The sequence below is a fragment of the Streptomyces sp. NPDC046716 genome (assembly GCF_040645755.1).
Taxonomy (GTDB): Bacteria; Actinomycetota; Actinomycetes; order Streptomycetales; family Streptomycetaceae; genus Streptomyces.
In genome coordinates this window covers 1-54,004 of sequence record NZ_JBEYYU010000036.1, presented here as the reverse complement: position 1 = coordinate 54,004, position 54,004 = coordinate 1, and the positions used below count along the sequence as shown (strand labels likewise).

56 protein-coding genes (1 of these 56 cut by a window edge) are annotated in these 54,004 nt (G+C 72.0%); 20 read left to right on the top strand and 36 right to left on the bottom strand.

Annotated elements, in window-relative coordinates; translation table 11 throughout:
• The 4 genes from mqnC to ABZ930_RS25495 form a co-directional block, all read right to left on the bottom strand.
• Positions 1 to 109: the beginning of a cyclic dehypoxanthinyl futalosine synthase gene (mqnC, locus tag ABZ930_RS25510; protein WP_361551973.1), read on the bottom strand. The gene continues 1,091 nt to the left of window position 1, outside the view; 109 of the gene's 1,200 nt are visible here — the first part of the coding sequence; the start codon lies at positions 107 to 109; its stop codon lies beyond the left edge, outside the window.
• 46 nt (positions 110 to 155) lie between these two features.
• Positions 156 to 833, bottom strand: a complete 678-nt coding sequence (locus ABZ930_RS25505; protein ID WP_361551970.1) for an A24 family peptidase — start codon at positions 831 to 833, stop codon at positions 156 to 158.
• Positions 830 to 2,497: a protein kinase gene (locus tag ABZ930_RS25500; protein ID WP_361551967.1), complete on the bottom strand. Its 1,668-nt coding sequence runs from the start codon at positions 2,495 to 2,497 to the stop codon at positions 830 to 832. Before ABZ930_RS25500 ends, ABZ930_RS25505 begins: the two co-directional genes overlap by 4 nt.
• A gap of 180 nt (positions 2,498 to 2,677) precedes the next feature.
• Entirely contained in the window at positions 2,678 to 3,550 is an 873-nt protein-coding gene (locus ABZ930_RS25495) for a menaquinone biosynthesis protein (RefSeq protein ID WP_361551964.1), read from the bottom strand.
• Positions 3,551 to 3,841: 291 nt separating this feature from the next.
• Here ABZ930_RS25495 and ABZ930_RS25490 point away from each other — a divergent pair, with 291 nt between their 5' ends.
• Positions 3,842 to 4,045 (top strand): cold-shock protein, encoded by a 204-nt coding sequence (locus ABZ930_RS25490; RefSeq protein WP_006138897.1) that lies wholly within the window; start codon positions 3,842 to 3,844, stop codon positions 4,043 to 4,045.
• 117 nt (positions 4,046 to 4,162) lie between these two features.
• Here the strand turns inward: ABZ930_RS25490 and ABZ930_RS25485 are convergent, their stop codons facing one another.
• From ABZ930_RS25485 to ABZ930_RS25460, 6 genes are read right to left on the bottom strand one after another with little or no spacing between them, the layout of a single operon-like run.
• Positions 4,163 to 4,978: an ABC transporter ATP-binding protein gene (locus ABZ930_RS25485; RefSeq protein WP_361551961.1), complete on the bottom strand. Its 816-nt coding sequence runs from the start codon at positions 4,976 to 4,978 to the stop codon at positions 4,163 to 4,165.
• Positions 4,975 to 5,976 (bottom strand): ABC transporter ATP-binding protein, encoded by a 1,002-nt coding sequence (locus tag ABZ930_RS25480; protein ID WP_361551958.1) that lies wholly within the window; start codon positions 5,974 to 5,976, stop codon positions 4,975 to 4,977. Before ABZ930_RS25480 ends, ABZ930_RS25485 begins: the two co-directional genes overlap by 4 nt.
• Positions 5,977 to 5,978: 2 nt before the next feature.
• The gene (locus ABZ930_RS25475) at positions 5,979 to 6,821 is read right to left on the bottom strand and encodes an ABC transporter permease (protein ID WP_361551955.1); all 843 of its coding nucleotides are present in this window, start codon (positions 6,819 to 6,821) and stop codon (positions 5,979 to 5,981) included.
• Complete coding sequence (locus tag ABZ930_RS25470; protein WP_361551952.1) at positions 6,818 to 7,771, bottom strand: ABC transporter permease; 954 nt, start codon at positions 7,769 to 7,771, stop codon at positions 6,818 to 6,820. Before ABZ930_RS25470 ends, ABZ930_RS25475 begins: the two co-directional genes overlap by 4 nt.
• Positions 7,768 to 9,429, bottom strand: a complete 1,662-nt coding sequence (locus tag ABZ930_RS25465) for an ABC transporter substrate-binding protein (protein ID WP_361551949.1) — start codon at positions 9,427 to 9,429, stop codon at positions 7,768 to 7,770. Before ABZ930_RS25465 ends, ABZ930_RS25470 begins: the two co-directional genes overlap by 4 nt.
• Positions 9,426 to 10,571 carry a C45 family peptidase gene (locus ABZ930_RS25460; RefSeq protein WP_361551946.1) on the bottom strand — a complete coding sequence of 382 codons (1,146 nt, stop codon included), beginning with the start codon at positions 10,569 to 10,571 and terminating at the stop codon, positions 9,426 to 9,428. The genes ABZ930_RS25465 and ABZ930_RS25460 overlap by 4 nt, the downstream gene beginning before the upstream one ends.
• Before the next feature lie 133 nt (positions 10,572 to 10,704).
• On the opposite strand from ABZ930_RS25460, the gene ABZ930_RS25455 reads away from it, so the two are divergent.
• Positions 10,705 to 11,583 carry a MurR/RpiR family transcriptional regulator gene (locus ABZ930_RS25455; RefSeq protein WP_361551943.1) on the top strand — a complete coding sequence of 293 codons (879 nt, stop codon included), beginning with the start codon at positions 10,705 to 10,707 and terminating at the stop codon, positions 11,581 to 11,583.
• A 40-nt stretch (positions 11,584 to 11,623) separates the two neighbouring features.
• Here the strand turns inward: ABZ930_RS25455 and ABZ930_RS25450 are convergent, their stop codons facing one another.
• Entirely contained in the window at positions 11,624 to 12,199 is a 576-nt protein-coding gene (locus tag ABZ930_RS25450; protein WP_361551940.1) for an XRE family transcriptional regulator, read from the bottom strand.
• 87 nt (positions 12,200 to 12,286) lie between these two features.
• On the opposite strand from ABZ930_RS25450, the gene ABZ930_RS25445 reads away from it, so the two are divergent.
• Positions 12,287 to 12,997 carry an AzlC family ABC transporter permease gene (locus tag ABZ930_RS25445; RefSeq protein ID WP_361551937.1) on the top strand — a complete coding sequence of 237 codons (711 nt, stop codon included), beginning with the start codon at positions 12,287 to 12,289 and terminating at the stop codon, positions 12,995 to 12,997.
• Positions 12,994 to 13,308: an AzlD domain-containing protein gene (locus tag ABZ930_RS25440; RefSeq protein WP_361551934.1), complete on the top strand. Its 315-nt coding sequence runs from the start codon at positions 12,994 to 12,996 to the stop codon at positions 13,306 to 13,308. The genes ABZ930_RS25445 and ABZ930_RS25440 overlap by 4 nt, the downstream gene beginning before the upstream one ends.
• Positions 13,309 to 13,315: 7 nt before the next feature.
• Here the strand turns inward: ABZ930_RS25440 and ABZ930_RS25435 are convergent, their stop codons facing one another.
• Positions 13,316 to 13,756: a DUF2000 domain-containing protein gene (locus ABZ930_RS25435; protein WP_361551931.1), complete on the bottom strand. Its 441-nt coding sequence runs from the start codon at positions 13,754 to 13,756 to the stop codon at positions 13,316 to 13,318.
• A gap of 49 nt (positions 13,757 to 13,805) precedes the next feature.
• On the opposite strand from ABZ930_RS25435, the gene ABZ930_RS25430 reads away from it, so the two are divergent.
• On the top strand, positions 13,806 to 14,636 hold the full coding sequence (locus ABZ930_RS25430) for an AraC family transcriptional regulator (protein WP_361551928.1): 831 nt from the start codon (positions 13,806 to 13,808) through the stop codon (positions 14,634 to 14,636).
• Between the two features lie 773 nt (positions 14,637 to 15,409).
• On the opposite strand, the gene ABZ930_RS25425 is transcribed toward ABZ930_RS25430, so the two are convergent.
• Positions 15,410 to 16,816, bottom strand: a complete 1,407-nt coding sequence (locus ABZ930_RS25425; protein ID WP_361551925.1) for an MFS transporter — start codon at positions 16,814 to 16,816, stop codon at positions 15,410 to 15,412.
• Positions 16,817 to 17,066: 250 nt separating this feature from the next.
• Between ABZ930_RS25425 and ABZ930_RS25420 the strand changes: the two genes are divergently transcribed.
• The gene (locus ABZ930_RS25420; protein ID WP_361551922.1) at positions 17,067 to 17,915 is read left to right on the top strand and encodes a helix-turn-helix transcriptional regulator; all 849 of its coding nucleotides are present in this window, start codon (positions 17,067 to 17,069) and stop codon (positions 17,913 to 17,915) included.
• A 3-nt stretch (positions 17,916 to 17,918) separates the two neighbouring features.
• On the opposite strand, the gene ABZ930_RS25415 is transcribed toward ABZ930_RS25420, so the two are convergent.
• Positions 17,919 to 19,241, bottom strand: a complete 1,323-nt coding sequence (locus ABZ930_RS25415) for an acetyl-CoA C-acetyltransferase (protein WP_361551919.1) — start codon at positions 19,239 to 19,241, stop codon at positions 17,919 to 17,921.
• Between the two features lie 69 nt (positions 19,242 to 19,310).
• On the opposite strand from ABZ930_RS25415, the gene ABZ930_RS25410 reads away from it, so the two are divergent.
• Entirely contained in the window at positions 19,311 to 20,627 is a 1,317-nt protein-coding gene (locus ABZ930_RS25410; protein ID WP_361551916.1) for a 3-oxoacyl-ACP reductase, read from the top strand.
• A 250-nt stretch (positions 20,628 to 20,877) separates the two neighbouring features.
• Here the strand turns inward: ABZ930_RS25410 and ABZ930_RS25405 are convergent, their stop codons facing one another.
• Positions 20,878 to 21,165: a hypothetical protein gene (locus tag ABZ930_RS25405; protein ID WP_361551913.1), complete on the bottom strand. Its 288-nt coding sequence runs from the start codon at positions 21,163 to 21,165 to the stop codon at positions 20,878 to 20,880.
• Positions 21,166 to 21,448: 283 nt separating this feature from the next.
• On the opposite strand from ABZ930_RS25405, the gene ABZ930_RS25400 reads away from it, so the two are divergent.
• Positions 21,449 to 22,297 carry a MaoC/PaaZ C-terminal domain-containing protein gene (locus tag ABZ930_RS25400; protein ID WP_361551910.1) on the top strand — a complete coding sequence of 283 codons (849 nt, stop codon included), beginning with the start codon at positions 21,449 to 21,451 and terminating at the stop codon, positions 22,295 to 22,297.
• On the opposite strand, the gene ABZ930_RS25395 is transcribed toward ABZ930_RS25400, so the two are convergent.
• The 4 genes from ABZ930_RS25395 to ABZ930_RS25380 form a co-directional block, all read right to left on the bottom strand.
• Positions 22,286 to 22,873 carry a helix-turn-helix domain-containing protein gene (locus ABZ930_RS25395; protein WP_361552048.1) on the bottom strand — a complete coding sequence of 196 codons (588 nt, stop codon included), beginning with the start codon at positions 22,871 to 22,873 and terminating at the stop codon, positions 22,286 to 22,288. The genes ABZ930_RS25400 and ABZ930_RS25395 overlap by 12 nt on opposite strands.
• A gap of 193 nt (positions 22,874 to 23,066) precedes the next feature.
• Entirely contained in the window at positions 23,067 to 24,395 is a 1,329-nt protein-coding gene (locus tag ABZ930_RS25390) for a dicarboxylate/amino acid:cation symporter (RefSeq protein ID WP_361551907.1), read from the bottom strand.
• 371 nt (positions 24,396 to 24,766) lie between these two features.
• Positions 24,767 to 25,060 (bottom strand): DUF4229 domain-containing protein, encoded by a 294-nt coding sequence (locus tag ABZ930_RS25385; RefSeq protein ID WP_361551904.1) that lies wholly within the window; start codon positions 25,058 to 25,060, stop codon positions 24,767 to 24,769.
• A 112-nt stretch (positions 25,061 to 25,172) separates the two neighbouring features.
• A complete protein-coding gene (locus ABZ930_RS25380) occupies positions 25,173 to 25,340 on the bottom strand; it encodes a hypothetical protein (protein WP_361551901.1) in 168 nt (55 codons plus the stop codon).
• A gap of 193 nt (positions 25,341 to 25,533) precedes the next feature.
• On the opposite strand from ABZ930_RS25380, the gene ABZ930_RS25375 reads away from it, so the two are divergent.
• A complete protein-coding gene (locus tag ABZ930_RS25375) occupies positions 25,534 to 26,058 on the top strand; it encodes a GNAT family N-acetyltransferase (protein WP_361551898.1) in 525 nt (174 codons plus the stop codon).
• 114 nt (positions 26,059 to 26,172) lie between these two features.
• Here ABZ930_RS25375 and mqnE read toward each other — a convergent pair whose 3' ends face one another.
• From mqnE to ABZ930_RS25360, 3 genes are all read right to left on the bottom strand, one after another.
• Positions 26,173 to 27,336 carry an aminofutalosine synthase MqnE gene (gene mqnE, locus ABZ930_RS25370; protein WP_361551895.1) on the bottom strand — a complete coding sequence of 388 codons (1,164 nt, stop codon included), beginning with the start codon at positions 27,334 to 27,336 and terminating at the stop codon, positions 26,173 to 26,175.
• Positions 27,337 to 27,398: 62 nt separating this feature from the next.
• Entirely contained in the window at positions 27,399 to 27,854 is a 456-nt protein-coding gene (locus tag ABZ930_RS25365; protein WP_353944073.1) for an Lrp/AsnC family transcriptional regulator, read from the bottom strand.
• Positions 27,855 to 27,969: 115 nt separating this feature from the next.
• A complete protein-coding gene (locus tag ABZ930_RS25360; protein ID WP_361551892.1) occupies positions 27,970 to 28,650 on the bottom strand; it encodes a UbiX family flavin prenyltransferase in 681 nt (226 codons plus the stop codon).
• Between the two features lie 97 nt (positions 28,651 to 28,747).
• On the opposite strand from ABZ930_RS25360, the gene ABZ930_RS25355 reads away from it, so the two are divergent.
• Together ABZ930_RS25355 and ABZ930_RS25350 are read left to right on the top strand one after the other, a co-directional pair.
• Positions 28,748 to 29,368, top strand: coding sequence for a rhomboid family intramembrane serine protease (locus ABZ930_RS25355; protein ID WP_361551889.1), 621 nt, complete (start codon positions 28,748 to 28,750; stop codon positions 29,366 to 29,368).
• Positions 29,369 to 29,438: 70 nt separating this feature from the next.
• Positions 29,439 to 30,194, top strand: coding sequence for a hypothetical protein (locus ABZ930_RS25350; protein ID WP_361551886.1), 756 nt, complete (start codon positions 29,439 to 29,441; stop codon positions 30,192 to 30,194).
• 42 nt (positions 30,195 to 30,236) lie between these two features.
• Here ABZ930_RS25350 and mqnP read toward each other — a convergent pair whose 3' ends face one another.
• Both mqnP and ABZ930_RS25340 read right to left on the bottom strand, forming a co-directional pair.
• Positions 30,237 to 31,142 carry a menaquinone biosynthesis prenyltransferase MqnP gene (gene mqnP / locus ABZ930_RS25345; protein ID WP_111665242.1) on the bottom strand — a complete coding sequence of 302 codons (906 nt, stop codon included), beginning with the start codon at positions 31,140 to 31,142 and terminating at the stop codon, positions 30,237 to 30,239.
• Entirely contained in the window at positions 31,139 to 32,593 is a 1,455-nt protein-coding gene (locus ABZ930_RS25340) for a menaquinone biosynthesis decarboxylase (RefSeq protein WP_361551883.1), read from the bottom strand. Before ABZ930_RS25340 ends, mqnP begins: the two co-directional genes overlap by 4 nt.
• Before the next feature lie 88 nt (positions 32,594 to 32,681).
• On the opposite strand from ABZ930_RS25340, the gene ABZ930_RS25335 reads away from it, so the two are divergent.
• The 4 genes from ABZ930_RS25335 (at position 32,682) to ABZ930_RS25320 (ending at position 35,787) form a co-directional block, all read left to right on the top strand.
• Positions 32,682 to 33,065, top strand: a complete 384-nt coding sequence (locus ABZ930_RS25335) for a PLD nuclease N-terminal domain-containing protein (protein WP_361551881.1) — start codon at positions 32,682 to 32,684, stop codon at positions 33,063 to 33,065.
• 88 nt (positions 33,066 to 33,153) lie between these two features.
• Positions 33,154 to 34,542 (top strand): cytosine permease, encoded by a 1,389-nt coding sequence (locus ABZ930_RS25330; protein ID WP_361551878.1) that lies wholly within the window; start codon positions 33,154 to 33,156, stop codon positions 34,540 to 34,542.
• A gap of 14 nt (positions 34,543 to 34,556) precedes the next feature.
• A complete protein-coding gene (locus ABZ930_RS25325; protein ID WP_361551875.1) occupies positions 34,557 to 35,006 on the top strand; it encodes a nucleoside deaminase in 450 nt (149 codons plus the stop codon).
• Positions 35,007 to 35,196: 190 nt separating this feature from the next.
• Positions 35,197 to 35,787 carry a TetR/AcrR family transcriptional regulator gene (locus tag ABZ930_RS25320; RefSeq protein WP_361551872.1) on the top strand — a complete coding sequence of 197 codons (591 nt, stop codon included), beginning with the start codon at positions 35,197 to 35,199 and terminating at the stop codon, positions 35,785 to 35,787.
• Between the two features lie 67 nt (positions 35,788 to 35,854).
• Here the strand turns inward: ABZ930_RS25320 and ccsB are convergent, their stop codons facing one another.
• The 7 genes from ccsB to hemL form a co-directional block, all read right to left on the bottom strand.
• A complete protein-coding gene (gene ccsB / locus ABZ930_RS25315; RefSeq protein ID WP_361551869.1) occupies positions 35,855 to 36,943 on the bottom strand; it encodes a c-type cytochrome biogenesis protein CcsB in 1,089 nt (362 codons plus the stop codon).
• Positions 36,940 to 38,643, bottom strand: coding sequence for a cytochrome c biogenesis protein ResB (locus tag ABZ930_RS25310; protein ID WP_361551866.1), 1,704 nt, complete (start codon positions 38,641 to 38,643; stop codon positions 36,940 to 36,942). The genes ccsB and ABZ930_RS25310 overlap by 4 nt, the downstream gene beginning before the upstream one ends.
• 3 nt (positions 38,644 to 38,646) lie before the next feature.
• Positions 38,647 to 39,420: a cytochrome c biogenesis protein CcdA gene (locus ABZ930_RS25305; RefSeq protein ID WP_361551863.1), complete on the bottom strand. Its 774-nt coding sequence runs from the start codon at positions 39,418 to 39,420 to the stop codon at positions 38,647 to 38,649.
• A 6-nt stretch (positions 39,421 to 39,426) separates the two neighbouring features.
• Positions 39,427 to 40,047: a TlpA disulfide reductase family protein gene (locus ABZ930_RS25300; protein ID WP_361551860.1), complete on the bottom strand. Its 621-nt coding sequence runs from the start codon at positions 40,045 to 40,047 to the stop codon at positions 39,427 to 39,429.
• Positions 40,048 to 40,113: 66 nt separating this feature from the next.
• Positions 40,114 to 41,418: a hypothetical protein gene (locus ABZ930_RS25295; protein ID WP_361551857.1), complete on the bottom strand. Its 1,305-nt coding sequence runs from the start codon at positions 41,416 to 41,418 to the stop codon at positions 40,114 to 40,116.
• Between the two features lie 186 nt (positions 41,419 to 41,604).
• A complete protein-coding gene (locus ABZ930_RS25290) occupies positions 41,605 to 42,297 on the bottom strand; it encodes a histidine phosphatase family protein (RefSeq protein WP_361551854.1) in 693 nt (230 codons plus the stop codon).
• Positions 42,294 to 43,619 carry a glutamate-1-semialdehyde 2,1-aminomutase gene (gene hemL / locus ABZ930_RS25285; RefSeq protein ID WP_361551851.1) on the bottom strand — a complete coding sequence of 442 codons (1,326 nt, stop codon included), beginning with the start codon at positions 43,617 to 43,619 and terminating at the stop codon, positions 42,294 to 42,296. The genes ABZ930_RS25290 and hemL overlap by 4 nt, the downstream gene beginning before the upstream one ends.
• 382 nt (positions 43,620 to 44,001) lie before the next feature.
• On the opposite strand from hemL, the gene ABZ930_RS25280 reads away from it, so the two are divergent.
• Both ABZ930_RS25280 and ABZ930_RS25275 read left to right on the top strand, forming a co-directional pair.
• Positions 44,002 to 44,439: a hypothetical protein gene (locus ABZ930_RS25280; RefSeq protein WP_111665256.1), complete on the top strand. Its 438-nt coding sequence runs from the start codon at positions 44,002 to 44,004 to the stop codon at positions 44,437 to 44,439.
• Positions 44,430 to 44,936 carry a DUF664 domain-containing protein gene (locus ABZ930_RS25275; protein WP_361551847.1) on the top strand — a complete coding sequence of 169 codons (507 nt, stop codon included), beginning with the start codon at positions 44,430 to 44,432 and terminating at the stop codon, positions 44,934 to 44,936. Before ABZ930_RS25280 ends, ABZ930_RS25275 begins: the two co-directional genes overlap by 10 nt.
• A gap of 9 nt (positions 44,937 to 44,945) precedes the next feature.
• Here ABZ930_RS25275 and ABZ930_RS25270 read toward each other — a convergent pair whose 3' ends face one another.
• Genes ABZ930_RS25270 through ABZ930_RS25260 form a run of 3 tightly spaced genes read right to left on the bottom strand, consistent with a single transcriptional unit; the run spans position 44,946 to position 47,986 of the window.
• Complete coding sequence (locus ABZ930_RS25270) at positions 44,946 to 45,812, bottom strand: LLM class flavin-dependent oxidoreductase (RefSeq protein ID WP_361551844.1); 867 nt, start codon at positions 45,810 to 45,812, stop codon at positions 44,946 to 44,948.
• 54 nt (positions 45,813 to 45,866) lie between these two features.
• A complete protein-coding gene (locus ABZ930_RS25265; RefSeq protein ID WP_361551841.1) occupies positions 45,867 to 47,300 on the bottom strand; it encodes a HAMP domain-containing sensor histidine kinase in 1,434 nt (477 codons plus the stop codon).
• Positions 47,301 to 47,302: 2 nt separating this feature from the next.
• The gene (locus ABZ930_RS25260) at positions 47,303 to 47,986 is read right to left on the bottom strand and encodes a response regulator transcription factor (protein ID WP_361552045.1); all 684 of its coding nucleotides are present in this window, start codon (positions 47,984 to 47,986) and stop codon (positions 47,303 to 47,305) included.
• A gap of 198 nt (positions 47,987 to 48,184) precedes the next feature.
• Between ABZ930_RS25260 and ABZ930_RS25255 the strand changes: the two genes are divergently transcribed.
• Together ABZ930_RS25255 and ABZ930_RS25250 are read left to right on the top strand one after the other, a co-directional pair.
• Positions 48,185 to 49,504, top strand: a complete 1,320-nt coding sequence (locus ABZ930_RS25255; RefSeq protein ID WP_361551838.1) for a glycosyltransferase family 4 protein — start codon at positions 48,185 to 48,187, stop codon at positions 49,502 to 49,504.
• A 202-nt stretch (positions 49,505 to 49,706) separates the two neighbouring features.
• Positions 49,707 to 51,182 carry a hypothetical protein gene (locus ABZ930_RS25250; RefSeq protein ID WP_361551835.1) on the top strand — a complete coding sequence of 492 codons (1,476 nt, stop codon included), beginning with the start codon at positions 49,707 to 49,709 and terminating at the stop codon, positions 51,180 to 51,182.
• Here the strand turns inward: ABZ930_RS25250 and ABZ930_RS25245 are convergent.
• Both ABZ930_RS25245 and ABZ930_RS25240 read right to left on the bottom strand, forming a co-directional pair.
• Complete coding sequence (locus tag ABZ930_RS25245) at positions 51,165 to 51,821, bottom strand: CE1759 family FMN reductase (protein ID WP_361551832.1); 657 nt, start codon at positions 51,819 to 51,821, stop codon at positions 51,165 to 51,167. The two genes, ABZ930_RS25250 and ABZ930_RS25245, sit on opposite strands and share 18 nt — an antisense overlap.
• Positions 51,818 to 52,921: an LLM class flavin-dependent oxidoreductase gene (locus tag ABZ930_RS25240; RefSeq protein ID WP_361551829.1), complete on the bottom strand. Its 1,104-nt coding sequence runs from the start codon at positions 52,919 to 52,921 to the stop codon at positions 51,818 to 51,820. Before ABZ930_RS25240 ends, ABZ930_RS25245 begins: the two co-directional genes overlap by 4 nt.
• A 109-nt stretch (positions 52,922 to 53,030) precedes the next feature.
• On the opposite strand from ABZ930_RS25240, the gene ABZ930_RS25235 reads away from it, so the two are divergent.
• Positions 53,031 to 53,828, top strand: coding sequence for an AraC family transcriptional regulator (locus tag ABZ930_RS25235; protein WP_361551826.1), 798 nt, complete (start codon positions 53,031 to 53,033; stop codon positions 53,826 to 53,828).
• Positions 53,829 to 54,004 lie beyond the last annotated feature (176 nt).

Here is a 54,004-nt window from a genome sequence, read left to right as displayed (position 1 = left end):
GCGCGTGCAGCGGGGCGTCGCGGTACAGGGCGACGGCCTCTTCCGGGGTGATGCGCCCGCCGGCGGCGGCACGGTCGAGGACGGACTGCAGTGCGGCCTTCTCGGTCACCGTGCGGGCCCCTTTCAGAGGAGTAGAGCTGAATTCTCAGCGTACGTCAGGCCGCCAGAGCACCCAGCAGAACCCCCGCGAACGCCCCGAGGATCATGAACGGGCCGAACGGGATCAGCGTCTTGCGGCTCGCGCGCCGGGCGGCGACGAGCACGAGCGCGTACAGGCCGTTGAGCAGCACGCCCGCGAACACCCCGATGAACAGCACCCCGAGCCCGTACCAGCCCAGCGCCGCCCCGAGCCCGAGTGCCAGCTTCACGTCGCCGAAGCCCATGCCCCGGGAGTTGATCAGGTGCAGCACCAGATACCCGGCGCCCATGCCGAGCGCCCCCAGCACCGCCCCGCGCCACGACCCGCCGGGCTCCGGCAGCAGCGCGGCGGCGCCGAGCGCGAGCAGGGCCGCGCCCGCGAACGGCAGGGTCAGCACGTCGGGCAGCCGGTGCACGGCGAAGTCGACGGTGGCGAGGAGCACGGCGGGCGGCGCGAGCAGCAGCCAGGCGCCCAGTTCGGGGCGGGTGTCGGTGGCGGCGGCGAGCAGGACGCAGACGGCGGCTGTGACGGCGGCCAGCAGCGGGGCGGCGGGTCCCGGCCGGGCGCCGAGCCAGCCGCGGGCCGGGCGCCAGGGTTCGTCCGGTTCCACGGAGAGGCGGTAGGCGGCGCGCGGCAGCAGCAGCCCGGTGGCGGCGCCCCACAGGGCGGCGAGAACGAGCAGCGGACCGGTCACCGCCCCGCTCGTCTCAGGTCGGCCGTCGGATTGCCCGCTTTCGGATACTCCGAGGTGTAGCGCAGGCCCGTGCCGTCGCGGGTGAGATGCACGGTGCTGGCGCCGCCGGCGCACTTGAAGTCGTCGCCGGAGACCTTCCGGCCGGCGGCCACCACCTCGTCCGCGGTGACGGACTTCAGGGTCAGTTCGTCGACGCAGCGGTTGCCCGTCAGGTCCGTCGAGGTGACGGTGCCGAGGCGCCGGCCGACGCTCGTCTGCTTCAGCTCGACGCGGTAGGTGTCGGCCTGGAGGCCCAGCACCGTCGCCTTGCCCTCCCAGGTGCCGAGGAAGAACGCGGGGACGGTGCCGGACGGCTGCGAGGAGGCGGACGGCGAGGCGGAAGAGGTGGGGGCGGGGGAGCCCGGCGGCTGAGCGGGCGCCGAGGTCATCGAGGGGCGCGCCCCGTCCGCCACGCCGCCCGACTCCTGGTCCCCGGAGTCCGGCAGCATGTTCAGGACCAGGACCCCGCCCACGGTGACCGCGGCCAGCGCCCCCGCCACGGCCAGCGCGACCGAGCAACTGACCTTGCGGCCCCGCCCGTTCGCGCCCGCCGGGGCCGAGGTCGCCGACACGGACATCGAGAGCCGTCCGGGCTTGGCGTCCTCCACCGGCGCCTCGGTCCGCGGCGCGGGTACGGCCGCGTACGACGGGTCGGGCGGCCCGAAGACGCCCGGCGCGTCGCCGGTGACGGCGGGGCTGCTGAAGCCGACCGGTCCCGTGGCCGGGTCGGCGCCCTCCATGTCGAGGAGCCGCGCCGCGCTCCGCATCACCTGCTCGACCAGCGCCCCCGGCAGCCAGCCCGCCGCGACCAGGGCGGCCGCGCCCTCGGGGGCCAGCCGTCGTGCCACGTCCTCGGGGGTGGGCCGGTCGGCGGGCGCCTTCGCCAGGCAGGCGGCGACGAGGTCCCGCACATCGCCGGTCAGGGAGCCCAGTTCGGGCTCCTCGTGGACCACCTTGTAGAGCAGCGCGGCCGACGAGTCGCCGGGGAAGGGGGACTCCCCCGTCGCCGCGTACACGAGGACCGCGCCCAGCGAGAAGACGTCGGCGGCGCCGGAGACGCCCTTGCCGAGGATCTGCTCGGGCGCCATGTAGCCGGGCGAGCCGATGGAGGCGCCGGTGGAGGTGAGGGACGCGGTGCCGTCGCTGGCCCGTGCGATGCCGAAGTCGATGAGGCGGGGGCCGTCGACGGTCAGCAGGACGTTGCCCGGCTTGACGTCCCGGTGGACCAGGCCCAGGCCGTGCACGGCGGCCAGCGCCTCGGCGAGTCCGGCGCCCAGGACCCGTACGGAGTGCTCGGGCAGCGCCCGGCCGGGACCGGCCGCCTGCGCGAGCGCGGGCCCGGCGACATAGCCGGTGGCCACCCACGGCACCGGCGCCTCGGGGTCCGCGTCGAGCACCGCCGCGGTCCAGGCGCCGCCGACCCGCCGGGCCGCGGCCACCTCACGCCGGAAACGCGCCCGGAACTCGTCGTCGAGCGCGAAGTGCGGGTGGACGATCTTGACGGCGACGGTCCGGCCGCCCGCGCTGCGGCCGAGGTACACCCGGCCCATCCCGCCGGCCCCGAGCCGGCCCAGAAGGCGGTAGGGGCCGACCGTCGTCGGCTCGTCGGCCTGAAGGGGCTGCATGCGAAGAACCTCCCCCGGGTCCTGAGACGGCACGCACCCCAGCAGAGTAGGCCCTGCGCCGCACGACTCATACGTCGTTCGGCTTACCCCTATTTCACATCGGTCCCAAAGAAATAAGGACATAGTTCACCGGAATTCCACCTGCGGCTCACCGTGGAATTCCGGCCGGGGTCCGCACTCTCACCGTCGGAGAAGTTCGACCTTCACATCGGAGGGAAATCCGGTGGTCTCCCCGACCCGCCGCGCGAACTCCGTGACGCCTTCCAGCTGCGGCGGTCCGAAGCGGAAGTCGAGCGTCGTGAAGTACTCCTCCAGGACCGCCTCGTCGAAGGCCTCCCAGCGGGCCGCCTGCTCGGCGACCTTGCCGACCTCGTCGAGGGAGAGGTCCCGCGAGGACAGGAACGCCTCGTGCACCTGGCGGGTGATCTCCGGCTCCCGCTCCACGTAGTCCCGGCGGGCCGCCCACACGGCGAAGACGAACGGCAGACCCGTCCACTCCTTCCACATGGCGCCCAGGTCGTGGACCTGGAGTCCGAGCCGGGGCGCGTCGTGCAGGTTGGCGCGGAGCGCGGCGTCGCCGATGAGGACGGCGGCCTCCGCGTCCTGCATCATCAGCCCGAGATCCGGCGGGCAGGAGTAGTAGTCGGGCGACACACCGACGCGCTCGGCGAGCAGGAGCTGCGCGAGCCGGACCGACGTACGGGACGTCGAGCCGAGGGCGACGCGCCGCCCGTCCAGCTGGTCGAGGGGCACCTGCGACACGATCACGCAGGACATGACGGGGCCGTCGCAGCCGACGGCGAGATCGGGGAAGGCCACCAGGTCGTCGGCGGCCTTGAGGTATTCGACGAGGGTGATCGGACCGATGTCCAGATCGCCCCGCACCAGCCGCTCGCTGAGCTTCTCAGGGGTGTCCTTGGTGAGCTCGAAGTCAAGCAGCGAACCGGTCCTGGCCAGCCCCCAGTAGAGGGGCATGCAGTTCAGGAACTGGATGTGGCCCACGCGCGGACGGGTGCGCCGCGCGGCCTGGGGAGTCTCGGGAGAATTGTCCACATCGCGAGGCTAGACCCCATGAGATACGGTGCATGCTTCGGGCCCCCGGGCGGGTTCCGTCAACCCGAATCGGGATCGCGTCAAACCTGTGGGTGACGTGATCTTGCCCTCTATTGCGTTCGGCTGCCTGCGTGCTAGGCTCGCCGCAAGTTGCAGTTTGGTTTCCCTTGCAGTACAGAGCCTGCGGAGCATGTGACCGCGGGCTCTCGTCGTTTTCAGACTTTTGCAGTTGTTCGCAAGCGCATTTGCAGGTTCTGGAGCAGGGCAACCCTTTGGCCCATAGGAGGGCTTATGGCTACCGGAACCGTGAAGTGGTTCAACGCTGAAAAGGGCTTCGGCTTCATCGCCCAGGAGGGCGGCGGCCCGGACGTCTTCGTCCACTACTCGGCGATCAACGCGAACGGCTTCCGCTCCCTCGAGGAGAACCAGGCCGTCAGCTTCGACGTCACGCAGGGTCCGAAGGGCCCGCAGGCGGAGAACGTCACCCCCATGTGATCTTTTCCGATCGCTGAGGTCACCTGGCAGGTGCCAGTCGTGACCTGATCCGGAACCTAGAGCAGTACCCAAGGAGCCCCGCGCCTCACGGCAGCGGGGCTCCTGCCTTTTCCGCGGCTACGCGAGTGCGGCGCGGGCCGCCACCGCGTCGGCCGGATCCCAGCCCTCGCCGGGCACCGAGGCGAGCAGCAGCCGGGTGTACGGGTCCGTGGGCGCGGTCAGCACCCGGCGGGTCGCTCCCTGTTCGACGGCCCGGCCCCGCCGCATCACCAGGACCTCGTCGGTGACGTGCTGGACGACGGCCAGGTCGTGGCTGACGAAGACGAGGGCCACGCCCGTGTCACGGCGGATCTCGTCGAGCAGGCCGAGGATCTGGGCCTGGATCGACACGTCGAGCGCCGCGACCGCCTCGTCCAGGACCAGGATGCGCGGGTCCACGGCGAGCGCCCGGGCGATGGCCAGGCGCTGGCGCTGGCCGCCGGAGAGCCGGCGGGGCAGCGCGGTCGCCTCCCGGGCACCGAGCCCCACCCGGTCGAGCAGCTCCGTGGCCAGGGACGTGTCGCGGCCGTGCAGGCGCAGGGCCGCGCGCAGGCACTGCTCGGCGGTCAGCCTCGGATCCAGGGAGATGTACGGGTCCTGGAAGACCATCTGGATCTGGCGGGCGCGGGCGAGGCGGGCCGTGCGGCCGCGCGGGGGCTTCGGCGGGCGGGCGGTGCCGTCGACCTTCACCGTGCCGTGGTCGGGGCGGACCAGGCCGACCAGCATGCGGGCCACGGTGGTCTTGCCGGAGCCGGATTCTCCGACGATGCCGAGGGCTCCGCCGGGGTTCAGGATGAAGGTGATGGCGTCCGCCGCGGTGTGGCTGCCGCCGGCCGGGAGGGGGTAGGTCTTGCTGAGGTCGGATACTTCCAGGAGCGGGGCTGTCGAGGTCACTTGGGGCTTGTCCCCTCTTTCAGGGTGCTCTGCGCCGGGGGCTGTGCCCACCCGTTCCGCCGGGCGGAACGCCTGCCCACAGCGGTGCGGCACGCGGCCTCTCCGTCGTCCTCCAGCGCGTACGCCTCCGGGGTCCACGTGTGGCACTCGTCCTCGGCCTCCCCGCATCGGCTCACGAACGGGCAGCCCGCGAAGGACTCCGCCAGGGACGGGGGTTTGCCGGGGATGGGGTGGAGGGGGCGGTCGTCGCCCAGGGTCGGGGAGCAGGCCAGGAGGCCGCGGGTGTAGGGGTGGGCCGGGGTGGTGAACAGGGCCTTCGCCGTGCGGTGTTCGGCGATGCGGCCCGCGTACATGACGTAGACCCGGTCGCAGTAGGCCGCCGCGAGATGCAGGTCGTGGGTGATGAAGAGCAGCCCGGCGCCCTGGGCCCGGCGGACCTCGCGGAGCTGGGTGAGGATCTCCGCCTGGGTCGTCACGTCGAGGGCGCTGGTCGCCTCGTCGGCGAGGAGGAGGCGGGGGCGGGCCGCGAGCGCGCCGGCGATGACGACGCGCTGGAGCATGCCGCCGGACAGTTCGTGCGGGCGCTGGCGCAGTCGGCGGGCCGGTTCGGTCAGGCCCACGGCGGCCAGGAGTTCGGCGGCGCCGTCCTTCGTCGCGCCGCGTTCGGTGAGGAAGTCGCCGATGCGGCGGACCGGGTTGAGGGCGGCGCGCGGGTCCTGGTGGATCATCGCGACGATGTCCGCGCGGTGGGCCCGCAGCTCCTCGCCGCGCAGGGCGAGCACGTCCCGTCCGGCCACCTCGACCGTGCCGGTGGCGGTGGCGTCGGACGGGAGCAGGCCGAGGGCGGCCTTCGCCGTGGTCGACTTGCCGGAGCCCGACTCCCCCACCAGGCCGACGACTTCGCCCTCGGCGACGGTGAGGGTGACCGAGTCGAGGAGGGGGCGGGCCGTGCCGGGGACGGCGACGGTCAGGTCCTTCAGGGACAGCAGATGCGTCATCGTCAGTCCTGCTTTCCGAGGCGGTCGGCGGCCCAGACCCCGACGACGTTGAAGGAGACGACGACCAGGGCGATGGCCGTGCCGGGCACGAGGGCGGGCAGCAGGGCGCCCTGGACCACGGCCGCCTGGCCCTCCTGGACCATCAGCCCCCAGTCGGAGGACGGCGGCTGGGCGCCGAAGCCGAGGTAGGAGAGGGTCGCGAGGGACATCAGGGCCTCGCCGAAGAGGACGACGAGGTAGCCGAGGACGGCGCGGCCCAGGTTCGGGACGAGGTGCAGGACGCAGACCCGGACGCCGCCCATGCCCTGGACGCGGTAGGCGTCGACGTACGGCTTGCGGGCCTCCGCCAGGGCGAGGGAACGGGTGTACTTGGCGATCGTCGGGGTGAAGGCGAGGCCCAGGGCGAGCACCGATGTGGTCATTCCCGCGCCGAAGACGGCGATGATCAGGACGGTGAACAGCAGGCCCGGGAAGGCGTACATGACGTCGGTGAGGCGCGATACGAGCGTGTCGACCCAGCCGCCGCGCCAGGCGGCGAGCACCCCGAGCGTGACGCCAAGGACCGCCGCGACCGCGAGCAGGGCGACCGGGGCGACGAGGCTGGAGCGGGCCCCGTAGAGCGCGCGCGAGAGCAGGTCCTGGCCGGAGGAGTCGGTGCCGAGGAGGTGGTCGCCGCCGGTGCCGACCAGGGAGGCCGACAGGTCGATGGTGTCGGGCGCGTACGGCGCGAGGAGCGGGGCGCACAGTGCGGCGAGCACCACGAGGGCGAGGATCGCGCCGGCCAGGGTGACGCTGAGCGGGCGGCGGCGGAGCCCGGCCGGGGTGGTGAGGGCGAGCGTGGTCATGCCGTACGTACCTCCTTCACGCGCGGGTCGAGCAGCGGGTGCGCCAGGTCGACGAGGGTGGTGACGACCACGTAGCCGGTGACCATCAGGAGCAGGACCGCCTGGGCGACCGGGAAGTCGTGGGTGTTGATCGCGTTGACGAGCAGCGAGCCGATGCCGCTGATGCCGAACGCCGTCTCGACGACGACGGTGCCGGCGAGCATGCCCGCCATGACCAGGCCGCACATGGTGACGATCGGGCCGAGCGCGTTGCGCAGCACGTGGCGGCGGACGATGTCGCGTTCGGGGACGCCGGAGGCGCGGGCCGCCTCGACGTGGTCGGAGGCCGCGGCGTCCGCCATCGCCTGCCGGGTGACACGGCTGATGATCGCGAGCGCGCCGAGGGCGAGGGAGAGGGCGGGCAGGGTGAGGTGGTGGACGGTGCCCGCGAGGCCCTCGCCCGCGCCGGTCACCGGGAACCAGTCCAGCTTCACGCCGAAGAACGAGACCAGCGCGATCGCCGCCACGAAGGACGGTACGGAGGCGAAGAGGGTGGTGCCGCCGACGACCGCCGAGTCGACCCAGGTGGAGCGCTTGACGGCGGCGAGGATGCCGGCGCCGACGCCGAGGACCACGTACAGGACGGTGGCGTAGGCGACGAGTTCGAGGGTGGTGCCGAGGCGGGAGGCGATCAGGTCGGCGACCTGGTCGCTGTACTTGAAGGAGCGGCCGAGGTCGAGGTGGACGGTGTCCCACAGCCAGCGGCCGTACTGCTCGATCAGCGGTTCGTCGAGGTGGTACTGGGCGCGGACCTCGGCGAGCCGTTCGGGGGTGAGCTTGTCGCGGCCGCCCGCGAGGAAGACCGCGGGGTCGCCGGGGGCCGCGTAGACGGCGGCGAAGATGACGAACGAGGCGGCGAAGAGGGTCGCGACGAGGCCCGTGACGCGGCGGAGCAGGGCTGCTGGGTTCATGACGGGTCCTTCTTCGCGCCGAGTCCGGCCGCCCACGGGTAGTACAGGTAGGCCTGCGACGCGGTGGGGCCGGTGAGTTCGCGGTTCAGGACGAGGATCGTGGGGACCTGGGCGATCCCGATCCAGACGGCCGACTTCACGAACGCGCGCTGCACGTCGATCGCGAGCGCGGACCGCTCGGAGTCGTCGAGGGTGCCGAGCGCCTCGGTGACCTTGCGGTCGTACCGGGTGTCCTTGAAGCCCGCCCAGTTGTTGGGCGAGTCGGACTTGCCGTTCTTGTAGAAGCCCATGGGGTCGGCCTTGGAGATGTACCAGTCGCCCACGAGCACGTCGATGTCGGACCGGGCGGCGGGGTCGCTGTAGAACTCCTCGAACTGCGAGGCGGGGACCGTCTTGATCTCGGCGCGCACGCCGATGCTCTGCAGGGCGGCGCGGGTGGCGTTGGCGATGACCGCGCGGCCCTGGGTGGCGTCGGTGCCGATGACGATCGGGTCGGTGCCGGGGTCGGCCGCCTCCACCAGCTTCTTCGCCCTCGCGATGTCGGCGTCGGTGGGCGATGTGGGCGCGTAGGAGGCCAACTCCTTCTGCGCGGAGGCGAAGGCGTCCTTCTCGTAGCCCCAGGCTCCCGATCCGACGGGGGTGGCCCAGGGCTGGACGAGGCCGCCGAAGCCGGACTCGGCGATGCCCTTGCGGTCGAGGGCGAGGGAGAGGGCCCGGCGGATCCGCGGGTCGGCGAGGCCGCCGCGGTCGGTGGGGATGAGGACGAGGGAGGCGGTGGAGGGGCCGTAGTACTGCTTGAGGTCCTTGTCGGCGAGGAGTGCGGCCGCCGTGTTCGGCGATTCGGCGTAGGCGCCGTCGGCGGCGCCGGTCTTCAGCGCGTTGACGAAGGCGCTGTCGGCGGCCCAGCGGAAGACGACCTCGCGGGTCAGCGGCTTCTTTCCCCAATAGCCATCGTAGGCGCGGAGGGTGAGGGAGTCGCCGGACTTCCAGGAGGCCAGTTCGTACGGTCCCGAGCAGGCGTCGGGCTGGCCGGGGGTGCCGTACTCCTTGCCGGACCTCTCGATCTGCCTGCGGTTCCAGACGATGCCCGCGTCTCCGGCGAGGGCTTTGGCGAAGACGGCGTCGGGGCGGATGAAGCGGACGGTGACCCGGTCGTCGCCGGTCTTCTTCATCGAGGCGACGTTGCCGAACTCGTCGGACTGCTCCATGCCGTCGGCGGCGTGCCGCTTCAGCGACCACAGGACGTCGTCGGCGGTGAGCTTCGTGCCGTCGTGGAAGGTGACGTCGTCGCGGATCGTGAGGGTGAGCTCCTTGCCGTCGGCTGACGTGGCGGCCTTCCGGGCGAGGAACGGCTTGGTCGTCATGTCCGGCTGGAGCTGGTAGAGCCGCTCGCAGACATTGGTGAGGACGACGCGGCCGGCGCTGGATCCGCCGGTGTCGAGGTCGAGGGAGTCCGGCTCGTCCTCCAGGAGCCAGTTCGCCTTCTTCAGCGGTGACGTGGCGGCCGGGGTGGTCGCGTCCAGCTTCAGCCGGGAGGCGTCGATCAGGGCGGTGCCGCCGGCGGGGCGGTCGGCGCCCGCGCAGCCGGTGGCGGCGAGCAGGGCGGCCACGGCGAGCGCGGCGGTGGCGCCGCGTCCTGTGGCGGGCTTCCGGTTCATCCGGCGTCTCCGTACGGGCCGTCGTAGAGGTTCCAGGGCAGGTGCTGGTAGTCGCGGTCGCACGGGGTGCCCGCCGTGACGTGGTAGTCGCCGCTGGTCAGGTCCACGCAGGAGGAGACCAGGGTCATCCAGTGCTTGATCCCGGGCTTGCGGGCGTCGGGGTGGGTGCACAGGGACTCGGGCAGGCCGAGGTGGTCGGACATGGCCTGCTTGATCAGCTTGCGGGACTCGTCGGGGCCGGTGGAGGCGCGCAGGGCGGCGAGGCCCTGCTCGGCGCGGGGGACGCGGACGAGCGAGTCGGAGGACATCGGGCGGTAGTCGGCGGCGAGGGCCGCGGGGACGCCCGCCTGGTAGTGGTTGCCGTGCACCAGGAGGCCGTCGGTCGGGTACATCCAGCCGATGCCCGCCGGGGTGGTCTCCAGGTCGACGGCGAAGCCCTCGCGGCAGGTGAGCAGGGCGTTGCTGGCGATGTGGGCGCGGGTGCGGCAGAGCACGTCGAGGGCGTCGGTGACGGTGTGGGTGTCGAGGACGCTGCGGCGTACGACGGTCTGCGGGAGGCCGATCGCGTCGCTGAAGCGGCCGCCGAGGCCGTTGGCGTTGAGGGCGATGCCCGCGGAGTTGGCGCCCTGTCGGCCGACCTGGCCCGCCTCCACCTGCATGATCACGGTGGGCTTGGGCGGCTGGACGACACGGATCATGACGACGGTGTCGGCGACGCCCGCCCGCCAGTCCCAGTTCTGGCCCGCCCAGACATGGCCGTCGCCGCTGGCCTCGCCGAACGCGGCGAACGAGGTGCAGCCCTCGGCCGGTTCCTCGGCGGCCGCCATGGCCTTGAACGAGCGGTCGTAGATGACCTCGCCGCGGGCGTTCAGGGCGAGCACGTCGAGGAGGTCGACGCCCGCGCCGTCGGCGATGCCCCGCATCTCGTCGAGGAGTTCGGGCGCGTGGTCGCGCACCGGCTCCAGCCAGCGGGCGGCGCGGGCGGTGACCTGGTCCCAGGTCAGACCGGCGGACTGGCCGAACGCCTCCTCGTAGTAGCCGAGCGCGGCGTGCAACTGGGGGCGTACCGCCTCGCCGTACTGGCGGCCGCGGTCGAGGGGAGCGCCGCTGATGTCGATGACCGGAAGGATCCGGGATGCCATGGTTCTCCTTGCCACGGAGAGCTCGTCCAGCGCTGCCTGCACAGCTGTCTGTAATGTTGATTACGAAGCGCTCTCCACTTGGAATGCATTGACCAGGAGAGTAACGGCCATCACACGAGAGTCAATACCTGTAATGGAAATTACCGACGGGGTCGCGCGGCTGCGGGCGGTCGTGCGCGAACGGTGGGACGGGCTGTCGACGTCCGAGCGGGCGGTGGCGCAGTACCTGGTGAGCGCGCCCGCCGAGTCGCTGCTCTTCGCGTCGGCGCAGGAGCTGGGCACGGCGAGCGGCACGAGCAACGCCAGCGTGGTGCGCACGCTGCAACGGCTCGGCTATGCCGGACTGCCCGCCCTGAAGCGGGAGTTGGCGAACGACTTCACGTCCGTGGTGGCTCCGGAGGAGCGCCTCAAGCGGCGGATCGCCCATGTCGGGCAGGACCTGGACGGCATCTGGGGCGAGGTGTTCGACGAGGCCGCCGAGCGGATCGAGCACGCGCGACGGCTGACCCCCGGGGACGCACTGCGGGAGGCGGTGGGGATCCTGGCGCAGGCCGGTGAGATCCACTGCTACGGGGTCGCGGCCTCCGAGCTGGCCGCGCGGCATCTGGCGCTGGCGCTCGGGCGGATCGGGCGGCGGGCGCGCTTCCTGGGCGACACCGGGTTCGCCCTGGCGGACCGGCTGCTCGGGGTGGGGCAGGGGGACGCCGTGGTGATCTTCCAGCCCGGGCGCGATCTCGCCGAACTCACCGTGGTCGTGGACCGGGCGCGGGCGGTCGGGGCGCGGGTGGTGCTGGTGACGGACGAGTTGGCGGAGCGGTACGGAGGGCGGGTCGACGCGGTCCTCACCGCCCCGCACACGCCGACCGGCATCACCGCGGAGGCGCTGACCGCGCTGGTGGTGGCCGATGCGCTGCTGTTGGCGATGACGACGCTGGACGAGGGGCGCGCCGTGGAGACCTCGCATCAACTCACGTTCTTGCGGGAGCAGTTGTTGCGGCCGAAGAAGAAGTGACGGCGGGTGGCCGCTTCCGCGACGCAAGCGCAGCCTCCCCCTACGTGTGCTGCATGATCAGGATGCAGGTGGTGCCGGGGGCCAGGGCCTCGCAGATGTGGGGGAGGTCGCCCCGGTAGCCGAGGTAGTCGCCGGGGCCGAGTTCGACCGGGGCGTCGGCCGGGCCCGCGCGGAGGCGCCCCCTGCCGACGACGATGTGCTCGGTGGTGCCGGGCATGTGCGGATCGGAGGCGCGCACCGAACCCGGCTCCACGGCCAGGTGATAGAGGTCGCGGCGGGCCCCCGGCGGACTCGCGGAGAGCAGCGTCGCGGCGTAGTCGGCCTGGTCGGAGGGGACGGCGGGCCCCTGGCCGGCGCGGATCACCTGGACCGCCGGCGCGACCGGGTCGACCAGCGTGCTGAACGGCACGTCGAGGGCGACGCCCAGCGCCCACAGCGTCTCGACGCTGGGCTTGCCGTGCGCCGCCTCCAGCTGGGACAGCGTGGACTTCGCGATGCCCGCCCGCTTCGCCAGCTCCGAGAGGGACAGCCCCGCCCGGGTGCGCTCGCGGCGCAGGGCCGCGGCGATCCGGTCGAGGGGCAGGCCGTTGCTGCGGGGGGTGTCCGGCTGGGTCATGACGAGGCTCCCGTACGACAGTGTTCGCTGCGGCGATCGTAACGTTCGGCTTGACGAACGTACGAGCGTGCGCGCATGCTCACTTCCATGCGTTCGCCACACCGAACGATCGACCCAGCAGAGCGAACAGGGCGCGGGGGCTGGGTGCTCGATCGACCGCTGCTCCGTGATGTCGTGCTCGTCTGCCTCGCCGACGGCGTCGTCGGTCTGTCGTTCGGCGCGATCGCCGTCGCGGGCGGGCTGCCGGTCTGGCTGCCGATCGTCATGTCGCTGATCGTGTTCGCGGGGTCGGCGCAGTTCAGCACGGTGGGGGTGCTGGTCGCCGGAGGTGGTCCGGTCGCCGCCGCCGCGACCGGGCTGCTGCTCAACACCCGCACCGCCGCGTTCAGTCTGGCCGTCGCCGACGTGCTCGGGCGGTCCTGGCCGGCGCGGCTCGTCGGCGCGCATCTGGTGACCGACGAGACGGCCGCGTTCGTGCTCGCCCAGAGCGGTCCCGCCCGGCGCCGGACCGCCTTCTGGGTCTCGGGAGCCGGCCTCTTCGCCGCCTGGAACCTGAGCGTGGCCGCGGGCGCCGTGGCCGGGGGCGCGCTCGGCGACACCGACCGGTTCGGGCTCGACGCCGCCTTCCCCGCGGTGCTGCTCGCACTGGTGCTGCCCGCACTGCGCGACGGCCGGGGCGTGCGGCGGGCCGCGGCGGCCGGGGCCGTGCTCGCGGTCGCCGCCACCCCCTTCGTGCCGACCGGAGTGCCGGTACTGCTCGCCCTCGCGGGACTGATGTTCGTCCGGAGGTCGGCATGAACGCGCAGCTCATCGCCGTACTGGCACTGGCCGCCGGCACCTACGCCTTCCGGCTCGCCGGGCCCCTTCTGCACGGCCGGGTGCAACTCCCCGACCGCGTACAGGAGTTGCTGACGAGCGGCGCCACTGTGCTGCTCGTCGCGCTGCTCGCCACCGGGGCACTGATGGCCGGGCACGGGTTCGCCGGGTGGGCGCGGCCCGCCGGGGTGCTGGTGGGCGGGGTGCTCGCGTGGCGGCGGGCGCCGTTCGCCGTGGTGGTCGTGGGGGCGGCCGCCGTCACCGCGCTGCTGCGGCTCGCGGGAGTCGCGTAGCCGCGGCTCACGGGTGCATCCGGGCGCCCTTCAGGACCTTGTCGACCGCGTTCTTCGGCCCGTACACGGCGATGCCGACCAGGTCGAGGCTGTCCGTGGCCACGGCCCGTACGGCCGCCCGGTTGTCGCGGTCGTTGCCCGTCGTGAACAGGTCCGAGGTGAACACGGCGCGCGGCAGACCCCGTTGCAGCGCCTTGGCGTGGGCCGACGTCAGCGTCTCCTTGCCGCCCTCGAAGACCAGCACCGGCTGGCGGAACATCGGCAGGTACGGGGTGGCGTCGGCGTCCTCGTACGGCTCCCCGATCACCTCGGGCAGCTGCGAGCCGAGTCCGCTGACCAGGAACGCGGTCACGTTCAGCCGCTGCCAGGTCTCCAGGTCGTCCCGGAGCAGTACGGCGATCTTGGTGTCGAAGCGGACGGGGGCGGCGGTGTCGTGGTCGGTGCTCATGCCGTGAGACTCCCGCGCGGGGCGGGTCCGCGTCTTGTACGTTCTTTGCATGGCGGGACGTGGCACGGATCCGGACCGGATCACCGCGTGGCGCCCCGAGGTGAAGGGCGTCGCGGAGGTCTTCCACGCCCATTTCACGCGCCACTCCTATCCGATGCACGTCCATGACACGTGGACCCTGCTGATCGTCGACGAGGGCGCGGTCCGCTACGACCTGGACCGGCACGAGCACGGCACCCCGCTCGGCACGGTCTCGCTGCTGCCGCCCGGTGTCCCGCACAACGGTTCGGCCGCGACGCCGGACGGTTTCCGCAAGCGGGTGCTGTATCTGGAGGCGTCGGAGGACGGCCCCCTCGACAACTCGCTGGTCGGGGCCGCCGCCGACTCCCCCGATCTGGCCGATCCGCTGCTGCGGCACCGGATCGGGCAGTTGCACACCGTGCTGGGGCGGCCCGGGGACGAGCTGGAGGCTTCGGCGCGGCTGGCTCTCGTGGGGGAACGGCTGCGCGAGCGGCTGCGGCCCGCCTCCGGCGATGTGCTCCGGCCCGCGGTGGACCGGCGGGTCGCCGACCGGCTGCGGCAGTTGCTCGACGCGCGGGTGGTGGACGGGGTGGAGCTGGAGGAGGCGGCGCGGTTGCTGGGGGCGCATCCGGCTCATCTGGTGCGGTCGTTCAGTGCCGCGTACGGGATCGCTCCGCATCAGTATCTGATGGCTCGGCGGGTTGATCGGGCTCGGCGGCTGCTGTTGGGCGGGCGGCCTGCCGGGGAGGTCGCGGCCGACGTCGGCTTCTACGACCAGTCGCATCTGACCCGGCACTTCAAGCGGGTCGTGGGGGTGCCGCCGGGGCGCTACGCCCACGCTTCGCTCCGCGGGCGGTAGTGGGTCGGGGTGCCGGCCGTCGCGGCTCCTCGCGCCGCTGGGCCGTCGATCGGGTGCGGCTCTCGTCGTGGCCGGTCGCGCAGTTCCCCGCGCCCCTGGGCCGTCCGTCGAGCGCGGCTCTCGTCGTGGCCGGTCGCGCAGTTCCCCGCGCCCCTGGGCCGCCGATCGAGCGCGGCTCTCGTCGTGGCTGATCGCGCAGTTCCCCGCGCCCCTGGGCCGCCGATCGAGCGCGGCTCTCGTCGTGGCCGGTCGCGCAGTTCCCCGCGCCCCTGGGCCGCCGATCGAGCGCGGCTCTCGTCGTGGCCGGTCGCACAGTTCCCCGCGCCCCTGGGCCGTCCGTCGAGCGCGGCTCTCGTCGTGGCCGGTCGCGCAGTTCCCCGCGCCCCTGAGATGCGCACTTCGTGCGCCATCTCATCGAGAGAGGCGCACCTCGTACGCAGGCCCGTTGGGGAGGCGCGGCCCGTGCGCTGCCTCGGCGGAGAGGCGTGCCCCGTGCGCTGCCTCGTTGGAGAGGCGCGGTGGAGTCGCTGCCTCAGGGGAGGCTGCGCGGAGCGCATGCCTCAGGGGCGCGGGGAACTGCGCGAGAAGCGGCCACCGGCCCGCGGATGAACGACCAACCGGGACGCGACCCCCACCGGCCCGCAACCGAACAACGACCCGACAGGGGCGCGGGGAACTGCGCGAGAAGCGGCCACCGGCCCGCAACCGAACAACGACCCGACAGGGGCGCGGGGAACTGCGCGAGAGGCGGGCTCGGGGACGGCGTCGTGCCGTCAGTCGCCCTTGGGCGGGAGGAACAGCCGGGCCAGGAGGGACGTCGCGAGGAGTACCGACCCCGCGATGATCAAACTGACCCGCATGCCCGGCACGGAGAACCCGGCGCCCGCCACCAGCGACCCGAACAGCGCCACGGCCAGCGCCCCACCGGTCTGCCGGAGCGCGTTCAGGAGACCGGAGGCGATGCCCGCCCGAGGCCCCGGCACCGAGTCCATCAGGAGAGCCGTCAGCGCGGGGACCGCAAACGCGCCGCCCAGCCCCGTCGGCACCAGAAGCAGCAGCACCAGCCACATCGGCGTACCGGCGTCGAGCGGCAGCAGGACGAACATGGCCAGGGCCAGGACGAGTTGGCCGATGACGATGACGGACCGCCGGCCGATGCGCTCGGCGACGCGCGGGGAGACCAGGTTCGTGGAGGTGATGATCGCGGCGAGCGGCACGAAGACCAGCCCCGCCGAGAGCGCCGACATGCCCCGCGCCTGCTGGAGGTAGAGCCCGAGGAGGAAGACGAGCCCGTAGAAGGCGAGGTTCACGGCGAAGCCGACGGCGAGGGAGACGGCGACGGTGCGGTCGCGCAGCATGGCCGGCGGAACCACGGGCGCCCGGTGCCGCCGCTCGACGGCCCGGAAGGCGACGGCGGCGAGCACGGCGAGGCCGAGCGAGCCCAGCACCGGCACCGAGGTCCAGCCCGCGTGCCCGCCCTCGATCACGGCGAAGGTCAGCCCGGCCAGCGCGAGCACGGCCGTGACCTGCCCGGGAACGTCGATCGGAGCGGGGCGGCGCGGCGACGGCGCGACCTTGCCGAGCAGGACCAGGATGGCCGCGCCGACGGGCAGGTTGAGGAAGAACACGGCCCGCCAGCCGACGGACTCGGTCAGCACCCCGCCGAGCACGGGACCGGCCGCCATGGCGACCGAACCGCCCACGGTCCACAGCGCGATGGCCCGCGCCCGGTGCCGCGCGTCGTCGTACGCCTGCCGGATCAGCGACAGCGAGGCCGGCATGACGACGGCCGCCGCCGCGCCCTGCACCACCCGGGCCGCGACGAGCGCGCCGATCCCGGGGGCGAGCCCGCAGGCGAGGGAGGCGAGGGTGAACAGGCCGATGCCGAACGCGTAGGCCCGGCGCGCCCCGGCCCGGTCGGCGAGCGCGCCGGCCGACAGCATCAGACCGGCGAAGAGCAGCGTGTAGGCGTCGACGACCCACTGCAGGCCGGTCATGCCGCCGCTGAGCGAGGTGCCGATGGCGGGGAGCGCGATGTTCACCGCGGAGACGTCGATGGTGATGACGGTGAAGCCGAGCAGCGCGGCGATCAGGGCGAAGACGGCGGGCGGCCTGCGGCCGGGTACGGCCTCGACGGCGGGCGCCACGCGGGCGGTGGGGGTGGCGGTGGCGATGGTCACGCGGGCCTCCAGGTCGGTCCGGACGGTCGGCTGCGGGTCCGGTCGGTTCCGTTGCGGGCGAGTGGGCGGGGGCGCCGGGCCGCGGCCCTGTGACGTGCACTCCCTGGGCCCGGAGCCCCCGGCCACTCGCTACGACCACCACTGTGGGACCGGCGGCGCGAAGGTGGCAGGCCGCACTTCACCGGGGCGCCGCGTTCCTGGCCCTGACACACCCCCTCACCGCGCCGATCGGCCGTGGAGAATGGAACACATGGCTGAAACCACGGAACTGGGCCGCTATCTGCGGGCCCGCAGGGCCCAGGTCACCCCCGCCGACGCCGGCCTGCCCGCGGGCACCGGGCTGCGCCGCACCCCGGGCCTGCGCCGCGAGGAGCTGGCCACGCTCTCCGGGGTCAGCGTGGACTACTACACGCGTCTGGAGCGCGGCCGCGAGACGAACCCGTCGACGGCCGTGATCGACGCCATCGGCCGCGCCCTGCGCCTGCGCGGCGACGCCTACGAGCGGCTGCACGACCTGGCCGAACTGGCCTCGGGCCGCCCGTCCGAGCCCGGCGCGCCGCGCGCCACCGACGACGACACCGTGCGCCCGTCGGTGCTGCGGATGCTGGAGGCGCTGCGGCCGATGCCCGCGTACGTCGTCAACCGCTACAACGTCATGCTCGCCGCGAACGCGCCGGGCCGCCGTCTGCTGCCGGGCCTGTGGGACTGGCCGGCCGAGGAGCGCAGCATCACCCGCTATCTCTTCCTGCACCCGGTCGGCCGTGAGCTGTACGTGCCGTGGGAGGAGACGGTGATCAAGTCGGTGGCGCATCTGCGGGCCATCGCGGGCGGCGACCCGGACGACCCGCGACTGACCGCGCTGGTCGGCGAACTCCTGCTCAAGTCACCGGAGTTCACCCGCATCTGGGACCGCTACGACGTGCAGGAGCGCAGCGGCGGCACCAAGACGTTCGCCCACCCGAAGGCGGGCGACATGACCCTGACGTACGAGGTCATGCAGCTGGCCAGGACCGGCGGCCAGCGCCTGGTGGCGTACCAGGCACCGGCCGGTTCCCCGGACGAGGAGGCCATGCTGAAGCTGGATCCCCAAGCCCCTTAGGCCCTATGCGCGTTCGAGGATCGCGGTCACTCCCTGGCCGCCCGCGGCGCAGACGGAGATCAGGCCGCGGCCCGGACCCTCGCGCTCGGCGAGGAGTTTGGCGAGGGTGGCGACGATGCGGGCGCCGGTCGCGGCGAACGGGTGGCCGGTGGCGAGGGAGGAACCGGCGACGTTCAGCCGCTCCCGGTCGACCGGCGCGAGACCCTGCTTCTCCCAGGCCGCCAGGGTGGCGAGCACCTGGGAGGCGAACGCCTCGTGCACCTCGACCAGGTCGAAGTCCTCGATGCCGAGCCCGGCCCGCTCCAGCATCCGGGGCACGGCGTACGCGGGCGCCATGAGCAGTCCGTCGCCGCCCTCGCGCGCGACGTCCCCGCCGTCACCGGCGAAGTCCACGGCGGCCGTCTCGTACGCGGTCAGATACGCCAGCGGGGCGAGCCCGCGGGCCTCGGCCCACTCCTCGCTCGCCAGCAGGACGACGGCGGCGCCGTCCGTCAGCGGCGTCGAGTTGCCCGCCGTCATCGTCGCGCCGGGGTCCTTGGCGCCGAACACCGGCTTGAGCGTGGCGAGTTTCTCGACGGTCGAGCCGGGGCGGAGGTTCTGGTCCCGCTCGAGTCCCTCGAACGGCACGACCAGATCGTCGAGGAACCCGCGGTCGTACGCGGCGGCGAGCCGCTGGTGACTGGTGGCGGCCAGTTCGTCCTGGACCTCGCGCGCGATGCCCCACGCACGGGCGGTGACCGCGGCGTGCTCGCCCATCGACAGACCGGTGCGCGGCTCGGCGTTGCGCGGGATGTCGGGGACGAGGTGGCCGGGCCTGATCCGGGCGAGGGCCTTGAGCCGGGCGCCCGCGGACTTCGCCCGGCGCGCCTCCAGGAGGATCTTGCGCAGCTCGTCGTTGACGCCGAGCGGGGCGTCGCTCGCCGTGTCCGAGCCGCCCGCGATCGCGCTCTCGGTCTGGCCGAGGGCGATCTTGTTGGCGGCGGCGATCACGGCTTGCAGGCCGGTGCCGCAGGCCTGCTGGATGTCGTACGCGGGGGTGCGCGGATCGAGGGCGGAACCGAGCACGGTCTCGCGCGCCAGGTTGAAGTCCCGGCTGTGCTTGAGCACCGCTCCGGCGACGAACTCGCCTACTGCGCCCGGCTCTTGCAGCGCGCAGCGCTCCACGAGACCGTCGAGCGCCGCCGTCAGCATCCGCTGGTTCGACGCGGTCGCGTACGGGCCGTCGGAGCGGGCGAAGGGGATCCGGCTGCCCGCGACGACGGCGACGCGACGCGGCACCCCCGCCGCCGGGCTCGCCGGGGTTTTCGCGGTTTTCGCTGGGGCCATCTCGACAACTCCTGACTACTGAGTAACCTTACTCCGAAGTAAATTTACGACCGAGCAGGGAGTTGGACAATGGCCGACCGCTATCTGAACTTCACCGGCACGGCCCCGGGCCGCTTCCTGACCAAACGCCTCGGGCTGCCGCAACCCGCGCCGCTGCGCCGCTTCACCGCCGAACACCCCACCCTGGACGGGCCGTTGCTGCACGTCACGGCGGGATCGTCCGCGTACGAGGACGAGCTGGCGGGGATTCTGAGCGGGACCGGACTCACGGTCTCCGCCACCGCGGAGCGTCCCGCCGCCGTCGTCGTGGACGCCACCGCCGTGGCCGATGTCGACGCGCTCGCCGAGGTGCACGCCGCGCTGCACCCCGTCGTACGGTCCGTCGCGACGGGCGGCCGCGTCGTCGTGCTCGGCGCCCGGCCGTCGGCCGACGACCACCATCAGGCGGCCGTGCAGCAGGGCCTCGAGGGGTTCGTCCGCTCGCTCGGCAAGGAGATCGGGCGCGGCCGGACCGTGAACCTGGTGCGGGTCGCGGGTCCGGTGGCGGGCGCCGAGTCGACCCTGCGCTTCCTGCTCTCCCCCAAGTCGGCCTACGTCAGCGGGCAGGTCGTCGAAGTCGACGGCTCCGGAGCCGAGTTGGCGGCTCCCGGGGACTGGGCGCGGCCGCTCGCCGGGCGCACCGCGCTGATCACCGGCGCCGCGCGCGGGATCGGCGAGGCCGTCGCCGAGACGCTCGTCCGCGACGGGGCGCAGGTCGTGCTGCTCGACGTGCCGTCCGCCGAGGCCGACCTGGGCAAGGTCGCTCAGCGGCTCGGCGGGCGGGCGCTGCCGCTCGACATCACGGCCGGGGACGCGGGTGAACGCATCGCCGAGTTCGTGCCCGACGGTCTTGACGTGCTGGTCCACAACGCGGGCATCACCCGGGACCGGCGGCTCGCCAACATGCCCGCCGAGCGCTGGAGTTCGGTGCTCGACGTCAACCTCGCCAGTGTGCTCCGCACGACCGACTCGCTCCTCAAGGCGGGGGCCGTGCGGCGGGGCGGGGCCGTCGTGGCCACCGCCTCCATCGCCGGGATCGCGGGCAACTCCGGGCAGACCAACTACGCCGCCAGCAAGGCGGGCATCGTCGGGCTCGTCCGTTCGCTGGCGCCGCGCGCGCTGGCCGAGCACGGGGTCACCGTGAACGCCGTCGCGCCGGGGTTCATCGAGACCAAGATGACGGCGGCGGTGCCGTTGTTCATCCGGGAGGCGGGGCGGCGCATGAACTCCCTCGGGCAGGGCGGGCTTCCGGTGGACGTCGCCGAGACGACGTCCTGGTTCGCGACGTCCGGTGCCGTGAACGGGCAGATCGTGCGGGTCTGCGGTCAGAGCCTTCTGGGCGCCTGACGCTCCGCTGCTTCCGGGCACCCACGTGAGCGGGGCTGCTCGCGCCTCTGGGCCGTCGATCGGGTGCGGCTCTCGTCGTGGCCGATCGCGCAGTTCCCCGCGCCCCTGGGCCGTCGATCGGGTGCGGCTCTCGTCGTGGCCGGTCGCGCAGTTCCCCGCGCCCCTGGGCCGTCGATCGAGTGCGGCTCTCGTCGTGGCTGGTCGCGCAGTTCCCCGCGCCCCTGAGATGCGCACTTCGTGCGCCATCTCATCAAGAGAGGCGCACCTCGCACGCAGCCCCGTTGGAGAGGCGCGCCACATGCGGAACCTGGGCGGAGGGGCGCGCCCCGTGCGGCGCCCCGTTGGAGAGGCGCGCCCCGTGCGGCACTTCGACGGGGAGGCGCGCCCCGTACGGGACCTCGACGGAGAGGCGTGCCCCGTGCGGGACCTCGACGGAGAGGCGTGCCCCGTGCGGGACCTCGGCGGAGAGGCGTGCCCCGTGCGCTGCCTCGGCGGAGAGGCGCGCCCCGTGCCGCACCTCGACGGAGAGGCGCGCCACGTGCGGAACCTCGGCGGAGAGGCGCGGCGGAGCCGCTGCCTCAGGGGAGGCTGCGCGGAGCGCATGCCTCAGGGGCGCGGGGAACTGCGCGAGAAGCGGCCACCGGCCCGCGGAGGACCGACGACCCGGGACGCGGCCCCCACCGGCCCGCGGAGGACCGACGACCCGGGACGCGACCCCCACCGGCCCGCAACCGAACGACGACCCGACAGGGGCGCGGGGAACTGCGCGACCAGCCAGAACGACAGCCGCACTCAACCACCCACCCCAAGGACCCACCACCATGACCTCACCGCCACCCCTGCTCCCCCTCATGCTGCGCGGCGCCGTGCTCTCCCCCTTCAAGCGGCCCGGCAACACCACCACCCCACCGCCGGAGGCCACGTCCCGGATCACCGGGCTCCAGGTCCGCGCGGAGCACCTCACGGCGTACGAGCGCGTCTGCGCCTACCCCACCGGCCGCGCCGAACTCCCCGTCACCTACCCGCACGTCCTGGGCTTCCCGCTGGCCATGGGACTGATGTCGACCCGCGCGTTCCCGCTCCCGCTCCTGGGACTGGTGCACACCTCGATCGACATCACCCAGCAACGGGACCTGTCCCCCACCGGAACCCACGAACTGACCGTGAGCATCCCGGAGCTGCGCCCCCACCACCGCGGCACGGAGGCCGTCGTCGTCACCGCCCTGCGCCCCACGGGCGACACGGACAGGACGCCCGTATGGGAGTCGACCAGCACCTACCTCGCCCGGCACAGGACGGACACCCCGGCACCGGAGGAGCAAGAGAAGGCGGCGCCGCTCCCGGGCGGCACCGAGTGGCGCCTCGGGGGCGACCTCGGGCGGCGCTACGGCGCGGCGTCCGGCGACCGCAACCCCATCCACCTGCACCCGCTCACGGCCCGCGCCTTCGGCTTCCCGCGCGCCATCGCGCACGGCATGTGGACGGTGGCCCGGTGCCTGGCGGAGTTCGGGGCGCGCGGGCCCGTGCACGTACAGGCACGGTTCAGGGCGCCGGTGCTGCTGCCGGGCACGGTGACGTACGCGGCACGGGGACCGGCCTTCGAACTGCGGTCGGGCAAGGACGGCGACCGGGTCCATCTGACCGGCGAGGTCACCGCGCTACCGCGCTGACCAGCGCCGCCCGTCCATCAGATTGCCGAGCCCGGACCAGGCGAAGTTCATCAGGGTCGTCGCGGCCTCCCCGGCGGAGACGGACCGGTCGGCGTTGGCCCAGCCGGCCAGCGACTCGGCCGCGCCGACCAGCGCCTGGGCGAGCCCGGTGACCTCGCGCTCGGCGAGTTCGGGATCGCCGTGCGCCTCCCGGGCGGCCGCGGCGATCAGCGCCGTCACGAAGGCGACGATCTCGTCGCGCATCACACCGACCTCGGCCACGAACGGGTCTCCGCCCGACCGCGCCTGGCTGTGCAGCACCGCCCACCCGTCGGGATGCCCGGCGGTGTGCGCGAAGAAGGCGGTGAGCCCCTCCCAGAGCTGGCGGTCGGCGGTGGCGTCGGTGCGCACTCCGGCCCGCACGGCGGCGATCAGCGCGGCCGCCTCCCGCCGGATGCAGGCGGTGAACAGCTCTTCCTTCGAGTTCAGGTAGAGGTACACCAAGGGCTTGGAGACCCCCGCCAGTTCGGCGATCTCGTCCATCGAGGCCGCCCGGTAACCGCGCTCGCCGAACACCCGCACCGCGGCGTCCATCATCTGCCGCTCACGCTCGGCCCGCGGCAACCGCTTCTGCCGCGCCGCCGCCTCGGCCCTGCCGTCGCCGCCCACCCCAGCCGCCTTTCCCCGTGCTCCGTTCAGCGCTCAGCCTACGTCCGCACACGACCGTGCCCCGCCCCGGGAAGTCCGGGGCGGGGCACGGTGCGGCGGGTGGTACGAGCCGGGGGACGCGTCAGGCGGCGACAGCCACCCTCTGCGGCTCGTCCACCGGGGACGAGGTCGCGCGGTCGTAGGCCTCGCGGTCCAGGATGTTCTCCCGGGCGGAGACGATCACCGGGACCAGCGCCTGGCCCGCGACGTTCGTCGCCGTCCTCATCATGTCGAGGATCGGGTCGATCGCGAGGAGCAGGCCGACGCCCTCCATCGGCAGGCCCAGCGTCGACAGGGTCAGGGTCAGCATGACCGTGGCGCCCGTCAGACCGGCCGTCGCGGCGGAACCGACCACCGAGACGAAGGCGATGAGCAGGTAGTCACCGACACCGAGCTGGATGTCGAAGATCTGCGCGACGAAGATCGCGGCGATCGCCGGGTAGATCGCGGCGCAGCCGTCCATCTTGGTGGTGGCGCCGAACGGGACGGAGAAGGACGCGTACTCCTTCGGGACGCCGAGGCGCTCGGTGACCTTCTGGGTGAGCGGCATGGTGCCGACCGAGGAGCGGGAGACGAAGGCCAGCTGGATGGCGGGCCAGGCGCCCTTGAAGAACTGGACCGGGTTCAGCTTGGCGACGAACGCGAGCAGCAGCGGGTAGACGCCGAAGAGGACCAGGGCGCAGCCGACGTAGATGTCCGCGGTGAAGGTCGCGTACTTGCTGATGAGGTCCCAGCCGTAGGTGGCGATCGCGTAGCCGATGAGGCCGACGGTGCCCAGCGGGGCCAGCTTGATGACCCACCACAGGGCCTTCTGGAGGAGTTCGAGGATCGACTCCGACAGGGTCAGGATCGGCTTGGCCTTCTCGCCGATCTGGAGGATCGCGATACCGGCGACGGCGGCCATGAAGACGATCTGCAGGACGTTCAGCTCGGTGAACGGGGTGATGACGTCGGTCGGGACGATGCCCGTGAGGAAGTCGATCCAGGAACCCGCGTGCTCCGGCTTGCCGCCGTCCTTCGGGGTCAGGCCGGTGCCCGAGCCGGGGTTGGTGACCAGGCCGATGACGAGGCCGATGGCGACCGCGATCAGCGACGTGATCATGAACCAGAGCAGGGTGCGGGACGCGAGGCGCGCGGCGTTGTTGACCTTGCGCAGGTTGGTGATCGACACCAGGATCGCGAAGAAGACGAGCGGGGCGACGGCCAGCTTCAGGAGCTGGATGAAGATGCCGCCGATCTTGTCGAGCGTGGTGACGAGCCAGGAGATGTCCTGGCTGCGGGCCAGCCAGCCGAGCAGCACACCGAGGACGAGACCGCCCACGATCTGCGCCCAGAACGGGACCTTCGGTATACGGAAGCCGGACTTCGGGGAGGCCGGCTTCGCGTCGGCGGGGGTGGTGTTCGCGGACACGGAAGCACTCCAGTGATGACACGCGGGGACAAGGCGGGATGTGCGGGACGTACGGGAGCGGCGACCGCGGGATGAGGTCAACGGCGCCGCTGCATCGGGATGGTCGCGTCAGAGGCGACAGGCCGCGGACATGCAGCGGCAGAGATCGACATGCAGGCGCGCCACGAGCGGAACGCTCATGGCTGTGCGGTGCGCGGCTGATGTCTTCATGTCAGGAACGTTAACACCAGCGCTTTGGGAACATCAAAGGGGTTCTTTGGGGAGAACGCGAAGCTCGTATGCCCCTTAAGCCGTATTTACCTTGAAATCACAGGCGACCCCGGCACCTGTGCGGTGCCGGGGTCGGGGAGTGCTGTGACGTAACTTACGGCTCAGGCTTTGTGGGCGCGGGCCGCGTCGTCGGCCTCGTCCTCCATGGTGCGGCTGGCCTCCATGTTCGCCTTCGCGCGGTCCACGCGGGCGACGATCTTCTCGGAGGCGCGGTCGCGCTCCTTGCGCAGCAGTACGAAGCTGAGCGGCGCGGAGATCACCAGGGAGAGCAGGATGATCCAGAGGTAGTTCGAGCCGCCCAGGCCGCGCGGGACGATGCCGGTGGCGACGAGACCCCAGACGACGAGGAAGCAGCCCACGAAGACCCCGAGGCGCATCAGCGTGTAGCGGAGCATGTCAATCCACTCTTCCGTTCCGAAAAGGTCCTCTTACAGGACGAGCGCTCCTCCAGTGAAGCACGCGGAGGAGCGCTCGAAGTCGGCGGGGGCGCGGACCGCCCGGATCGGTTCAGATCAGCCGGCGGTTCCCGCGGACGAGCGGCAGCCGGGCCCAGGCCCCGCCGAGACCGAAGTAGCCGCCCGCGCCGGTGGCCGCGGTGATCAGCAGCACGAGGGCGATCATCCAGTGGTCGTCCAGGAAGGGGTTGGTGCCGGGCCACAGGGTGACGAGCCACATGAAGGGCCGGCCATGAAGAGGGTGTCGAGCCACCAGGTTCCGGCGACCGGGTCAAACCGAGCGGACGACGACGCCGTCCTGGCTGCCCGCGTGACGGCGGCGCGGGGTGCGGGCGGCTCCGGCGCTCTGACGTTCTCCTACGGCCCAAGGTCCCGGACCGGGCGCCCGAAAGTCACCCTTTAGGCTCGATCGCATGTCCCTGCGCTTCGAACTCGATCCGTCCGTCACCCCTGACCTGCGCGACGGCGTGCTCGCGCTGTGGGCGGACGTCTCGAACGCGGGCGGGGCCGTCGGCTTCGTCCCCCCGGTGACCGCCGCCGACGTCCGGCCCGAGCTGGTGCGGCATCTCGCCGGGATGGCGGAGGGGCGGGTGCGGTTGCTGGTCGGGCGGGACGCGCGGGGGGATGTGGCAGCGACGGCGTTCCTGGCCTTCAATCAGCACCGCCTGATGCGGCATCACCTGTGGCTCTACACGGTGATGGTCCACCCCGCCCACCAGGGCAAGGGGTACGGCCGGGCGCTGATGGCCTCCGCGCAGGAGGCGGCGCTCGGCTTCGACGGCATCGAGGCGCTGCGGCTCACGTGCCGGGGCGGTACGGGTGCCGATGTCTTCTACTCGGCGTGCGGCTACAAGGAGGTCGGGCGCATACCCGGCGCGATCCGTGTCGCCCCGGGCGACGACCGCGACGACATCCACATGATGCTGCCGCTGCTGTGACGGCCGGTGGCCGCTTCTCGCGCCCCTGAAGCGAGCGGAGCTCGCATCCAGGGGCGCGGGGAACTGCGCGACCGGCCACGACGCGAGCCGCACTCGACAACGCGCCGAAAAAACTCAGACCCGCATCGGCTGCGGCTCATCCCGGCGGGCCGGATCGGCGCCCTCGTACTCGCGGATGATCTCGTAGCGCGTATTGCGCTCGACGGGCCGGAACCCGGCGTCCCGGATGAGGTCCAGCAGGTCCTCGCGGGTCAGCTTGTTCGGCGTGCCGTAGTTGTCCGCGTCGTGCGTGATCTTGTACTCGACGACCGAGCCGTCCATGTCGTCGGCCCCGTGCTGGAGCGCGAGCTGCGTGGTGTGCAGGCCGTGCATGACCCAGAAGCACTTCACGTGCGGCACGTTGTCGAAGAGGAGGCGCGAGACCGCGAAGGTCTTCAGGGCCTCGGCGCCGGTCGCCATCGTCGTCCGCTCCTGAAGGCGGTTACGGACCTTGCCGTCCTTCATGTCGACGAAGTCGTGCTGGTAGCGCAGCGGGATGAAGACCTGGAAGCCGCCGGTCTCGTCCTGGAGCTCACGCAGGCGAAGCACGTGGTCGACGCGGTGCCGGGGCTCCTCGATGTGTCCGTACAGCATCGTCGAGGGGGTCTTGAGACCCTTCTCGTGCGCCAGGCGGTGGATGCGCGACCAGTCCTCCCAGTGGGTGTCGTGGTCGACGATGTGCTGGCGGATCTCCCAGTCGAAGATCTCGGCGCCGCCGCCGGTCAGCGACTCCAGACCGGCCTCGATCAGCTCGTCGAGGATCTCGGACGCGGAGAGGCCGGAGATCTTCTCGAAGTGGTGGATCTCGGTGGCCGTGAACGCCTTGAGGCCGACGTCCGGCAGGGCCTCCTTGAGGGCTTTCAGGGAGCGCGGGTAGTAGCGCCACGGAAGGTTCGGGTGCAGGCCGTTGACGATGTGCAGCTCGGTGAGGTTCTCCGACTCCATCGCCTTGGCCAGCTTGACGGCCTCCTCGATGCGCATCGTGTACGCGTCCTTCTCGCCCGGCTTGCGCTGGAACGAGCAGTAGGCGCAGGAGGCGGTGCACACGTTCGTCATGTTGAGGTGACGGTTCACGTTGAAGTGCACGACGTCGCCGTTCTTGCGCGTGCGCACCTCGTGGGCGAGGCCGCCGAGCCAGGCCAGGTCGTCCGATTCGTAGAGCGCGATGCCGTCCTCACGGGACAGCCGCTCCCCGTCCGCGACCTTCTGCTCCAGCTCGCGCTTGAGCCCTGCGTCCATGCCCGTACCTCTCCTCAATCAAAAACTCCGCCCACCGTACGCCCCCGCTCCGACGGGGCCGCTCACGCCTCTTCGGGAAGCTCCCCGACCCGGTTCTCCCACTTGGTGGACAGCACGATCGTCGTGCGGGTGCGGGAGACGCCCTTGGTGCCGCTGAGCCGGCGGATGGTCCGCTCCAGGCCGTCGACGTCGCTGGCCCGCACCTTGAGCATGTACGAGTCGTCGCCCGCGATGAACCAGCAGTCCTCGATCTCGTGCAGGTCCTTCAGGCGCTGGGCCACGTCCTCGTGGTCGGTGGCGTCGGAGAGCGAGATGCCGATGAGCGCGGTGACGCCCAGGCCGAGCGAGGCCGAGTCGACGGTGGCGCGGTAGCCGGTGATGACGCCGGCCGCCTCCAGGCGGTTGATGCGGTCCGTGACGCTCGGCCCGGACAGGCCGACGAGACGGCCCAACTCCGCATACGAGGCGCGGCCGTTCTCGCGCAGGGCCTGGATGAGCTGCCTGTCCACGGCGTCCATAGGTCCAAAGCCTTTCATTATTCAGCGGTAACGCGAGTTTACGTGTGAAATCCAAGGCTGGAAGGGAAAACGCCCAGCAAGTTCTAAAGTTCAGCCGAGATGAGGGCCTCCCCCGCTAGTCCTCGCGGGAGCCTCCGCCCAGCTCTCCCTCCCAGCGGCGGAACAGCGTGTGCGGCACTCCCGCGGCGTCCAGCGTCCGCCCGGCGACGAAGTCCACCAGGTCCTGGATGTGTGTCGCCCCCGCGTAGAAGGCGGGTGCGGCGGGGAGCACGACCGCGCCCGCGTCGTCCAGGGTCACCAGGTGCCGGAGGGTCTGCCCGTTCAGCGGCGTCTCGCGCACGGTGAGGACCAGCGGCCGCCGCTCCTTCAGCGTCACACTGGCGACGCGCTGGAGCAGGTCCTTGGAGAGCCCGAGCGCGACCCCGGCCACGCACGCCGTCGAGGCGGGCACGATGATCATGCCCTTGACCGGGTACGACCCGGAGGACGGACCGGCCGCGAGATCACCCGCGGCCCAGTACCGCACGTCGCTCAGATCGAGGCCGGTGAAGGTCCCCGGCTTGCCGTCCGCGCCCCGCGCCAGCCATTCCCCCAGGTCCTCGCGCCAGTGCGCGTCCCGGAACGCGATACCGGTCTCGTCGAGCAGCGTGAGCCGCGACGCCCGCGAGACGACCAGGTCGACGGCCTCTCCGGCCCGCAGCAGGGCGCGCAGCACCGAAGCGGCGTACGGGGTTCCTGACGCGCCGGACACCCCGACGACCCAGGGTGTGCGGCTGGTTGCGTTGACGTGCTCCACACACCCGAGCCTATCCGGCATGCTCATGGGGGAACTTGACCAGGGGCCGCGGGCGTTGTGAGTCATGACGGGCGGGGTCCGGGGGGACGGGGCTGGGATGGCGTACGACGCACGGCAGGACAAGAAGTGGACCGCGGGCGACCGCGCGCTGGCGGCGGGCAAGGTGATGGTCGCCTGGGTGGCCCTGCTGTGGGTGCTCGAAGCGGTCGACGTGGCGTCCGGGCACGCCCTCGACACCTTCGGCATACAGCCGCGCGAGCCCTCCGAGCTGGTCGATGTGATCCCGGCGGCCTTCGTCCACTTCGGCTTCGCCCACGTCGCGGCGAACTCGGTGCCGCTGCTGGTCCTGGGCTTCGTCGCCGCGCTCCAGGGGCTGCGCCGCTTCTTCCTGGCCTGCGCGCTGATCATCGTCGCGGACGGTCTCGGGGTGTGGCTGGTGGCCCCCGGCCACACGAACACGGCGGGCGCGTCGGGCCTGATATTCGGCCTGTTCGGCTTCGTGCTGCTCAGCGGCTTCGTGGAGCGCCGGCCGCTCGGCATCGTGGTCGGCCTGCTGATCGCGGCGTACTGGGGCACGACCATCCTGGCGGGCCTCTCCCCGGCGAACGAGGGGGTCAGCTGGCAGGGCCACCTGATCGGCCTGATCGCGGGCGTGGGCGCGGCGTTCGCCCTGCGCAGACCGCCCCGGCCGCCCAGCGAGCTCCGGCCCACCGGCTGAGTACCCGGCCGGCCGCCGCTGAGTACCCGTACGCATGTGCCGCTCCTGCGGCGCGGCGCACCGTGGGGGCATGAAGCTCCGCTACCTGGTGGTGTGCGGCGTGGCGTCCGTCGTCGCGCTCGTCCTGGTCCACGTGCTCGGCGTACCGGCCGAGACACTGTTGCTCGCCGTCGGTGGCGCGCTGTGCCTGCTGTGGCTGGTGCTGCTGCTGACCGTTCCGTGGAACCTCTACTTCCGGGCCCGTTCCGTGGTGCACGAGGCGGGCGTCAGCCGGGAGAAGGGGCTCGCCGTCCCGGACGACCGGGACGCGGAGGCCGCCCGGATCGCGAAGGTCATGCTGCGCACGGCGATCGGCGCCCATCTGTTCACGGGCGCGGCCGCGGTGGCCGTCGCGCTGGCCACCGGCCGCGAAGCGGGCTACTGGCTCGCGGGCTGCTATCTGCTCAGTACGTTCTTCCGGCCGGCGGGCGCCTACTTCTCCGCGCTGCGCCGGCGGCTCGTCACCCTCGACCGCGAGGTGCGCCATCCGCGCGACGACATCGCCGCCGTGCGCAAGGAGGTCACGGACCTGAAGAACGGCACCCTGGCCCTGGAGCACATGGCGGAGGAGGCGTACAGCTCGCTCGCCCGGATCCACGAGGCGCTCGACGTGGTCGGCATCTCGGCGAACCAGCGCGCGGACCGCACCGACCAGCGCCTCGACGCGATGAGCCGGGAGTTCGAGTCGGTGGTGAACCGGCTGACGGACAACCAGGAGATCATCACCGGGCTCAAGGCGTTCCTGCGGCTGCTGCGAACGGACGGCGGCGCCGAGCAGGTGGTCTGACCGGCGCCGCACCTCAAGGGCCCGCCTCAAGGGCCCGGAGGGCTAGACCGTCAGCCCCCGCACCAGCAGATCGAGCAGCGCGCACACGAACAGGGCGATCCCGATGAAGCCGTTGACCTGGAAGAAGGCCCGGTTCAGGCGGGACAGGTCGTGCGGCTTGACGATGGTGTGCTCGTACAGGAACGCGGCGGCGACGATCACCAGGCCCAGCCAGAAGAAGGCGCCGGCGCCGGTCGCGAGCGCGTACCAGACGAACAGGGCCGTCACCACGGTGTGGCAGGCGCGGGCGCCCCAGATCGCGCCGGGGATGCCGAAGCGGGCGGGGACGGACTTCACGCCGACCTCGCGGTCGGTCTCCACGTCCTGGCAGGCGTAGATCAGGTCGAAGCCGCCGATCCAGATGCCGACCGCGAGACCGAGGATGACCGCGTCCCAGGACCAGGAGCCGGTGATCGCGATCCAGGCGCCGACGGGGCCCATCGCCTGGGCGAGGCCGAGGATGGCCTGCGGGAAGTTCGTGAACCGCTTGCCGTACGGGTAGACGACCATCGGGATCACGGCGATGGGGGCCAGCGCCAGGCAGAGCGGGTTCAGCAGGGCCGCCGCGCCCAGGAAGACGACGAGCGCGATCAGCGCGCCGGTCCACGCCGACTTCACCGAGACCGCGCCGGTGACCAGCTCGCGGTGGGCGGTGCGCGGGTTCCGGGCGTCGATCTCGCGGTCGATGATCCGGTTGGCGGCCATCGCGAACGTGCGCAGGCCGACCATGCAGATCGTCACCAGGAGCAGCCGCCCCCAGTGGATGTTCTTGTCCAGCTCGAACATCGCGGTCAGCGACGCGATGTAGGCGAAGGGCAGCGCGAACACCGAGTGCTCGATCATCACCAGGCGCAGGAACGCCCTGGTCCGGCCCGGCTGCTGCGGGATCGCTGCTGAGGCGCTGCTCACTTGAGTCCGTACTCCTTCCAGCGGCGGTCGACGAGCGCCGCCGTCCGGGGGTCGGAGACGACCATCTCGGGCCAGCCTCCGTCCCGTGTGTAGCCCTCCTCGGGCCACTTCCTCGTGGCGTCGATTCCGGCCTTGCCTCCCCAGAACTGCTGGTAGGAGGCGTGGTCGAGGTGGTCGACGGGCCCTTCGGTGATCATCAGGTCGCGGGCGTAGTCCGTGTTGCCCAGCGCCCGCCACGAGACTTCATGAAGATCGTGGACGTCGCAATCGGAGTCGACGACGACGATCAGCTTGGTCAGCGACATCATGTGCGCGCCCCAGACCGCGCTCATCACCTTCTGGGCGTGCTTGGGGTACTTCTTGTCGATCGAGACGATCGCGCAGTTGTGGAAGCCGCCCGACTCCGGCAGGTGGTAGTCGACGATGTCCGGGACGATCACCTTGAGCAGCGGCAGGAAGAAGCGCTCGGTGGCGCGGCCGAGCGGGCCGTCCTCGGTCGGCGGGCGGCCGACGACGATCGACTGGAGGAGCGGACGCTTCCGCATCGTCACGCAGTCGATCGTCAGGGCGGGGAACGGCTCCTGCGGCGTGTAGAAGCCGGTGTGGTCGCCGAAGGGGCCCTCGGGCAGCATCTCGCCCGGCTCCAGCCAGCCCTCGATGACGACCTCGGCGTTGGCCGGGACCTGGAGCGGGACGGTCTTGCAGTCGACCATCTCGACGCGCTTGCCCTGGATGAACCCGGCGAGCAGGTACTCGTCGATGTCGCCGGGCAGCGGCGCCGTCGACGCGTAGGTCACGGCGGGCGGGCAGCCGAAGGCGATGGCGACGGGCAGCTTCTCGCCGCGCTTGGCGGCGACCTGGTAGTGGTTGCGGCTGTCCTTGTGGATCTGCCAGTGCATGCCGATGGTGCGCTTGTCGTGGCGCTGGAGGCGGTACAGGCCGAGGTTGCGCACGCCGGACTCGGGGTCCTTGGTGTGGGTGAGCCCCAGGTTGAAGAAGGAGCCGCCGTCCTCGGGCCAGGTGAAGAGCGCGGGGAGCTTCTCCAGGTCGACGTCGTCGCCGGTGAGGACGACCTCCTGCACCGGGGCGTCCTTCACCTTCTTCGGCGGTACGTGCGTCATCGCGCCGAGCTTGCCGAACGCCTCGCGCATCCCGACGAAGCCCTGGGGCAGCTCGGGCTTGAGCAGGCCGCCGATCTTGTCGCTGATGTCGTCGTACGACTTCAGGTCGAGCGCCTTCAGGAGCCTGCGGTCGGTGCCGTAGACATTCATCGCGAGGGGCATCGCGGAGCCCTTCACGTTCTCGAAGAGCAGGGCCGGGCCGCCGGCCTTGTTCACCCGGTCGACGATCTCACCGACCTCCAGGTACGGGTCGACCTCGGCCTTGATGCGCTGCAGGTCGCCCTCGCGCTCCAGCGCCCGGAGCAGGGAGCGAAGATCGTCGTAAGCCATGCCGTCCAGTATCCGGCAACCGCTACCCTGGCCCGGTCACCGGGGGGCCGCATGGGCGCCCCATCGCATCTTGGGGGAAGCGCACACCATGCTCCGGGTCCTGATGTTCCTGATCCCGCTGGCCCTGACGATCTACGCGTTCATCGACTGCCTGAACACACCCGAGGACGAGGCGAAGCACCTGCCGAAGATCGCCTGGGTCTTCATCATCCTGCTGTTCTGGATCGTCGGTCCGATCGCGTGGCTGGCCGCGGGCAAGCAGCGCACGCCCCCGCAGGGCGGCCGCACCCCCTCGGAGTGGCACCGCAACCACCGCACCCAGTACGTGGCGCCCGACGACAACCCCGAGTTCCTCGCCTCCCTGCGCGAGGACAACAAGAAGGACGAGGCGCTGCTCAAGGACTGGGAGGCCGATCTGCGCCGCCGCGAGGAGGAGCTGCGGCGCCGTGAGGGCGAGCAGGGCACGGACTGACCCGCCGGGGCCCGGTGCGGTGCGGAATCGGCATCCCGCACACTGGAAGAGGAACCCCCTCCTCCGCACCTCGCCCCCGTAAAGGCCCATGTCCAGATCCCCGCACGTCCCCGACCAGAGCACGCCGCCCGAGAAGCGACTCGCCGTGGAGGAGCACGGGGCCGACCCCGTGCCGCCCGAGCGCCGGCACGGCTCGCCCCGCCAGCTGCTGTGGACCTGGGCCTCGCCCCAGGTCGGCTTCGCCACCGTCTTCATCGGGGTGCTCTCCGTCTCCGCGTTCGGCCTGAGCTTCTGGCCGGCCGTCGCCGCGCTGGTGCTCGGCGCCGGGCTCGGCTCGCTGGCGCACGGGGTGCTGTCGACGGACGGGCCGCGCTTCGGCGTCCCGCAGATGGTGATCGGGCGGCTGTCCTTCGGGTTCCGGGGCAACGCGCTGCCGTCCGCGGTGAACGCGTTCGTCTCCGGGGTCGGCTGGTTCGCCGTGAACACCGTCGGCGGCGCCTTCGCCCTGAACTCGCTGACCGGGCTCGCCCCGCTGCCGAGCCTGCTGATCCTCGTCGTCCTGGAAGTCGTCATCGGCTACGTCGGGCACGACCTGGTGCACCGGTTCGAGAAGTACGCGTTCCCCGTCCTCTGCGCGATCTTCCTGCTCGCCGGGGTGTGGGTCTTCCTGGACGCCGACCTGTCGGGCTCCGGCTCGGGCGGCGGCTTCGGCGGGTTCCTGCTCGCCTTCTCCGCCTGCTTCGGCTTCACCGCGGGCTGGAACCCGTGCGCCTCGGACTACGCCCGCTACCTCCCGGCGACCACCTCGCGCCGGGCCACCGCCTGGTACGCGGGGCTCGGCCTGTTCGTCTCGGTCTCCGTCGTCTCCGTGATCGGCGCGGCCTCCGCCACGCTCGCCGCGCCCGCCGGCGCCTCCCCCACCGACGCCTTCACCGGGCAGCTCCCCGACTGGCTCGGAAAGCTCACCCTCGTCGCGATCATCCTGGGCGCGATGGCGGCGGCCACCCTGAACGTCTACTCGGCGGCCGTCTCGCTGTCCTCCCTCGACCTGAAGCTGCCGCGGTGGCTGAACCGGGCGGCCCTGGTCGCCGTCGTCGGCGCGATCGGCACCGCCGCGGGCTGGGCCTCGCTCGCCGACGCCGGGCACGCCTTCGAGAACTTCCTGCTCGTCATCGCGTACTGGATCGCGCCCTGGCTCGGCGTCGTCCTGATGGAGCATCTGCTGCGCGCCCTGCCCGACACGACGCTCGCCGACCGCCTCCAGGACCGTACGTTCACGCAGGCCGGCGGACTGATCGCGCTGCTCGCCGGGGTCGCCGTGTCCGTGCCGCTGTTCTCCAACCAGACCCTGTTCGTCGGCTGGGTGCCCGACCGGTGGCCCGGCGTCGGCGACCTGACCTGCCCGGTCGGGTTCGTGCTCGGCGCCGGTCTCTACGCGCTCCTGCGCCGCCGCGACACCACCACCCCCTCTCTGTAGAAAGGCCGTACGTCATGGATCTCGATCTCGCCCGCACCTGGCTCGCCACCGCCGTCGAGGAGGCGAGGGCCGGACTCGCCGAGGGCGGCATTCCGATCGGCGCCGCGCTCTACTCCGCCGACGGCACCGTCCTCGGCCGCGGCCACAACCGCCGGGTGCAGGACGCCGATCCGTCGGTGCACGGGGAGACCGACGCGTTCCGCAACGCCGGACGCCAGCGCTCGTACAAGGGCACGACCATGGTCACGACGCTCTCGCCGTGCTGGTACTGCTCGGGCCTGGTGCGGCAGTTCGGCATCTCGCGGGTGATCGTCGGCGAGGCGCGCACCTTCCACGGCGGGCACGACTGGCTGGCCGAGCACGGCGTCGAGATCGTGCTGCTCGACGACGCCGAGTGCGTGGGCATGATGGAGGACTTCATCGCGGCCCGGCCCGAGCTCTGGAACGAGGACATCGGCGAGTAGCCCTGAAACGGGCCGCCGAACGGTCCCCCGCGCCGCTCGACGGCCCCGGCCGGGGTCGCCCCCGGCCCGCCCCCGGTCACGATCAGTGTGGCGCAGCACGCCCGCGAATTGGAGTGTCTTTCTAGATATTCACTTTAGAAACACATTCGGAGACCCGTCGTTGACATGGTGCTTTACGCTGACTGTCACCATGAGTCCCAAGCAACGACGTGGCGTGGAGACGGTCGAGCGCCTTCTCGACACGGCCCTCGCCGTGTATGCCGAGGCGGGCGAGACCGGTGTGACCGTCCAGGCCCTCACGAAGTCCAGCGGGGTGAGTCCGGGCAGCCTGTACCACCACTTCGGCAGCGTCGACGGGCTGATGAGCGCGCTGCTGCTGCGCTGGCTCGGCCGGCTGCTCGACGACGTGAGCACGGCCCTGACCCGGTCCCGGACGGCGCGCACCGGCATCCGCGCGGCCGTCCGTGCCTACCTCGCCTTCGTGGGCGAACACCCGGACGCCGCCCGGCTGGTGCACTCCTCCTTCGCGGACCGGCTGACGATGGCGCAGGCCCGGCAGCTGCGCGACAGCCAGGAGGCACGCCTGTCACCGCTGGCCGCCTGGCTGGAGCGGCAGATCGCGTCGGGTGAACTCGCCGATCTGCCCACGCCGTTGATCGAGAGCATGGTGCTCGGTCCGGTCGTCGGCGCCGCGCGCCGCTGGCTGTCCGTCGGCGACGTCGACCTCGCTCAGGCGGTGCGGATCCTGCCGGACCGGATCTGGCGGTCGGTGGAGCCCTGAGCGGCGCGGGCCGCGCACATGCGCAGAGGGCCGGTTCCCGAAGGAACCGGCCCTCTCGCTCGGGTGCTCAGACCCCGGCGTAGGAGTGCTTGCCGGAGACGAAGATGTTCACGCCGTAGTAGTTGAAGATCCAGCAGGCGAAGGCGATCAGCGCCAGGTAGGCGGCCTTGCGGCCCTTCCAGCCGGCCGTCGCGCGGGCGTGCAGGTAGCAGGCGTAGGCGACCCAGGTGATGAACGACCAGGTCTCCTTCGGGTCCCACTCCCAGTAGCGGCCCCAGGCGTCGCCGGCCCAGATCGCGCCCGCGATGATCGTGAACGTCCACAGCGGGAAGACCGCGGCGTTGATGCGGTAGGAGAACTTGTCCAGCGACGCGGAGGCGGGCAGCCGCTCCATGACCGAGGTGGCGAAGCGGCCGGGCGTGCCGCCGTTGACCAGCTTGTTCTCGTACGAGTCCTTGAAGAGGTAGAGCAGCGTGCCGACCGCGCCGACGTAGAAGACGGCGCCGCAGAAGATCGCCGTCGAGACGTGGATGTACAGCCAGTACGAGTGCAGCGCCGGGACCAGCTGGTCGCTCGCCGTGTACAGGACGGTGACCGCGAGGCCGAGGTCGAGCAGGACCGTGGTGATCAGCGGCAGGCCGAGCCAGCGGACGTTCTTCTTCAGCGCGAGCAGGACGAGGTACACGCCGACCGCGACGGTGGAGAAGGTGATGCTGAACTCGTACATGTTGCCCCACGGGGCGCGCTGCACGGACAGCGCGCGGGTGAGGACACCGGCGAACTCGATGAGGAAGGCGAGCGCGGTGAGCGACACGGCGATCCGGCCGTAGAGGTCGCCCTGCTCGTCGCCGCCGGAGGCGCCGGGGCCGTCCGGCACGTCGCCGCGGGAGCCGGAGGCGGCCCGGGTGACGACCTGCGGGCGCTCCAGGACGGCGGTGGAACCGTTCTTCTTGACCTGAACGGCCGGGGCGGCGGCCGTCTTCGCCGGCTTCTGGGCCGTCAGCGCGGCGGCGGCGCGGCCCGTCTTGCTGCGGCTGCCGAAGATCCACTCGGCCATGTTCGCGAAGAAGGCCAGCAGATAGACGGCCATCGACGAGTAGATGAGGACGTTACTGACTTGCGCCAGGTTCTCGTTGGTGGCGGCGGCGAGATTCACTTCTCAGCCCCTTCGGCGGCGGGAACAGCGGTGGTTTCGGAATTCTCTGGGGGTTCGGGCGCGGACGGCGCCTGTGCGTGCAGCTTGTCGACGAGCGCGCCCAGCTCCTCGGGGAGCTTCGCGGACTCGCTGCGGCCCAGGCCCGCCAGCTCGACGACGGTGACGCCGTCGTCGCCGGTGGTGGCCCGCACCCAGACGCGGCGGCGCTGGATGAACAGGGAGCCGACCAGTCCCGCGATGGCCGCGATGGCGCCGGTGAGGGCCCAGCCGGTGCCGGGCTGCTTCGCGATCTCGAAGGTGGCCCACTCCTGGACGCCCTTCTCGAAGGTGATCGAGCCTGCGCCGTTCGGCAGCTTCATGGTCTCGCCGGGCAGCAGCCGCTTCTTCAGCAGGTCGCCCTTGGAGTCCTCGAACTTCTTCATGTTCGTGGTGTCCAGCTGGTACACGTTCTGCGGCAGGCCCGAGTCGACGCCCAGGCTGCCGTGGTACGCGGAGAGCGCGAGCACGGGGAAGTCGAGCGCCGGGAACTGGGAGAACATGTCGCCCTTGCCGGAGCCGGCGAAGGTCGGCACGAAGAAGGCGTTGAAGCCGAGCTGCTCCTTCTTGCCGTCCTTGTCGCGGTAGCCGTCCATGATCTTGACGGCGCCGGTGGACGTCTGGTTGGAGTCGATCGGCAGCAGCGGCACCGGCGTGTGGTCGGAGACGATGTTGCCCTTGCCGTCGCGGACGGTGACCACGGGCGCGTAGCCGTGGCCGGAGAGGAAGATCTTGGTGCCGTTGATCTTCAGCGGCTCGTTGACCTTGATGGTCGCCTTCTTCTCCTTGCCGTCCGAGCCCTCGCTGTAGGTGACGTCGGCCTTGTACGTGCGCGCGGTGCCCTTGTTGGGGCCGCTGCGCTCGTACGTTCCCGTGAAGTCCTTGAGCGTGAAGCTGAAGGGTTCGAGGCCGGTGTCCTGGTCGAAGAGGTTGCCGGAGGAGAAGTCGTCGTACTGGGAGAGGGTGTTGGCGAAGCCGTCGCCCTCCAGGACCAGCTTGGTGCCGTCGGACTTGAAGAGCTGGCCGGTGGCGAAGCCGACCAGCATCACGATCAGCGCGATGTGGAAGATCAGGTTGCCGACCTCGCGCAGATAGCCCTTCTCGGCGGCGACGGCCGAGCCCGCGATGTGCGAGCGGTAGCGCCGCTTCCTCAGCATCGTGAGCGCGGCCGCGCGGACCTCGTCCGCGCCGGACTCGGTGCGCCAGGTCGCGTAGGCGGGCATCCGGTCGAGGCGCTTGGGGGCGCCCGGCGGGCGGCCGCGCAGCTGGCCGACGAACTGCCAGGTGCGCGGGATGATGCAGCCGATCAGCGAGACGAACAGCAGGATGTAGATCGCGGAGAACCACACCGAGCTGTAGACGTGGAAGAGGCCGAGCTTGTCGTAGACCGGCCCGAGGACGTCGTGGGCCTTCTTGAACGCGTCGACCTTCATCTGGTCGGTGCCGGCCTGCGGGATCAGCGAGCCGGGGATCGCGCCGAGCGAGAGCAGGAACAGCAGGATCAGCGCGACCCGCATCGAGGTCAGCTGCCGCCAGAACCAGCGGGCCCAGCCGACGACGCCGAACCGGGCGGTGCCGGGGGTGCGGTCCTCCTGCGGGGCCGTGCTGAGCTGGGCCGAGGCCTCCTGTTCAGAGGCCTCTTCGGGGGCGTTCGTGTTGCTCATGGATCAGATTCCCACCGTGAAGCCGTTGGACCAGATCTGCATCTGCTGGACGAGGGTGTCCCACGCGCCGGTCAGCAGGAGGACGCCGGTCAGGATCATCATGCCGCCGCCGATGCGCATCACCCAGGCGTAGTGCTTCTTGACCCAGCCGAAGGCGCCGAGCGCCTTGCGGAAGGCGATCGCGGCGAGCACGAAGGGGACGCCGAGGCCGACGCAGTACGCGACCATCAGCAGGGCGCCGCGGCCGGCGCTGCCCTGGCTCATGGCCAGGCCGCTCACCGCGCCGAGGGTCGGACCGATGCACGGGGTCCACCCGATGCCGAACAGCGCGCCCAGTATCGGCGCCCCGACGAGCCCGGTCACCGGCCGCTTGTGGAAGCGGAACTCGCGCTGGGTGAGCCAGGGCATGAGCCCGAGGAAGAAGACGCCCATGACGAGCATCAGGACGCCCAGCACCTTGGTGAGGACGTCCCGGTACTCCTGCAGCGTCTGGCCGAAGAACCCGAAGAGCGCGCCGCCGGAGACGAAGACCACGGTGAACCCGAGGACGAACAGGGCGGCGCCCGCGGCCATCCGCCCGCGCCTCGCCTCCATCAGGTCGGTGCCGCTGATCCCGGTGACGTAGGAGAGATAGCCGGGAACGAGCGGCAGGACGCACGGCGAGAAGAAGGAGACGAGCCCGCCGAGGACGGCGATCGGCAGGGCGAACACCAGGGCACCGTTCTCCACGGTGCCGCCGATTCCGTCAGCGGCGAGGGCGACGAGCGAGGAGGCCACCGCCGATCACTTTTCCGCGATCACGGGGTCGATGAGCTCGTGCAGGCTCTTGGCGTTCAGCGCCTTCAGCGAGCGCGCGGCCAGCTTGCCGTCGCGGTCGACGACCAGGGTGTTCGGGATGCCCTGCGGGTTGAGGATGCCCTTGTCGTACTTGAGCAGGAGCCTGCCCGACGGGTCGTAGAAGCTCGGGTAGGTGATCCCGTAGTCCTTCTCGAACGCGATGGCCGAGCCGGACTTGGGGTCACGGGTGTTGATGCCGACGAACTGGACGTCCTTGTCCTCGGTCTCCTTGGCGACCTGGGCGAAGTACTTCGCCTCCAGGCGGCACGGCGAGCACCAGGAGCCCCAGATGTTGATGACGAGGACCTTGCCCTTGTAGTCGTCGGTGCTCAGGGCCTTGCCGGTGAGGTCCTTGCCGGTCAGCGTCGGGGCGTCGTGGCGGTCGGCCTTCTCGACCGTCGAGATCCCGCCGGTGCTCGACACGAAGTTGGTGTTGTTGCCGCCCCCGGAGGTGCCGCCATTGCCGCACGCCGTCAGGACGAGGGCCGCCACGGCGGCTCCTACGGTCAGCTTGGCGGCGCGGCGCGTGGTCGCGGCGATGCGGGGGGCGCGGCAGGCGGCACTCATGTGAAAAGTTTCGCATGTCCGTTCAAGGGATCTTTCGCACCCCCCTCAAGGCTGGAAAAGCCCACTTCAGGAGGGGTTTGTGCCGCTCTTCCCGTGGACCTTCCCGGAGGGTGTCCCGCCCGGTGTGCCGGTCTTCTCCAGGAACTTCCGCCAGCCCTGCGCCGGCTGCTGCCCGACGTCCAGGGTGCGCAGTTTGTCCAGCACCTCGGGGTCCTGGACGTCCATCCAGTCGACGAACTGCCGGAAGGAGACGAGGCGCACGTCGCTGTGCTTCTCGGCGGTGGCCGCGATGTGCTTGAACGCTTCTTCAACGGCGTCCATGTAGATGCCGCCGTTCCACTCCTCGAAGTGGTTGCCGATGAAGAACGGCGCCCGGTTCGTCCGGTACGCCCGGTCGAAACCGGCGATGTACGCGGCCGTCGCCTGCTTGCGCCAGCCCGGGTAGTTGTACGAGGGCGCGCGCGTGGAGTTGTGCGACTGGTTCGCCAGCATGTTGTAGTCCATCGACAGCACCTCGAAGGAGCGGCCGGGAAAGGGCACGGCCTGGAGCGGCAGGTCCCAGACGCCCATCCGCTTGTCGGGCCAGCGCTGCCGGCCGCCGGGCGAGGACGCGTCGTAGCGCCAGCCGAGCTCGCGGGCGGTGGGCAGCAGGTTGTTCTGGCCGAGCAGGCACGGGGTGCGGCCGCCGACCAGCTCCTTGTCGTAGTCGAACGGCAGCGGCGGCAGGTCCGTCCAGCCCGAGTTCGTCCGCCAGTGCCGCACGAACGACTTGGCCTGGTCGATCTCGCTGCGCCACTGGGCGGGCGTCCAGTTGGCGACGGTGCCGCCGCCCGCGCAGAAGTGGCCGTTGAAGTGCGTGCCGATCTCGTGCCCGTCGAGCCAGGCCTGGCGGGTGTACTTCAGCGTCGCCTTGATGTGCTCGTCGGTGAGGTAGCCGATGTCGGAGGCGCCGACCGGATTGTTCGGCGGGCGGTAGAGGCGCTTCTTCGACTCGGGGAGCAGATAGAGCCCGGAGAGGAAGAAGGTCATGTGCGCGCCGTGGTCCTCGGCCAGCTTGAGGAAGCGCGGGAACAGGCCGTTTCCCACCTCGCCCGCGCCGTCCCAGGAGAAGATCACGAACTGCGGCGGCTTCTGGCCCGGTTCGAGCTTCTCGGGCGCGCGCGGCTGCTTGGGCTGCTTGCCGGTGTACGCGGTCGAGCCGTCGCCGATGGGCTTCACGGTCGGCTGCTTGGGCGCACCGGGCTGACCCGATCTGCTCGGCTCGCCCCGGACCTTGGAGGGAGAGGCGCTCGAGCCGCAGCCGGCCAGCGCGGCCGCCGCCGCGGCTCCCGCTCCCACGCCGATGAGTCCCCTACGGCTGACGTCGCGCATACCGACCCCTGTTCCTCGCGCTGTGCCGCCCATTGACGGACGGCACCCCCTTAGAGGGCACGAGGGACACGCGGGTTCCTCGAAATAGGACGCTTTTGGGGTGATTTGATGTGTCACACAGCGGAATCACTGCAGGAACGCAGAAGGGCCGCCGTCACCGGCGGCCCTTCTGTACGGAGTCACGGGTCAGGCGCCGAACGCCTTGCTCTTGCCCTTCGCCGGCTTGGCCCCGGCCCGCAGGTGAGCGGGGACGAGGTCGACGGCCGGCTCGGAGTAGCCCACCGAGACGATCTTGTCGCCGCGGTAGGTGAAGGTCGTCAGCGAGGCGAGGGTGCACTGCCGCTTGCGCGGGTCGTGCCACAGCCGCCGCTTCTCGACGAAGGAGCGCACGGTCCAGATGGGCAGCTGGTGGCTGACGCACACCGCCTCGTGGCCGCGCGCCGCGTCCTTCGCCGCGTCGAGCGCGCCCATCATGCGGACGACCTGCTCGACGTAGGGCTCGCCCCAGGACGGCTTGAACGGGTTGACGAGGTGCTTCCAGTTGTCCGGGTTCTTCAGCGCGCCGTCGCCGACGCCGAAGGTCTTGCCCTGGAAGACGTTGCCCGCCTCGATGAGACGGTCGTCACTGTCCAGGTCGAGGCCGTGCGCCTTCGCGATCGGCGTCGCCGTCTCCTGCGCCCGCTCCAGCGGGGAGGCGACGACGTGCGTGATGTCGCGCGCGGACAGGTGCTCGGCGACCCGGTCGGCCATCTGCCGGCCCAGCTCGGAGAGGTGGTAGTCGGGCAGCCGCCCGTACAGGATCCCCTCCGGGTTGTGCACCTCGCCGTGGCGCATGAGGTGGACGACGGTGATGTCGCTGTCGCTCTTGGGGGTGCTCATGCGGTGGCCTCCGCTGCCGCGCGGGCGGCGGCCGGGAGCGCGGCGGCGATGCGCTCGACCGCCCGCTCGTCGTGGGCGGTCGAGACGAACCAGGACTCGAACGCGGACGGCGGCAGGTACACGCCCTGCTCCAGCATCGAGTGGAAGAACGGGGTGAAGCGGAAGGACTCCTGGCCCTTCGCGTCGTCGTAGTTCCGCACCTCGCCGTCCGTGAAGAACACGGAGAACATGTTGGACGCGTTCTGCACCCGGTGGGCGACGCCCTCCTTGGTGAGCGCGTCCGAGACGAGCGTACGGAGCTGCTCGCTCACCGCGTCGACCGTGGCGTACGCGGCGTCGTCCAGCAGCCGGAGCTGGGCGAGACCGGCGGCGGTCGCGATCGGGTTACCGGACAGGGTGCCCGCCTGGTAGACCGGGCCCGCCGGGGCGAGGTGGGCCATGACGTCGGCGCGGCCGCCGAACGCCGCGGCGGGGAAGCCGCCGCCCATCACCTTGCCGAACGTCATCAGGTCCGGGACGACGCCGTCGACGCCGAACCAGCCGGCCTTCGACGTGCGGAAGCCGGTCATGACCTCGTCGGAGATGTACAGCGCGCCGTTCTCCCGGCACGCCTCCTTCAGCCCGGCGTTGAAGCCGTCGCGCGGCGGCACGACGCCCATGTTGCCGGGCGAGGCCTCGGTGATGACGCAGGCGATCTCGCCGGGGTGCGCGGCGAACGCGGCCCGCACCGCCTCGATGTCGTTGTACGGCAGGACGATCGTGTCGCCGGCCTGGGCGCCGGTGACGCCGGGGGTGTCGGGGAGGCCGAAGGTCGCAACCCCGGAGCCGGCCGCGGCGAGCAGCGCGTCGACGTGCCCGTGGTAGCAGCCGGCGAACTTGATCACCTTGGCGCGGCCGGTGAAGCCGCGGGCCAGCCGGATCGCCGACATGGTCGCCTCGGTGCCGGAGGACACGAGACGCACCTGCTCGACGGGCTCGATCCGCGCGACGATCTCCTCGGCGAGCGCGACCTCGCCCTCACCGGGCGTGCCGAAGGAGGTGCCGCGCGCGACGGCCTCCTGCACGGCCGCGATGACCTCGGGGTGTGAATGGCCGAGGATCATCGGCCCCCACGAGCACACGAGGTCGACGTACTCGCGGCCGTCGGCGTCCGTCAGATACGGACCGGTACCGGACACCATGAAACGGGGCGTACCGCCCACGGCTCGGAACGCGCGCACCGGAGAGTTCACGCCACCGGGCGTGACGACGGACGCACGGTCGAAGAGCCCCTGCGAAACGGGTGCCTCATAGGGATAGGGGGTGTTGTTCGCCTCTGCCATGCCTCTCAGCGTACGGCCCGTGTCCGCGGTCCCCTCCGCGCGGACCCGTGGCGGCCTAGACTCGCACTGTCAGAACTCTGTACGGCATCTGTCCGGGTGGTGGGGGCCTCGCTCGCGCAGTTGTTCCGTCGGCACGTTTCGGCGGGTGACCGTGGGGGAGGTCACTGACACGATGATCGGGTTGCGCGTCGGCGGTCGCGCGGCCTAGAAAAGGGCCCTGGCGCCCTGAGAACAGCAGTCGGGTGGAGATATGCATCGCGGTGGCGGCGGACTGGGCGAGGGGACCGACGACCTGGGCCCCCGGCGTGCCCGGAGGGGAAAGCACCGACGCGACGACCGCGGGGAGCCATTGGTGGGGAGCGGAAGCGGGAATGGTGGCCGGGTGGGGGTGACGTACAAATACTTCGGCGCGCCCGACGGCGCCACGGCGGCCCGTGTCCCGATCTCCATGCGTCCCGAGGAGCTCGGCGGTGACGAGCTCGGCATGGGCGGCATGTTCACCAAGATCAAGCCGGAGACGATGGCCGCGATGGTCCTCACCGGCATCGAGGGCATACCCCTGCACAAGGTCCCGCCGCTGGAGCTGGTCGTGCTCCACCCCGACTACGCGGTGGTGAAGCTGCCGATGACGGTCGTCGACCCGCTGCGCGGGGTGGGCGAGGAGGCCGTCGGCGCGGCGGCGTTCATCTGGTCCACGGTCCCCGACCGGGGCGGCCCGCGCGACGCGTTCAACGTGTACCAACTCCTGCACGAATGGCAGGACTTCAGCCACCGCCTGCACGACGCCGGGCATCAGGCGTACTGCCTGGTGTGGCCGTGAGCGAGCGGAGCGCCGAGACCGGGGCTCTGCTGTCCGTCCTGGCCGGCCAGCGCCGCCATGTGCTCGGCATCATCGACGGCCTCGACGACGAGGCGCTGCGCAAGCCCGTCCTGCCCTCCGGCTGGTCCTGCCTCGGCCTGGTCCGGCACCTGTCCCTCGACGTGGAGCGGTTCTGGTTCCAGGCCGTCTTCCTCGGCGAGCCGGACGTCATCGCCTCCCTCGACGCCACCGACGCCTGGCAGGTGGCGCCCGGCACCCCGACCGCCGAGGTGCTCGACGCCTACCGCGCCCACACCGCCCGCGCGGACGCGATCGCCCGCGCCGCCGCCCCGGACGACCCGCTCGCCTGGTGGCCGCGCGAGCTGTTCGGCGAGCCGCACCTGCACACGCTGCGCGACCTCCTGCTGCACGTCATCACGGAGACGGCGTGCCACGCGGGCCATCTCGACGCGGCCCGCGAGCTCCTCGACGGGCGCCGCTGGCTGGTCCTGACCTGAGCCTTCCCGTCACAGCCGCGGCGGACCCGCTTCGATGCGGCGGAGCACGGCCTCGTACGAGTCGATGAACCCGCCCTCCTGGAGCTGGCGTTCGTCCCACCAGGTGGCGCCCGCGTCGGCGAGCGGGCCGATGACGTCGAGGGCGGCGGCCCGGTCGCCGGAGGTGAGGCCGCCGACGACGATCTCGAAGTCCGTCCCCGGCGCCTCCCGGTGCTCCTTCACGTACGCGACGACGTCCGCGAGCTGGTCCGGACGCGGCGGCACGCCGTGCAGGGCGTCGGCGAAGAGCGGGGCGGCGCCGTCCCAGCGGGCCGCGCGGCGCATCGGGCGGCGGTTGGGCCAGAAGCCGCCGATCCAGACGGGCGGGCGGGGCCGCTGCACGGTGGCGGGCAGGAGCTGGGTGTCGTGCACGCGGTAGTGGGCGCCGGAGTGGTCGACGTCGTCGCCGGACCAGTAGCGGGTCAGCAACTCAAGCCCCTCGTCGAGGCGTTCGGCGTGCACGGTGCGGTCGACGGTGTCGCCGAAGCTGCCGTACTCGTCGTCGGCGGGTCCGCCGAGCCCCGCCCCGAAGACGACACGCCCGCCGCTGAGCGCGTCCAGGGTGGCGACCTGCCGGGCCAGCTGCTCGGGGCGGTACCGGGGCACGGCCGTAACCAGGGTGCCGAGCCGGATCCGGGAGGTGGCGAGGGCCGCGGCGGTGAGCAGCATCCACGGATCGCCGAAGGGCTTGCCGCGCTGCACCCGCTTGTCGTGGACCACGTGGTCCCAGATCAACAGACCGTCCCACCCTGCCTGTTCGGCCGCGACGGCGGTCCTCGCGACGGTGCGGGCGTCGGCGAAGTCGCCGAAGTTGGGGATGTTCAGGGAGAAGCGCATGCCCGCATGGTGGCGGGCGGAGCACCGGCGCGGCCAGTGAATTGCCGGACGGGGTCAAGCGTCCCGCCCCTCGGCCCTGATGCCCTTCACCACGAAGCCGATCACCGCTCCCCCGCCGTCCCGCCGCGCGGCGAACGGCACCCCGCCGTGGGCCGCCGCGACCTCCCGCACGATCGACAGGCCGAGCCCCGAGCCGGGCAGGCTGCGCGCGGCGGGGGCGCGGTAGAAGCGGTCGAAGACGCGGTCCGTGTCCGTGTCGGCGATGCCGGGGCCCCGGTCGAGGACCTCCACGCGCACCCCGCTGCCGACGCCCGACAGCCGGGTGACCACGATCTCGATGGGGGCGGTGCCGCCGGTGTCGAACTTGGCGGCGTTCTCCACCAGGTTGGACAGGGCGCGCTGCAACTGGGCCGGGCGGCCCGTGATCGTCGTGTCGCCGCCCGCCGGGCCGTCCACCCGGACGGTGATCATGCGGCCGGTGCGGCGCCGGGTCAGCGTCGCGACGTCCTCGGCGGTCTCCGCGAGCGCGACCGCGACGACCGGCTCGTCGTCCTCCTTGCCGGCCGCCAGCTCCACCAGCTCATTGACGAGGTCGGTGAGTTCGCGGGACTCCTGGGCCAGGTCGGCGACGAGTTCCCGGCGGGCGGCGGGCGGCAGTTCACCGATCCGGTGCAGCAGCGAGATGTTCGTCCGCAGCGAGGTCAGCGGAGTGCGCAGCTCGTGGCCCGCGTCCTGCACCAGTCGGCGCTGGTCCTCCACCGAGCGGGCGAGGCGGCCCAGCATCCGGTCGAAGGAGCGGCCGAGGCTGCCGACCTCGTCGCCGCCGGTGACCGGGACCGCGACGTCGAACCGGCCGGTCGACGCCACGTCCTCGGCGGTCTGCGCGAGCCGGATCAGCCGGGACGTGACCCGGCGCGCCAGCCACCAGCCGAACAGGCCCGCCGCGACGACGACCAGGGCGGCGTACAGCAGGGTGCGCCGCTGCAACTCGGTCAGCAGGTCCTCGGTGTCGCTGAACTCCTGGGCGACCTGCACCGCGCCGCGCCCGCCGCCGAGCGACACGGTCGCCAGGCGGTACTCGTCGCCCTCGATCTGCACCGCGTTGTCCTCGGAGAGGCTGCCCGCCGCCCGCGCGTCGGCGATCCGCCGGTCGTCGGCCTCGACCGGGAGGCGCGGGTTGCCCCGGTCGACGACGGTGCCGCCCGGGCCGAGGACCTGGATGTCGGTGCCGACCGGGCGGGTCAGATCGTCGCGCGGGCCGTCGTGGTCCGGGTCGCCGGAGCTGAAGTCGTCGGGGGTGAGGGTCTGCTGCCGCACCTGCTGGCGCAGATCGTGGACGACCTCGTCGAAGACGGCCTCCTGGTCGACGCGGACCAGACGGGCCGCCGAGTCGTAGGAGAGGAAGCCGACGAGCGCCGTCACGCCCGCGGCGACCGCCGCGAAGGACAGCGCCAGCTTGGTGCGCAGGCTGCGGGACGCGGGGCTCACCCTCAGCCCTCCCTCAACACGTAGCCCACTCCCCTGACCGTATGGATGAGCGGAACGGCCTCCGGCTCGTCCACCTTGCGTCTCAGGTAGCCGACGTAGACCGCGAGGTTCTTCGAGCCGGGCCCGAAGTCGTAGCCCCAGATGCGGTCGTAGATCGTGGCGTGGTCGAGGACGATGCCGCTGTTGCGGGCCAGCAGCTCCAAGAGGTCGAACTCGGTCCTGGTGAGCTCCAGCTCGCGGGCGCCGCGCCAGGCGCGCCGGGCGGCCGGGTCGATGCGCAGATCGGCTGCGGTCACCTGCCGGCCGTCGTCGCAGAGTTCCTCGGGCACCGGCGCGGCGCGGCGCAGCAGGGCGCGCAGCCGGGCGAAGACCTCCTCCACGTCGAAGGGCTTCACCACGTAGTCGTCGGCACCCGCGTCGAGGCCCGCGATCCGGTCCGGGGTCTCGACCAGCGCGGTCAGCATCAGGATCGGGGTGCGGTCGCCCTCGGCGCGCAGCACCCGGCAGACCTGGAGGCCGTCGATGCCCGGCATCATCACGTCCAGGACGAGGATGTCGGGCCGGGAGCGGTGGGCCGCGGCGAGCGCCTCGACGCCGTCGGCGACGGCCGTGACCACATAGCCCTCCAGCGCCAGGGCGCGTTCCAGGGCGTTGCGGATCGGCCGGTCGTCCTCGGCGAGCAGCACGGTCGGAGCGGGGGCCGGAGTGAGCGGAGCGGTGTGCGACACCCCGCCAGTGTGCCCCCGCGCCGGGTGCGCATCCCCTGATCAGCCGTCCGCCAAAGGGCTTCTTACTCGCCTCTCACCCCCACCGGACGGGCGGCTTACCTGATCCGGCCAGGCTCCCTTCCGGACATTGGGGGCAAGCCGGGGAAGGCACTACGCATGAAGATCGTGTTCCTGCTGCACAACGTGTACGCCATCGGCGGCACGGTGCGCACGACGCTCAACCTCGCCGCCGCGCTCATCGAGCACGGCGGCCACGAGGTGGAGATCGTGTCGATGTCCCGGCACCGGGAGACGCCGCGCTTCCCGGTCGACCCGCGGATCGGGCTCGTCCCGCTCGTGGACGGCCGCGACGGCAGCGCCGACAGCGCCCTGCCCGCGTACGGCGAGCCCGCCCGGGACTTCCCGGCCGCCGAGAAACGCCACAAGCAGTACACGCTCCTGCACGACCGGCGGGTGCGCGCGTACCTGGAGGAGCGGTGCGACGCCGACGTCGTCATCGGCACCCGCCCCGGCATCAACGTCTATCTCGCGAAGTGGGGCCCGAAGCGGGCGCTGCGGATCGCGCAGGAGCACCTGCGGCACGACGCGCACACCAAGAAGCTGCGGTCGGTGCTGGCCCGCTACTACCGGCGGCTCGACGCGCTGGTGACCGTCACCGAGGAGGACGCGGCGGTCTACCGCTCGCGGATGCGTCTGCCGGGAGTACGGGTGCTGGCCGTGCCGAACATCGTGCCGCCCCCGGCCGTCGCCCCGTCGGACGGCACCTCGAAGGTCATCGCGGCGGCCGGGCGGCTCGCCCCGGGCAAGCGCTACGACCTGCTCCTGGAGGCGTTCACCGCGGTGGCGGCGAAGGAGCCCGGCTGGGAGCTGCGGATCTACGGCGGCGGCGGGCAGGAGGAACGGCTGCGGGACCTGGTGGCCGGGCTCGGGCTGACCGGCCGGGCCCGGCTGATGGGCGCCGTGTCACCGATCGAGCCGGAGTTCGCCCGGGCCTCGCTCGTGGTGAGCGCCTCCGACGCGGAGTCGTTCGGGATGACCCTCGTGGAGGCGATGCGCTGCGGGGTCCCGGTGGTGAGCACCGACGCCCCGCTCGGGCCCGGCGAGATCATCACGGACGGCCACGACGGACGTCTGGTGCCGGTCGGTGACGCCCGGGCGCTGGCCGAGGCGATGGTCGACCTGATCGAGGACGACACGCTCCGCAAGGCGATGGGCACCGCCGCGCTGGAATCCGCGCACCGCTACGACCCGGAGCCGATCGTCGCCCGTTATGGCTTGCTTTTCACCCAACTCGGAGCGACGCGACGGCGTCGTGCAGGGCAACGGCTGCGCGGCCGGGCCGTCAACTGGGCGCGCAGAAAAGCCCGTTCGGTACGCGGGACACGCACCCGCAGCCACGCCGGACAAGAGGGGACACGTCATGAAGGCCGAGGTCACCGGGCCGGGGGCGCTGCCGCACGCCCCCGGACACCGTAGGGGAACGATGCCCACGCCTCCGACGCACGACCACACCGCACCGCCCGCCCACACGCCCGTCCCGGCGGGGTTCTCGACCCCCGTTCCCCGGTGGCGACGGGTCCCCGCGGGACGGAGGACAGGCCGACAGAGTCGGTGGCGGTCCGTCCTCCGTCCCGCACTCGCGCCCGCCGGGGCCCTCGCTCTCGCCGCCGCGGGCCCCGTGTCCACGGCGGCGTCGGCACCACCGCGCACCCGGCCCGGGGTACGCCGTTCCCGTGAGCGGCGTACCCCGGGCCCCGACATCTGGCTCACGGCCGTCGCCGCACTGTACGCAGTCGCTCAACTCACCCTTGTCGTCACCCAGTTGGGCCACGGCCTCGGTTGGGACGAGTCCGTCTACGTCTCCCAGTACGACCCGCGCGATCCGGCCGCGTTCTTCAGCGCGCCGCGCTCGCGCGGCACCAGCCTGCTCACGGCGCCGTTCGTCGCCGCCGGCGCCGGACCGCTCGCCCTGCGCGCCGTGCTCGCCGTCCTGTCCGCCGTCACGCTCTACGCCGCGTTCCGCGTCTGGCGCCCGCTGATCGGCGCCCGCACCACCGCGTTCGCCGCGCTGCTCTTCGGCAGCCTGTGGATCAGCGTGCTGTCCGGGGCGATGGCCATGCCCAACCTGTGGGTGGCGTTCGGCGCGGTCGGCGCGGTGGGCTGGTTCCTGCGCGGCGGCACCTGGCAACTGGGCCTGTGCGTCGCGGCGGTGGCCCTGTTCCGGGCGCCCGACGCGGTGTGGCTGGTGCTGCCGCTCGCCGCGTACGCGCTCTTCGTACGGGACCGCAGGCGCGCCCTGCCGTGGCTGGCCGCGGGCCTCGCGGCCGGGCTCGCCCAGTGGGTCGTCGAGGCGTATCTGCGCTGGGGCGGGGTGCTGGAGAGGCTGCACGTGTCCAGCGCCACCGAGGGCGACATGGGCCTGCACCCGAACTTCGGCACGGCCTGGCGCGCGGTGAACGGCCCGCTGCTGTGCCGCCCCTGCACGGCGGGTGCCCCCGACCAGCCCGGACTCGCCCTGTGGTGGCTGGCGCTGCCGCTGCTCACGGTGGCGGCGGTCGTGGTGGCCCGGCGCGACAAACGGCTCGCGCCGACCGTCCTGCCGGTGGTCTGCGCGGCGGCCCTGAGCACGTCGTACCTGCTGCTCATCGGCTACTCCGCGCCGCGCTTCCTGCTCCCGTCCTACGCGCTGCTCGCGCTGCCCGTCGCGGTACTCCTGCGGCGCCTGAGGCGCCACAGGGCCCTGGCGGTCGCCGCGGTCGTCCTCATGGCGCTGCAGATCACGTCCCAGTACGTGGTGCTGCACCGGGTGGTCGCCTCCACCGCGGCGACCGACGCCCGCTACGTCGCCGCCGCGCACGGACTGCGCACCCTGGGTCTCACCCCGCCCTGCCTGGTCACCGGCCCGCGCGCGCTGCCCATCGGCTACGCGGCGGGCTGCGCCTCCGCGCAGATCCAGGGCAACAACACCTCCACGACCCGCGCGGAACTGCTGCGCCGGGCGGCGCGGGTCCCCACGGCGCTGCTCACCCGCCGCGGCGAACAGCCACCGCGCTTCGCCCGGCACTGGACCCCGTACGTCCTGCCCGACACCCACGGCTGGACCGCGTGGAAGGCACCGCAGCCGGCCGCGCTCCGGCTAGTCGGCCGGCCTTAGGGCCGCGAGACGCTGCTCGAAGGGGACCACCTGGAAGCCGTCCGCCGGGTCGACCGAGGTGATCGCGCCGTGCAGTGAGCGCGGCGCGATCGCCGCGGCGGTGTCGACGTCGGGGGCGGCGTCGGCGACCGCGGGGCCCATGAAGCGGGCCAGCTCGCCGCCCGCTCGGGTGATCCGGGCGGCGAGCCCCTCCTCGCCCCAGTCCTCCGACGCCGCGTACACGGCGGTCGGCAGGACGAGGGCGCGCAGGTAGGTGAAGAGCGGACGCAGCGCGTGCTCGGTCACCAGCGAGTGCCGGGCGGTGCCGCCGGTCGCGGCGACCAGCACGGGCTTGCCGGTCAGCGCGTCCTTGTCGATGACGTCGAAGAACGACTTGAACAGTCCGCTGTACGAGGCCGCGAACACCGGCGTCACGGCGATCAGGCCGTCCGCGGCCGCCACCGCGTCGAGCGCGGCGGCGAGCCGGGCCGGCGGGAAGCCGGTGACGAAGTGCCGGGCGATCTCGGTGGCGAGGTCGCGCAGTTCGACGACCTCCACCTCCGCGTCCACCTGATTCAGGGTCGCCGCCGTGAGCCGGTCGGCGAGCAGCCGGGTGGACGAGGGGGAACTCAGTCCCGCGGACACGACGACGAGCTTCATGCGCTCTTGGCCTCCTTGTTCTCAGCAGCGGCCCGCTCCGCGACGCGCGCGGCGTGGGTGGGCGCGTCCGGCACGTTCGCCGGGCGCCGGTTGGCGAACTCCTTGCGCAGCACCGGCACGACCTCCTCGCCGAGCAGGTCGAGCTGCTCCAGGACCGTCTTGAGCGGCAGGCCCGCGTGGTCCATCAGGAACAGCTGGCGCTGGTAGTCGCCGACGACGTCACGGAAGGACAGGGTCCGGTCGATGACCTCCTGCGGCGAGCCGACCGTCAGCGGCGTCTCGCGGGTGAACTCCTCCAGGGACGGGCCGTGGCCGTAGACCGGCGCGTTGTCGAAGTACGGGCGGAACTCGCGCACCGCGTCCTGCGAGTTCTTCCGCATGAAGACCTGGCCGCCGAGACCGACGATGGCCTGCTCGGGGGTGCCGTGCCCGTAGTGGGCGTAGCGCTGGCGGTACAGGTTCACCATCTGCTGGGTGTGGCTCGCGGGCCAGAAGATGTTGTTGTGGAAGAAGCCGTCGCCGTAGTACGCGGCCTGCTCGGCGATCTCCGGGGAGCGGATGGAGCCGTGCCAGACGAACGGCGCGACGCCGTCGAGCGGGCGGGGCGTGGAGGTGAACGACTGGAGCGGCGTGCGGAACTTGCCCTTCCAGGTCACGACGTCCTCGTCCCACAGGCGGCGAAGCAGGGCGTAGTTCTCGATGGCGAGGTCGATGCCGTCGCGGATGTCCTTGCCGAACCACGGGTAGACCGGCCCGGTGTTGCCGCGGCCCATCATCACGTCGACCCGGCCGTCCGCGACGTGCTGGAGCATCGCGAAGTCCTCGGCGATCTTCACCGGGTCGTTCGTGGTGATCAGGGTGGTGGAGGTGGACAGCACCAGCTTCTCGGTGCGGGCCGCGATGTAGCCGAGCATCGTCGTCGGGGACGACGGGACGAACGGCGGGTTGTGGTGCTCGCCGGTCGCGAAGACGTCGAGGCCGACCTCCTCCGCCTTGAGCGCGATGGCCAGCATCGCCTTGATCCGCTCGTGCTCGGTGGGGGCACGCCCGGTCGTCGGGTCGACCGTGACGTCGCCGACGGTGAAGATCCCGAACTGCATGGCTGCTCACCTTCCAGGTTGTTGATGGTTCAACTATACCCCTGGAACAGCGCCCCCTCGTCACTTATTTCCCCCGGCCGCTGTCAGTGCCCCGCCGTACGATCCGGACATGGAGCGCGACACCCGCGGGATCGTCGATCCGGACGCGCTGCTGACGCACGTCCGGTTCCGCCGCCACGAGCCCGCCCCCGGACTGCGCCCGTACGTGGAGAACTACTGGCTCATCGACTGGGACCTGACCGTCCCCTACGCCTCGCACATCGTGGCGCACCCCGCGGTGAACCTGACGTTCCAGTGGGACGAGGCGGACGGCCCGCCGTACGGGGAGCTCACCGGCGTCTGGGCGCCCGGCCTCTACACCCGCAAGATCGGCGGGCGCGGGCGGGTGTGCGGGGTGAAGTTCCGGCCCGGCATGTTCCGGACCTTCGCACCCGGCGAGCCGGTCTCCGCGTGGACCGGCCGGGTGCTGCCGTACGCGGACGTCTTCCCGGCGACCGATCCGGCCGCCGTGCTCACCCCCGCCGACGACCACGACCGGGCTGCCGCCCTCGACGCCTATCTGCTGCCCCTCGCCCCCGCCGTACCCGACCCACAGGCCGAACTGGCGCGCGGCCTCGTCGCCCGGATCCGCGCCGAGCGCACCGTGCACCGGGTCGCCGATCTGGCCCGCGAGGAGGGGCTTTCGGTGCGCTCGCTCCAGCGGCTCTTCGCCGCGTACGTCGGGGTCAGCCCCAAGTGGTGCGTGCTGCGCTATCGCATCCACGAGGCGGTGGAGGCCGCCGCGCGCCGCGACGCCGTCGACTGGGCCGCGCTCGCCGCCGATCTCGGCTACGCCGACCAGGCGCATCTCGTCCGGGACTTCACGGCGACAGTGGGGGTGTCTCCGACGGCTTACCCGGCGGGTTAGCGGGCCCGGGCCGTCATTCGTCTGCGGCCCGACGGGGGCTGGTCGCGCAGTTCCCCGCGCCCCTGAGGCATGCGCTGCGCGCAGCCTCCCCTGGACGAGCGGAGCTCGTTTCAGGGGCGCGGTTCCGGCCACCACACTTCGGGCAACTGGGTTCGCCCCTCATACGGCCCACGGTC

What these genes read in the sequence shown, in the direction of transcription:
- ABZ930_RS25500 (WP_361551967.1), bottom strand. Translation starts at nt 2,497, where the DNA reads ATGCAGCCCCTTCAGGCCGACGAGCCGACGACGGTCGGCCCCTACCGC.
- ABZ930_RS25490 (WP_006138897.1), top strand. Translation starts at nt 3,842, where the DNA reads ATGGCTACCGGAACCGTGAAGTGGTTCAACGCTGAAAAGGGCTTCGGC.
- ABZ930_RS25480 (WP_361551958.1), bottom strand. Translation starts at nt 5,976, where the DNA reads ATGACGCATCTGCTGTCCCTGAAGGACCTGACCGTCGCCGTCCCCGGC.
- ABZ930_RS25475 (WP_361551955.1), bottom strand. Translation starts at nt 6,821, where the DNA reads ATGACCACGCTCGCCCTCACCACCCCGGCCGGGCTCCGCCGCCGCCCG.
- ABZ930_RS25470 (WP_361551952.1), bottom strand. Translation starts at nt 7,771, where the DNA reads ATGAACCCAGCAGCCCTGCTCCGCCGCGTCACGGGCCTCGTCGCGACC.
- ABZ930_RS25465 (WP_361551949.1), bottom strand. Translation starts at nt 9,429, where the DNA reads ATGAACCGGAAGCCCGCCACAGGACGCGGCGCCACCGCCGCGCTCGCC.
- ABZ930_RS25460 (WP_361551946.1), bottom strand. Translation starts at nt 10,571, where the DNA reads ATGGCATCCCGGATCCTTCCGGTCATCGACATCAGCGGCGCTCCCCTC.
- ABZ930_RS25455 (WP_361551943.1), top strand. Translation starts at nt 10,705, where the DNA reads ATGGAAATTACCGACGGGGTCGCGCGGCTGCGGGCGGTCGTGCGCGAA.
- ABZ930_RS25450 (WP_361551940.1), bottom strand. Translation starts at nt 12,199, where the DNA reads ATGACCCAGCCGGACACCCCCCGCAGCAACGGCCTGCCCCTCGACCGG.
- ABZ930_RS25445 (WP_361551937.1), top strand. Translation starts at nt 12,287, where the DNA reads ATGCGTTCGCCACACCGAACGATCGACCCAGCAGAGCGAACAGGGCGC.
- ABZ930_RS25440 (WP_361551934.1), top strand. Translation starts at nt 12,994, where the DNA reads ATGAACGCGCAGCTCATCGCCGTACTGGCACTGGCCGCCGGCACCTAC.
- ABZ930_RS25435 (WP_361551931.1), bottom strand. Translation starts at nt 13,756, where the DNA reads ATGAGCACCGACCACGACACCGCCGCCCCCGTCCGCTTCGACACCAAG.
- ABZ930_RS25430 (WP_361551928.1), top strand. Translation starts at nt 13,806, where the DNA reads ATGGCGGGACGTGGCACGGATCCGGACCGGATCACCGCGTGGCGCCCC.
- ABZ930_RS25420 (WP_361551922.1), top strand. Translation starts at nt 17,067, where the DNA reads ATGGCTGAAACCACGGAACTGGGCCGCTATCTGCGGGCCCGCAGGGCC.
- ABZ930_RS25415 (WP_361551919.1), bottom strand. Translation starts at nt 19,241, where the DNA reads ATGGCCCCAGCGAAAACCGCGAAAACCCCGGCGAGCCCGGCGGCGGGG.
- ABZ930_RS25410 (WP_361551916.1), top strand. Translation starts at nt 19,311, where the DNA reads ATGGCCGACCGCTATCTGAACTTCACCGGCACGGCCCCGGGCCGCTTC.
- ABZ930_RS25400 (WP_361551910.1), top strand. Translation starts at nt 21,449, where the DNA reads ATGACCTCACCGCCACCCCTGCTCCCCCTCATGCTGCGCGGCGCCGTG.
- ABZ930_RS25395 (WP_361552048.1), bottom strand. Translation starts at nt 22,873, where the DNA reads ATGATGGACGCCGCGGTGCGGGTGTTCGGCGAGCGCGGTTACCGGGCG.
- ABZ930_RS25385 (WP_361551904.1), bottom strand. Translation starts at nt 25,060, where the DNA reads ATGCTCCGCTACACGCTGATGCGCCTCGGGGTCTTCGTGGGCTGCTTC.
- ABZ930_RS25380 (WP_361551901.1), bottom strand. Translation starts at nt 25,340, where the DNA reads ATGTGGCTCGTCACCCTGTGGCCCGGCACCAACCCCTTCCTGGACGAC.
- ABZ930_RS25375 (WP_361551898.1), top strand. Translation starts at nt 25,534, where the DNA reads ATGTCCCTGCGCTTCGAACTCGATCCGTCCGTCACCCCTGACCTGCGC.
- mqnE (WP_361551895.1), bottom strand. Translation starts at nt 27,336, where the DNA reads ATGGACGCAGGGCTCAAGCGCGAGCTGGAGCAGAAGGTCGCGGACGGG.
- ABZ930_RS25365 (WP_353944073.1), bottom strand. Translation starts at nt 27,854, where the DNA reads ATGGACGCCGTGGACAGGCAGCTCATCCAGGCCCTGCGCGAGAACGGC.
- ABZ930_RS25355 (WP_361551889.1), top strand. Translation starts at nt 28,748, where the DNA reads ATGGCGTACGACGCACGGCAGGACAAGAAGTGGACCGCGGGCGACCGC.
- ABZ930_RS25350 (WP_361551886.1), top strand. Translation starts at nt 29,439, where the DNA reads ATGAAGCTCCGCTACCTGGTGGTGTGCGGCGTGGCGTCCGTCGTCGCG.
- ABZ930_RS25340 (WP_361551883.1), bottom strand. Translation starts at nt 32,593, where the DNA reads ATGGCTTACGACGATCTTCGCTCCCTGCTCCGGGCGCTGGAGCGCGAG.
- ABZ930_RS25335 (WP_361551881.1), top strand. Translation starts at nt 32,682, where the DNA reads ATGCTCCGGGTCCTGATGTTCCTGATCCCGCTGGCCCTGACGATCTAC.
- ABZ930_RS25330 (WP_361551878.1), top strand. Translation starts at nt 33,154, where the DNA reads ATGTCCAGATCCCCGCACGTCCCCGACCAGAGCACGCCGCCCGAGAAG.
- ABZ930_RS25325 (WP_361551875.1), top strand. Translation starts at nt 34,557, where the DNA reads ATGGATCTCGATCTCGCCCGCACCTGGCTCGCCACCGCCGTCGAGGAG.
- ABZ930_RS25320 (WP_361551872.1), top strand. Translation starts at nt 35,197, where the DNA reads ATGAGTCCCAAGCAACGACGTGGCGTGGAGACGGTCGAGCGCCTTCTC.
- ABZ930_RS25310 (WP_361551866.1), bottom strand. Translation starts at nt 38,643, where the DNA reads ATGAGCAACACGAACGCCCCCGAAGAGGCCTCTGAACAGGAGGCCTCG.
- ABZ930_RS25300 (WP_361551860.1), bottom strand. Translation starts at nt 40,047, where the DNA reads ATGAGTGCCGCCTGCCGCGCCCCCCGCATCGCCGCGACCACGCGCCGC.
- ABZ930_RS25295 (WP_361551857.1), bottom strand. Translation starts at nt 41,418, where the DNA reads ATGCGCGACGTCAGCCGTAGGGGACTCATCGGCGTGGGAGCGGGAGCC.
- ABZ930_RS25290 (WP_361551854.1), bottom strand. Translation starts at nt 42,297, where the DNA reads ATGAGCACCCCCAAGAGCGACAGCGACATCACCGTCGTCCACCTCATG.
- hemL (WP_361551851.1), bottom strand. Translation starts at nt 43,619, where the DNA reads ATGGCAGAGGCGAACAACACCCCCTATCCCTATGAGGCACCCGTTTCG.
- ABZ930_RS25270 (WP_361551844.1), bottom strand. Translation starts at nt 45,812, where the DNA reads ATGCGCTTCTCCCTGAACATCCCCAACTTCGGCGACTTCGCCGACGCC.
- ABZ930_RS25255 (WP_361551838.1), top strand. Translation starts at nt 48,185, where the DNA reads ATGAAGATCGTGTTCCTGCTGCACAACGTGTACGCCATCGGCGGCACG.
- ABZ930_RS25245 (WP_361551832.1), bottom strand. Translation starts at nt 51,821, where the DNA reads ATGAAGCTCGTCGTCGTGTCCGCGGGACTGAGTTCCCCCTCGTCCACC.
- ABZ930_RS25240 (WP_361551829.1), bottom strand. Translation starts at nt 52,921, where the DNA reads ATGCAGTTCGGGATCTTCACCGTCGGCGACGTCACGGTCGACCCGACG.
- ABZ930_RS25235 (WP_361551826.1), top strand. Translation starts at nt 53,031, where the DNA reads ATGGAGCGCGACACCCGCGGGATCGTCGATCCGGACGCGCTGCTGACG.